Raw genomic sequence first — 55,750 nt, forward strand, 5'->3', positions numbered from 1 at the left:
CCGGCCTTCCGCGCCGCGCCCACGGTCGCAGCGCCCCTGCCGCCACCGCCGCGGCCGCCGCAGCGTGACCTGACGCCGCTCGCAATTGGTGCGGGCGTGGTGGCCGGTGCCGTGATCGGTGCGACCATCGCCGACTACCGTAATCAGCGGCAGGAGGTCGTCGAAGGCGGCCGCACGATCTACACCGAGCCGGACCGCATCATCATCCGCGATCCGGGCGGGCAGGCCTATGTGCGCGGCAACGATCTCTATCGCTTCCGCTACGGCGCGCGCGACATCCGCACCGACACGGTCGGCGGCGAAACCCGCACCGTCGTGATCCGTCCGGACGGCAGCGAGGTGATCACCGTGGTCGGCGCAGACGGTCAGCTGCTGCGACGAATTCGCAGGGATCCGCGCGGCCACGAGATCATCATCATTGACAACACCTACCGCGATCCGCGCGCGGTCGGCGGCTTCTATGTCGACGTGCCGCCGCCGGTGGTCAGCATCCCCTACGACCGCTACATCGTCGACGCCCAGGAGGCGTCACCGCAGGTGATCTACGACACGATGCGAGCTCCGCCGGTGCAGCGGATCGATCGGCGCTACTCGCTCGACGAGATCCGCTATAGCCCGAACGTTCGCATGCAGATGCCGAGCATCGACGTCAACACGATCAACTTCGAGACGGGGTCGTGGACGATCCCGCCGGACCAGGCGGCGCGGCTTCAAGTGATCGCCGACGGCATCAACCAGGCAATCCAGGCCAACCCGCAGGAGGTGTTCCTGATCGAGGGCCACACCGATGCGGTCGGCAACGACGTCGACAATCTGTCGCTGTCGGATCGCCGCGCTCAGGCTGCAGCCGAATTGCTGACCCAGCAGTTCAATGTGCCCGCAGAGAACCTGACGTCGCAGGGCTACGGCGAGCAGTACCTGAAGGAGCAGACACAAGGCCCGAGCCTGATCAACCGGCGCGTCACCGTCCGCCGCATCACGCCGCTGCTCAACGGCGGCCAGGCCAACGCGGCACCGCCGCCGCGGCAGTAAAGACATCGCATAAGGAAAAAATGGCCGGGAGCGATCCCGGCCATTTTTATTTTGCTCTTGTAGGGTGGGTTAGCCGAAGGCGTAACCCACCACTGTCTATTTCCGCGGAAACCAAAGTGGTGGGTTACGCTTCGCTAACCCAACCTACGATTCCGCGCTTAGCCCTTGTCGCTCTCGAGCCTGAAGATCTGCGCGCCTTCGCCGCCCGACAGCAAGCCGTTCTCGGTATAGAGCTTGAGCTTGGTGCGGGTGTCGGCGATGTCGAGGTTGCGCATGGTGAGCTGGCCGATGCGATCGGCCGGCGTGAACGCTGCGTCCTCGACCTTCTCCATGCTCAGCCGTTCCGGCGCATAGGTGAGGTTCGGACTCTCGGTGTTGAGGATCGAGTAGTCGTTGCCACGGCGCAGCTCCAGCGTCACCTCGCCGGTGACGGCGCGCGCGACCCAGCGCTGCGCGGTCTCGCGCAGCATCAGGGCCTGCGAATCGAACCAGCGGCCCTGATACAGCAGCCGGCCGAGGCGCAGGCCGCTGATGCGGTACTGCTCGATGGTGTCCTCGTTGTGGATGCCGGTGACGAGGCGCTCATAGGCGATGTACAGCAGCGCCATGCCGGGCGCCTCATAGATGCCGCGGCTCTTGGCCTCGATGATGCGGTTCTCGATCTGGTCGCTCATGCCGAGGCCATGGCGGCCACCGATGGCATTGGCTTCGAGGAACAGCGCGACGGGATCGGCGAAGGTCTGGCCGTTGAGCGCGACTGGCTGGCCTTCCTCGAAACGCACGACGACCTTCTCGGCCTTCACAGTGCAATCGTCGCGCCAGAACGGCACGCCCATGATGGGATTGACGATCTTGATGCCGCTGTCGAGGCTCTCGAGGTCCTTTGCCTCGTGCGTGGCGCCGAGCAGATTGCTGTCAGTCGAGTAGGCCTTCTCCGCACTCATCTTGTACGCAAAACCCTGGGCGGTCATGAACGCCGACATTTCGGCGCGGCCGCCCAGCTCGTCGATGAACTGCTGGTCGAGCCAGGGCTTGTAGATGCGCAGGCTCGGATTGGTCAGAAGGCCGTAACGATAGAAGCGCTCGATGTCGTTGCCCTTGAAGGTCGAGCCGTCGCCCCAGATGTTGACGCCGTCTTCCTTCATCGCGGCAACCAGCATCGTGCCGGTCACGGCGCGCCCGAGCGGCGTGGTGTTGAAATAGGTGATGCCGCCGGTCGAGATGTGGAAGGCGCCCGACTGGATCGCGGCGATGCCTTCGTGGACGAGCTGCGTGCGGCAATCGACGAGCCGCGCCTTCTCGGCGCCGAACTCCATCGCCTTGCGCGGGATCTCGTTGTAGTCGGCTTCGTCCGGCTGGCCGAGATTGGCGGTATAGGCGTAACAGCGCGCGCCCTTCTGCTTCATCCAGAGCAACGCTGCGCTGGTGTCGAGACCGCCGGAGAAAGCGATGCCGACTTTTTCCCCCTTGGGCAGGCTCTTCAGAATCGTAGTCATGGCGCTTCCAATCGGATCTTAAGGGCTGATGTCGTCTGCGGTTTGACGTGTGAGGTTCGACTTGCGCGATTATCAAATTTCGCTGCGCTCGGCACGCCTTTAATGGCTCACATCGACGTCGCCGGGCCGGTTTTGCGGCCGAACAGGCGCTGCCGGAGCCGATAGGCCGGCCAGGCCAGCCGGGTCAGCGCGGCATCGACCGCCTCGTCCGAAAACCGTGTCCGCGGCCAGCGATAAATCAGGGCGTAGGCGAGCCAGATCACCACGAAAGTGACGAGGCCGGCGATCGAGACGTCGGTGAAAAAGTGCCCGCCGAATGCCATGCGCAGGCCGCTGGTCGCGGCGCCGAACACCACGGCCCCGGCATAGGCGAGCGGTCGCCACGGCGGCGGCGCCAGCGCTGCCGGCGCCAGCGTCCAGAACGCCGTCGCGCCCTCGCCGGAGAAGAACGAGCAATTGCGCCCGCAGCCGCCGCGCGGATCCCACCACGGCACGAATGGCAGGTCGCCGGCAAACTCGCTCACCACCACCGGGCGCGGCCGGCCCCAATAGGACTTGAAGGCGAGATTGGTCAGAATGCCGGCCGACAGCGTCAGCGTCACCAGCAGGAAGACGATGGTTCGCCCGGAGACCAGCAGCGGCCGGTCGGGCCTGACGAGCTTGACCACGAGCGCCACGATCGACGGCAGCGCGAATGCCCAGGCGATCCACATCGCCGCATCGCGCGCAAAGCCGGCCCAGCCATTCAGCTTGAGCGGAAACGTCTTCGTAGCAGGGTCGAAGAACAGCGCGGCGAGCTTGAGATCGAGCTCGGGAAAGACGCCGAAGACGACGCCGATCACCAGCCACAGCGCCAGCGCGATGAAGAGTCCGGTCCGGTTCATGGCGCGCGGTTTAGCCGAGCAGGGAGAGGATGAAAACCCCGGCGCGCCTCATTGCGGCCGCGACGCGGAGGGCAGCGGCGGGGGCGGCTTGTGTGGAGGCGGCGGATGGCGCCAGGCGCCGGCGTTGCGGCCGGCGATCATCCAGTAGACGACGCCGGCAACGATCCCCGCACCGGTCATGATCTCGAGATGGCGGCGCACGATGCCCTCGAATTGCAGCGTCTCGGGATGGAAGGGAATGAGGCCGAGATAGCAGGCCAGCCCGACGAGTCCGCCACCGACGGCATAGGCGAGCGCGCTGCGGATATAGAAGGCCTCGGTGATCGCGACGATGACCATCGCCGGCAAGAGCGCAAAGCCGGAAACGAAGATGAAGCCAAAGCCGAGCAGGATGTCGATCGTACCTTCATCGACGGGACCTGCACCGAGATCGGAGAACTCCGGAAACAGCAGCGCAGCCACGACGATCATGCCGCCGACCAGGCACGAGGCCAGAAAGCCGAGAAAGATCACGACGAGACGTCCGATCAGTGCCATCGGACGCATCCATCATCATTGAGCGAGTTTAGCACTAAGTTCCCCACCGTCATTCCGGGATGGCGCGCCGGGAGCGCGCGAAGCGCGTCCCTAGAGCGCCAGACCCCGGAATCTCGAGATTCCGGGTTCGGCTCTACGAGCCGCCCCGGAACGACCGCCTAGAAACAGGATGCCCGGCCATGACGGATGTTGATGGCCGCTTCATGTCAATCGGTCATCGCCATCGCGCGCAGCGCCTGGCGCTCGCGGGCCGAGAGCTTTTCCGTCTCCGATTTGAGCTGGCCGCAGGCGGCGAGGATGTCGCGGCCGCGCGGCGTACGCACCGGCGAGGAATAGCCTGCATTGAAGATATATTCGGAGAATTTTTCGATCTGGTCCCAGTCCGAGCATTCGTAGGCCGTGCCGGGCCAGGGATTGAACGGGATCAGGTTGATCTTGGCCGGAATGCCCTTGAGCAGCTTCACCAGGAGCCTGGCGTCGTCGAGGGAATCGTTGACGCCCTTGAGCATCACATATTCGAAGGTGATGCGGCGCGCATTCGACGCGCCCGGATAATCGCGGCAGGCCTGCAGCAATTCCGCGATCGGATATTTGCGATTGAGCGGCACGAGCTCGTTGCGCAGCTCGTCGCGCACCGCGTGCAGCGAGATCGCGAGCATGACGCCGATCTCGTCGCCGGCGCGCACGATGTTCGGCACGACCCCCGAGGTCGACAGCGTGATGCGGCGTCGAGAGATGCCGATGCCCTCATTGTCTCCGACGATCAGCAGCGCATCGCGCACCGCGTCGAAATTGTAGAGCGGCTCGCCCATGCCCATCATCACGATGTTGGTGACGAGGCGCGTGCCGTTCTCGCGATCGGCCCAATCATTCAGGCGATCGCGCGCCACCATGACCTGCCCGACGATCTCGCCGGCGGTGAGGTTGCGCACCAGCCGCTGCGTGCCGGTGTGGCAGAAGGAGCAGTTCAAGGTGCAGCCGACCTGCGAGGAGACGCACAGCGTGCCGCGATCGGTCTCGGGGATGTAGACGCACTCGACCTCGTGCGCCTTCTCGACATTGTCGCCGCTCGGCAGGCGCAACAGCCATTTGCGGGTGCCGTCGTTGGAAATCTGCTCGGCCACGACTTCGGGCCGGTCGACGGTGAATCGCTCGGCGAGATCGGCGCGGATGCCCTTCGAGACCGAGGTCATCTCGTCGAAACTCCTGGCACCGCGGAAATAAATCCAGTGCCACAATTGCTGCACGCGCATCTTGCGCTGCGCGGGCGCCACGCCGATCTCGCCGAGGCGTTCGGCTAGCTCGTCGCGCGACAGGCCGATGAGCGAGGGCCTCGCCGGCGGCACGTAGGTTTCGAGCGGAGTTTTCTCCAGGGGAAGCCCGGCGGCAATGGTGTCGGTCGATTGAACGGTCATCGTCATTCTGTCTTGAGAAGAAACTCTCACCCCTCATCCTGAGGAGCGCGCATCTCGAAGGATGAAGGCCCGGATCAGGCACCTCGGCCTCGTGGTTCGAGACGGCGCTTGCGCGCCTCCTCACCATGAGGGGAAACAGTGTTCAAATAGGCGTTCGAAAGGCCCCAAACAACGCCAAATTAGCGCGAAACGCCCCCTAGCGCTTGCAGTCCTGCGCGATTCGATCGAGGGCCTGCGCCAGGCCCTTGAGCGAGAAGGTGTCGGTGGTCTCGGTCCCCTTGGCCGAGACGCCCTTGACCACGAGATCGGCGGATTTGCGCATGGCCTCGACCATCCGATCCTCCTCGGCCGCGTTCTTGATCCAGAGGCCGTCGCCTTGCGTATACATCGCGTAGGACGCGCCGCCGACCTCCAGGGTCGATTCCGAGCCCGGTTTCAGCGCGTAGCCGATCATGACCGAGACTTCGTTGCTGACCTTCTCCGACGGCCGGGTGGAGACGAAGGCATAGGCCGGATCGCGCGGGCGGTTCGGCGGATTGGTCTTCGAGGACGAGGGTTTCGCCAGCGCGAAACAGACTTTCTTGCCGTTGGGTGTCGCCGAATAGGCGCCCCAGGTACCGAACTGGCCGATCAGGGTCGGCTCCGCACCGCCCGCAATGGCCGGGGGCGGCGCCACCGGCTTGCCCTCGGGCTTTGCAGCCGTCTTGGCGGCCGCAGCCGGAGCAGCAGCCGGCTTGGCCGCCGCCTTCGGCGCCGGTTGCGCGGTCTGCGCGTGCGCAAGATCGGCCATCCCGCACGCCACCACGCCAGTCATCAAGGTTAGAAAAAGCACCCGCCACATGCTGGAGTGGTTCCCTCAATATTGTGACTGGAAGATGGCCCGGCCGGACTTTGTCCCAGACCGAAAATAACCGGTAAGAGCCTGATTCGGAACGAGGTTATAGGGAAGAAAGTCCTAGCCCTGCCGTCTAACCCTTGGACCTTGCAGCGCGTTGCGCGGCCCATTGCGCCTCTGTCCAGCCGAGCAGGTCCTCGGCGCCGGAACTGCGCAAATGGGCGCCACCGTCGATCACCACCATCTCGCCATTGATGTAGCCGGCGCGGTCCGAGACCAGAAAGCTGGCGAGATCGGCGAGCTCAGCATGCTCGCCGGTGCGGCCCAGCGGATTGCGCGACGCCCAGCCCTCACCGCGGCCCTCCGGGCGCAGCTGGCCCAAGGCGCCGGCGGTTGGGAATGGACCCGGCGCAATCGCGACGGTGCGGATGCCCTTGGGCCCCCATTCCACTGCGAGGCTCCTGGTCATCGCCAGCACCGCCGACTTCGCCATCGCTGAAGGCACGGTGAAGGCGCGTCCGGTGATGGTCGAAGTCGAGAGGATGGAGAGCACGACGCCCCTGTGCGTGCCTTCGATCCAGCGACGGCCCGCCGCAAGCGTGCAGTACATCGTGCCGTGCAGCGTCGGCGCCAGGATCGCGTCCGCCGCGCGGAATGAGAGATGCTCGCTCTGCGCGATGAAGGTGGCTGCCGCATTGTTGACGAGGATATCGAGCGGCGCCTCGCACCAGATCTGATCCATCATGCCGTCGACCGCCACGCCGTCGCGGATATCGCAGACGATCGTCGTGACCTTGCCGCCGGTTTCCTTGCGCATCTCGGCGGCGGCAGCCTCGAGGCGATCGAGCTTGCGGCCGCAGATCACGAGCTCCGCGCCGAGCGCGCGGAAGCGCCGCGCCATCGCAGCACCAAGTCCGGAGCCGCCGCCGGTCACCAGGATGCGCTTGTCCCTGAGCAGGCCTGTTTCAAACATCGTTTGAATCCTTTGTTCTCCTCGTCATTGCGAGGAGCGAAGCGACGAAGCAATCCAGACAGTCTCCGCGGATGCATTCTGGATTGCTTCGCTTCGCTCGCAATGACGGAGAATAGGCCTATGCTTCGCTCGCGACAAAGAAACCGGATTGTCGGGCCGCATTAAATCCGGCAGAAACAGCCCAACTATAAATCCGATTTCGAAACGCCAAGCGCGTCCATGAACGTGCGCTCTCGAGAAGGTGTCGCCATGAAAGCCATCCTCTGCTCGCAATATTGCCAACCCGACGATCTCGTCCTGGCCGAAGTGCCGGATCCGGTGGCAGGACCCGGCGAAGCCGTGATCGCGATCAAGGCAGCGGCGCTGAATTTCTTCGACATCCTGATGATTCAGGGCAAGTACCAGATCAAGCCGCCGTTCCCGTTCTCGCCGGCCGCCGAAGTCGCCGGCGTGATCGAAAGCATCGGCCCCGGCGTGACCGATCTGAAAGTGGGCGATCGCGTGGTGGCCTCCTGCGGCCATAACGGCGCGCGCGAGAAGATCGCGCTGCCGGCCGCTTCGATCGTGAAGATCCCGGACAATCTCGACTATGACCGCGCAGCCGGCATCATCATCATCTACGGCACCGCGCTGCATGCGCTGGAAGATCGCGCGAGCCCGAAGCCGGGCGAGACGCTCGCGGTGTTGGGTGCAGCTGGCGGCACTGGGCTTGCGGCCTGCGAGCTCGGCAAGCTGATGGGGCTGAAGGTGATCGCCTGCGCCTCGTCGGATGAGAAGCTTGCCTTCGCGAAAGCGCACGGCGCGGAGCTGACACTCAACTACGGCAAGGAAGATCTGAGGGAGGGCCTGCGCAAGCTCACCGACGGCAAGGGCGTCGACATCATCTTCGATCCCGTGGGCGGTGCCTATGCGGAAGCCGCGCTGCGCTCGATCGCCTGGGAAGGCCGCTTCCTGGTGATCGGCTTTGCCGCGGGCGACATTCCAAAGATGCCGCTCAACCTCGCGCTCCTGAAGGGCTGCGACATCCGCGGCGTGTTCTGGGGCGCCTGGGCGCGCCTCAATCCGGCGAAGAACCGCGCCAATCTGGAGAAGCTTGTGAAGTGGACGGCGGAGGGCAAGATCTCCTCCCACGTCGACCGCACCTTCCCTTTGGCGCAGACCGCGGATGCGCTGAAAGTGCTGGCCGGCCGCCAGGCGATGGGCAAGGTCATCCTGCATCCCTGACGTCGCGCGGATGTTGCGAAACATCGCTCGCCACAAACTTCGCTGTCATCACCCTGTCATGTCCCAACCAGGTTGGGACATGACCGCGGAGTGCACGGTCGGCGCATAACCAACTTACCGCGCCCCGCCGTCACGCGATAACGCGCCACCAGATGGTTAAAACATTCTCAACCACCACGATCAAAATCGCGGTGTACTTCCAGCTGTTGCCTCAATCAAACCCAAATGTTTCCTGATTCGCCCAAATCGTGGTCGTCTTTTGGGCTGAATCGGACGGCGATTTACCGGTTCCAGTTAGCGGGGGCTTCTGGACAATAACAAGAAGACTTCACCCAGATGCCCCAGCGCGTTGCGTTCAGTATTTGGGGAGCATCATACCATGGAGAGGACGGCCTACCGTCTGTCCAAGACGTCGCGGACGTTCGACGTCGAGCAAGTCACGACCGAACCGAACGTCATGCCCTTTCATCTGGCACAGGCTGACCGGACCGAGCTTTCGCCGCACGATCCGATCCCGCTGTTCCTGTCCGATCCGCAGGGCACGCCGGATCCACGCGAGTTTACGCCCCGCCGCGCGCGGCGCGTTGGCCTCGCGACGCAGATCGTCGCCAGCGTGCTGGCCGCATCCGCGATCGCCGTGGTGGTCACGCTGTTCCACTCCGACGTCAGCCGCCTGTTCGCGGTCAACGCCAAGGACTGGATGAGCAGCCTGGCAGCGGAGCAGCCGCCAGCACCTCCGGCGCCGGTCGCGCGCCAGACTCCCCTGAAGGATCCGGCCCGCGTGTCGAATCCATTGCAACTTGCGAGTGCAGAAGCCAGGGAAGTCACAGCGCCGGCGACGCCGAGCCGCGAGGCGATCGCGACCGCCTACCAGAATGCGCTGCAGTCGCAGACGCCGCCACAAACCGCCGCCGCGCCCGCAACATCCGCCGCACCCGTCACGCCGCCGCCGGCACCACCTCCGCCGGCCAAGACGCTCGATGCCGACACGCTGGCCGGGCTGATGACGCGCGCCAGGAGCCTGATGGCGATCGGCGATCTCGCCGCCGCCCGGCTGCTGCTCGAGCGCGCGGCGAATGCACAGGACGCAACCGCGGCGTTCGTTCTGGCCCAGACTTTTGACCCGGCCGTGCTCGGCACCAAGGATACGCGCAGCATCACCGCGGATCCTGCCGCTGCACGAAGCTGGTACCAGAAGGCCGCCGCTCTCGGATCCGCGGAGGCGCGAGCGCGCCTCACGCAACTTCAAGACTAAGATTTCAATTTAAGCAGGGAACATCATGCGCAAGGCTTTGGGAATGGCGCTTGTCGCCATAATGACAATGTGCGGCCTGTCGGCACAGGCCGAGCAGACCGAATACGATCCGAGCAAGGTCTCGGACAGCCTGAAGGCGATCTTCCAGTTCGGGTCGGTCTCGACCAAGCAGGCGTTGAACGCCAACACGGTCACGCTGATCACCGGCACCATCGGCGGCACCTATGTGCAGTTCGGCGCCGACCTCGCCTCCGTGCTCGATGACGGCAACAAGCTGCGCGTGCTGCCGATCGTCGGCCGCGGCTCGGTGCAGAGCGTCGCCGACATCCTGTTCCTCCAGGGCGTCGATCTCGGCATCGTGCGCGCCGACACGCTCGATTATCTCGAGCGCAAGGGGTTTGCGAGCGACATCAAGAAGCAGTTTACCTATGTGACCAAGCTCTACAACGAAGAGATGCAGGTCATCGCGCCGAAATCGGTTGCGACGCTGAAGGATCTCGAGGGCAAGAAGGTCAGCGTCGACCTGCCCAATGGCGGCACGTTCGTCACCGCGCTCACGGTGTTCGAGCGGCTCGGGATCAAGGCCAATTTCGTCTATATCGAGCAACGCATCGCGATGGAGAAGCTGAAGGCTGGCGAGATCGACGCGGTGATCGTGGTCGGCGGCAAGCCGTACAAGTCCGTCTCGACCTTCACCAATGACGGCCGCTTCCACCTTGCGGGCGTGGACTACGCCAAGCCGCTCCAGAGCGACTATCTGCCGGCGACATTGACGGCAAAGGACTATCCGAACCTGATCAAGGAGGGCGAGACGGTCGACACGATCGCCGTGCCGGCGGTGCTTGCCGCCTATAACTGGGGACCCAAGACCGACCGCTATCGCAAGATCGCGCAGTTCGTGGACGCGTTCTTTGAGAAATTCCCGGCGCTGCAAAACCCGCCCTTCCATCCCAAATGGAAGGAAGTCTCGCTCGCCGCGCCTCTCGCGGGCTGGAACAGGCTGCCGGTGGCGCAGCAATGGCTCGACAGCCACGGCGTCGAACCGGTGGCGCGCCAGCGCTTCGAGTCTTTCCTGAAGCAGAATCCCGCGGCGGCGAAGGTACCCGACACCGACAAGGAAGCGCTGTTCAAGCAATTCCAGGCCTGGGAAGCGCAGAACAACTCACGCGCGCAGGCGAAGCCGGAGAAGAAGTAGAAGGCGTCATTGCGCAGGATCTCACGTGTGGTCGTCCTGGCGAAAGCCAGGACGACATTGCGGTGAGCTTTTGCCGCAAACCCACTGCCTGCGAAAGGGCAATGACAGTGGCCTCCCGCGACTACGCCGCTTCCGCCTCTGCATCGCCCACACCGCGCTTCAGCGCGGCGCGGGCGGCTTCGCGGTGGTCTGGCGTGATGTGGCTGGCGACAAGCTTGATCGCGGTCGCGAGCACGGCGGCATCATCGGTGAAGCCGAGCATCGGCAGCATGTCGGGCACGACATCGAACGGCAGGATGAAATAGGCGATCGCGCCCAGCAGCGATGCCTGCACATGGCGCGGCGTCTGCTTGTCGAAGGCGCAGTAATAGGCGGCGAGCAGATCCTCGGCGAACGGCAGGTGCGCGACCACGCGCTTCAGCTTGCGCCAGAAACGCCGGCGCACGGTCTCGCGGTCTTCCGCCAGCCGATCGGCCGCCTCAAAGCCGGCGCCCTGTTCGGCAGCAGCCATAGTCGAACTCCCCGTTGTCAAACTCGCCGTTCTGGCCGGCGCGGCCGATAGCCGCATCCGATGCCGATCACAAGATGGGGATGCGCCGTCAAAGCAACAAGGCGTCAGCCAGGGCGCAGCTACCTCGCGATGGCGTTCATCGCCTTGGCGAGCTCGATATCGAGCGCGGTGACGCCGCCGGCATCATGGGTCGAAAGCACCACGTCGACCGTCTTGTAGACGTTCTTCCACTCGGGATGATGATCCATCTTCTCGGCCACCAGCGCCGCGCGCGTCATGAAGCCGAAGGCCTCGTTGAAATCCCGGAAGGTAAACGTCTTGCCGATCGCCTCGCGGCCGGGGGTCTCGGTCCAGCCGGACAGTCCGCTCAGGGCCTGATTGCGTGCTTCCGCCGACAGCCGCTCCGCCATGGTCGCCTCCGTTTTCAGGGGAACTTTACCCTAACACCGAGCTGACGCCCGGGTTCATACCCGGATGTCGTCCATCCGCTAACCATGACGCAGATGTAACCCAGACGGGCAAGAAATTTGCTACAATTACCGGCGTAATGACCAGGCCACGATGAAACCGGGCCTGAAGCGCCTGTATGGGAGATCGATGACCGGGGGTCTCGACCTGGCCGAAACACCCACACCGACGTCGCCGCGATCGGCGGCGCGGAGAACCATGCTCGTTTCGCTCGCATTCGTGCTCGCCATCGTCGGCGCGCTCGTCGGCGGCTACTATTTTGCCATGCGCCCGGTGACGCTCAAGATCGCGGTTGGCCCGGCCAACAGCGACGACGTCAAGGTCGTGCAGGCGCTGACGCAGGCCTTCGTCCAGAGCAAGGGCTATGTCCGGTTGCGTCCGGTCCAGACCGACGGCGCCACCGCAAGCGCCGAGGCGCTGGCCGAGAACAAGGTCGACCTTGCCATCATCCGCGGCGATCTCGACGTGCCGAAGAACGCGCAGGCGGTCGCCACCCTGCGCAAGAACGTCGTCGTGCTGTGGGTGCCGCCGGCCGGCAAGGGCAAGAAGAAGGGCGCCAAGATCACCAAGATCGCTCAGCTCGCCGGCCATCGCATCGGCGTGGTCGGCCGCACCCAGGCCAACGTCAATCTCCTGAGGGTGATCCTCCAGCAATATGGCGTCGATCCCGCCAAGGTGGAGATCGTGCAATTCCCGGCCAATGAAGCCGCCGAAGCGATCCGCACCCAGAAGGCCGACGTCTATCTCGCCGCCGGCCCCGTCAACAGCAAGATCACCGCGGATGCGATCGCCGCCTCCACCAAGGACGGCGGCACGCCGACCTTCCTCGCGATCGATTCGGCCGACGCCATCGCGCAGAACCATCCGGTCTATGAAGCGGCCGAGATCCCCGCCGGCACCTATGGCGGCTCGCCCGACCGGCCCGATGACGAGGTCAAGACGATCAGCTTCGCCCACCACATCGTGGCGCGCAAAGGCCTTTCGGAAACCACCGTCGCGGCCTTCACCCGGCAGCTCTTCGCGATACGCCAGCAACTGGTGACGGAATTCCCGTTGGCGGCAAAGATCGAGACGCCCGACACCGACAAGGATGCCGTGATCCCCGTGCATCCGGGCGCGGCCGCCTTCGTCGACGGCGAGGAAAAGACGTTCCTCGACAGATACAGCGACTACATCTGGTGGAGCCTGATGGCGCTCTCGGCGATGGGCTCGATCGGCGCCTGGTTCGCCGGCTACCTGAAGAAGGACGAGCGCGACAACAACAGCCATCTGCGCGAGCGGCTGCTGGACATGATCGCCGCGGCGCGGCGCTCGGAGACCGTCGACGAGCTCGACCAGATGCAAAGCGAGGCTGATGGCATCCTGCGCGATACGCTGCAATGCTTCGACCACGGCGCGATCGAGGAAGGCGCGCTGACCGCCTTCAACATCGCGCTGGACCAGTTCCACGCCGCGGTCGCCGACCGCAAGGCGGTGCTGCTCAGCCTGCCGCAGAACCTGCAGCGCGCCGGCACCCAATTCCGCGCCGCCGGCAACGGCTAAAGGCTTGCGCGCGTAATCGCTGCGTCACATTGTCTCAATATAGCGTTGGCTTCGCAGTGACGGCTGCCACCGTAGTCGTCCGGGCCGGATCTCGAGACGATTCCTCATGAAAATCAAATTCTCCCGCCGCCAATTCCTCTCCACCAGCGCCGGTGCGCTCGGCGCGATCGCGATGCCCTACACGTCGCGCGCGGCCGACCGGCCCGTGATCACCCATGGCGTGCAATCGGGCGACGTCACGGTTGACGGCGGCGTGGTCTGGGCGCGCACTGACCGTCCCTCGCAGATGCTGGTCGAGGTGGCGACGACGGATAGTTTCAAGAATCCGCGGGCGCTGCCGCCGATCGCGGCGCTGCCCGAGAGCGATTTCACCGCGAAGATGCTGGTTGAAAATCTGCCCGGCGGGCAGGACATCTTCTACCGCGTCCGCTTCCGCGACCTCTCTCATACCGCGATCGAGAGCGAGCCTGTGGTCGGCCGCTTCCGCACCGCGCCGGCCGACCGCCGCGACGTCAGCTTCGTCTGGGGCGGCGATGTCGCAGGTCAGGGCTGGGGCATCAACCCCGACGACGGCGGTATGTTCACCTTCTCCGCGATGCGCAAGAACCGCCCGGACTTCTTCCTGCATTCCGGCGACACGATTTACGCCGACGGCGTGATCCCCTCCGAGGTGAAGCTGGCCGACGGCAAGACCTGGAAGAACGTCACCATCCCCGAAAAGGCCAAGGTCGCCGAGACACTCGACGAATACCGCGCCGCGCACAAATACAATTTCACCGACGACAACGTTCGCGCCTTCAATGCCGAGGTGCCGATCTTCGTGCAGTGGGACGACCACGAGGTGACCAACAACTGGTCGCTGTCGAAGGATCTGCCGGCCGCCTATAAGGAGCGCAATATCACGCTGCTCGCTGCGCGTGCCGCGCGTGCCTTCCACGAGATGTATCCGATGCGCGAGAGCATCGTGGAGCCTGGCCGGGTCTATCGCCAGATCTCCTACGGCCCGCATCTCGACGTCTTCATGCTGGACGAGCGCAGCTATCGCGGCCCCAATGGTCCGAACCTCGAAACGGAATACGGCCCCGCGTCCTACTTCCTCGGCCCGGATCAGATGGCCTGGTTGAAGCGCGGCCTGCTCAACTCGCGCGCAACCTGGAAGGTGATCGCCTCCGACATGCCGCTCAGCCTGCTCGTCTATGACGATGCGGCCAACAAGAAGGGCTCGGAGGCGTTTGCGCAGGGCGACGGCCCGCCGCGCGGCCGCGAGCTCGAGATCGCCGACCTCCTGCGCTTCATCAAAATGGCGCCGATCAAGAACACGGTGTGGCTGACCGCCGACGTGCATTACGCCGCCGCGCATTACTACGATCCGAACAAGGCGCAGTTCCAGGACTTTGAGCCGTTCTGGGAATTCGTCTCGGGACCGCTGCATGCCGGCACGTTCGGACCGAACGAGCTCGACAACACCTTTGGACCGGACGTGCGCTTCATCAAGGCGCCCGGTCTCGACAAGCAGAACCTGCCGCCATCGGCCGGCATGCAGTTCTTTGGTCACGTCAAGATCGACGGCGCAAGCGGCCAGATGACCGTGACGTTGCGCGACCGCGCCGACGTCGCGCTGTGGTCGACGACGCTCGACCCGAAGCTGGCTTAGGCCACTAGGCTAGCTGGGGGCGCGCGTTCGCAGCGCGGCCTCCATCGCATCGCTCGAGCAGGGCTTTTGCAGCCGCGGCACGTCTGCGAACTCGGGCGGAATCCGCGTCTCCGCGCCATAGCCGGTGACGAAGACGAACGGGATTTTCAGCACAACCAGGCGCTCGGCGATCGCAAAGCTCTTCTCGCGCACCAGCTCGACATCAAGCAGCGCGAAGTCGGGCGTGCGGTCGATGATCGCATCCAGCGCACGCGCGACCGACGCAACGGTGCGCACGTGCTTCACGCCGAAGCCGAGCAGGCGATCCTCGAAATCGATCGCGATGATGGGATCGTCTTCAACAATCAGCACGTCGGCGGGGACATCGGAGCCGTCGAATGAAGCGCGCTGCATGATCTCGTCGGTTGAGGGCTGCATAATTTTCCAATCAAGATCGGGCCTCGACCCGATGCCCGCGCCCCCGCGCATCGGTGTTCCAGGAACGAAACCCACCACATGGCCGTTTCCTAGTCTGTCCACTTGTGCACACTAGCGGCGAGTGGAACCAGCTAATGTCGAGGGGAGATCGGAGAGCATCGGGATGGATGCGCGAAGCAGCAAGGCAGCCGAGATTGCGAGCCGGCCCTACAACAATCTGTTGCGGCGATTGAACCCGGCCGACTACGCGCTGATCACGCCGCACCTGACGACCGAGGCAGCATCGGGAAACGAGCTGCTCTACAATCCCGGCGACGATGTCCAAGTCGTGCACTTTCCCTGCGGGCCGTCGCTTGCGACCTTTCTCGTTGCCAATGAGGACGGCCGCGACGTCGAGACCATTCTGGTCGGCCGCGAAGGCGCCGTCGGGGGCATCGTCAGCGAGGGCTACCTGCCAGCCTATACGCGGATCGTCGTGAAATTCGGCGGCCCCTTCGCCCGCATCCATGTCGGCAAGCTCGAGGCCGCCAAGCGGAGCTCGCCATCGCTGAGCAACATCTTTGCGCGCTATGCCGATTGCATGCTCGCGCAGATCTTCCAGTCGACGGCCTGCAATGCCATCCACTCGATCGAGCAGCGCACCGCCAAATGGATTCTGGCCGCGATGGAGCGCACCGACGGCGACGACAGCGTGCCGCTCACCCACGAGCAGCTCGCGACCCTGCTCGGCGTCGGGCGCAGCTATGCGAGCCGCGTCATCCAGTCCTTCAAGGCGCAGGGCGTGATCGAGACGCGCCGCGGCTCGATCCTGGTGCGCAACCGCGAGGGCCTCAAATTGCGGGGCTGCCTCTGCAACGACTCGGTTAGGGCCCATTTCGAGGAGGTGCTGCGCGGGGTCTATCCGACCGAGGAGGCGGAAAGCGGCGCGGAAAGCGGTCCGCCACCCCGTTCCCGCCTCTAAGCCCCGGGGATTCCCGGACAAAATTCAGTCAACCGATCCGCAAAGAACACATTGTTTTTTGGCGTTTTTTGCCTATATTGCGCTGCAAACGCGTTGAGGTGCCCGGCTCGCTAGGCCGGGTTTCCTTTTTGGGCGGAAAGCGCCCTTTTTCTCAGGTTTCAAAGCGTTATCCGAAAAGAGGTCCCGGTCTGACCGGCGAGATCGCGCTAACCCATTGTTCGACCGCAAAGAAGCTCACTCATGAACCTTCGTAACGTCGCCATCATCGCCCACGTCGACCACGGCAAGACGACCCTCGTCGACCGTCTCCTCCAGCAATCCGGCACCTTCCGCGAGAACCAGAAGGTGGCCGAGCGCGCCATGGACTCCAACGATCTGGAGCGCGAGCGCGGCATCACCATTCTGGCCAAGGCGGCCTCGGTGCAGTGGAAGGACACCCGGGTCAACATCGTCGACACCCCCGGCCACGCCGATTTCGGCGGTGAGGTCGAGCGCATCCTCAACATGGTGGACGGCGCGCTGGTGCTGGTCGACGCTGCCGAAGGCCCGCTGCCGCAGACCAAATTCGTGGTCTCCAAGGCGCTCAAGGTTGGCCTGAAGCCGATCGTCGTCATCAACAAGGTCGACCGCCCCGACGCGCGCCCGACCGAAGTCATCAACGAAGTGTTCGACCTGTTCGCCGCGCTCGATGCCAGTGAGGAGCAGCTCGATTTTCCGATTCTTTATGGATCAGCCAAGCAGGGCTGGATGGCCGAGAGCCCCGAAGGTCCGAAGGACAAGGGCATGGAGCCGCTGTTCGACCTGATCCTGCGCCACGTCGCACCGCCCCAGGTCGAAGAGGGCCCGTTCCGCATGATCGGCACGATCCTCGAGGCCAATCCCTATCTCGGTCGCATCATCACCGGCCGTATCTCCTCGGGCATCCTCAAGCCGAACCAGCAGGTGAAGGTGCTGAACGCCGACGGCAAGCTGGTCGAGCAGGGACGTATCACGAAAATCCTGGCGTTCCGCGGTCTCGAGCGCACGCCGCTCGATGAAGCCGAAGCCGGCGACATCGTCGCCATTGCCGGCCTCACCAAGGGCACCGTGGCCGACACCTTCTGCGATCCGACCGTCGAGGTGCCGCTGCCGGCGCAGCCGATCGATCCGCCGACCGTGTCGATGTCCTTCATCGTCAACAACTCCCCGCTCGCCGGCACCGAAGGCGACAAGGTGACGAGCCGCATGATCCGCGACCGTCTGTTGCGCGAGGCCGAGGGCAACGTCGCGCTGCGCGTGGTCGAGGCCGACGACAAGGATTCGATGGAAGTGTCGGGCCGCGGCGAATTGCAGCTCGCGATCCTGATCGAGACCATGCGCCGCGAGGGTTTTGAGCTCTCCGTGTCGCGTCCGCGCGTCGTGCTCCAGAAGGACGAGGCGACCGGTGCCACCATGGAGCCGATCGAGGAGGTCGTCATCGACGTCGACGAGGAGCATTCCGGTGTCGTCGTGCAGAAGATGAGCGAGCGGAAGGCGGAACTGATTGAAATGAAGCCCTCGGGCGGCAACCGCCTGCGCCTGGTGTTCTACGCGCCGACCCGCGGCCTGATCGGCTACCAGGGCGAACTGCTCACCGATACCCGCGGCACGGCAATCATGAACCGCCTGTTCCACGGCTACGCCCCGTACAAGGGCGAGATCCAGGGCCGCCGCAACGGCGTTTTGATCTCCAATGAACAGGGCGAGGCGGTGGCCTACGCCATGTTCAAGCTGGAAGACCGCGGCCCGATGATGATCGAGCCCGGCTGGAAGGTCTATCGCGGCATGATCGTCGGCGAGCACACCCGCGACAACGATCTCGAGATCAACGTGCTCAAGGGCAAGCAGCTCACCAACATCCGCACCACGTCCAAGGACGAGGCGGTCCGCCTGACCCCGCCGATCAAGATGACGCTGGAAAAGGCGCTCGCCTATATCGAGGACGACGAGCTCGTCGAGGTGACGCCGAAATCGATCCGGCTGCGCAAGAAGCATCTCGACCCGAACGAGCGCAAGCGCGCGGAAAAGTCCAAGGAAGCGGTGGCGTAAGGCCACTCTCCCTGTCATCTCGCTGTCATGCCCCGCGAAAGCGGGGCATCCAGCACATCGCGGTCTCGCCGTATTCGTCGCTGTCTCTGAAATACTGGATCACCCGCTCCAGTGCGCAAATGCGCACAAGGCGGGTGATGACAACTCACTTTGTGGTGGCTTCAGCACGCCCAGCGAACGTGCTAGAGCCCAGCCATGACCTCCCTCCCCTCCTCCGTCGACGTCGCAATCATCGGCGCGGGCGCCGCTGGTCTCGGCGCAGCCCACGCGCTGAAGGATAACGGCCTCTCTGTCATCGTGCTGGAAGCGCGCGACCGCGTTGGTGGCCGCGCCTGGACCGTGCAGGCGTCACCTGAGGTGACCTTCGATGTCGGCTGCGGCTGGCTGCATTCGGCGGACAAGAACTCCTTCGTTCCGATCGCGCGACAACTCGAATTCGAGATCAACAAGGATATTCCGCCCTGGCGCGATCGCGCCTTTGGCGAGGTGTTTCCAGAGAGCGAGCGCAACGACTTCGGTCGCTCGATCGACGAATTCTACGAGCGTGTGTCGGAAGCTGCGGAAGACGGCGAGGATGCGCCAGCTGATCGCTATCTCGAACCCGGCAATCGCTGGAACCCGATGATCCATGCGGTCTCGACCTACGTAAACGGCGCCGAGCTGGACCGGGTCTCAATTCTGGACATGGACGCCTACGAGGACACCTACTTCAATTGGCGCGTGCGGGCCGGATTTGGCACGCTGATCGCGGCCTATGGTGCGTCGTGTCCCGTGGCACTCAACTGCAACGTCACGCTGATCGATCACTCCGGCAAACGCATCCGGCTCGAAACGTCGCTCGGAACGCTCACCGCGGAAAAGGTGATCGTCACGGTGCCGACCAACCTGATTGCTGATGAAGCGATCCGGTTCTCGCCGCCGCTCCCGGCCAAGGTCGATGCCGCGCGCGGCCTGCCGCTCGGCGTCGACGACAAGGTGACGCTGGCGCTGGAGAACGCAGAAGCCTTTCCAAAAGAGGGGAATTTGCGCGGCGCCACCATGCGCACCGCCATGGGCACCTATCACATCCGCCCGTTCGGTCAGCCTTGCATCGACGGCTTTTTCGGCGGCCGCTTCGCACGCGAATTGGAGGACGCCGGCGACGGCGCCTTCGCCGCACAAAGCATCGACGAGATCGCGGGCTACCTCGGCAACGACATCAGGCGCAAGCTGAAGCCGCTGCGTGAGTCCCGCTGGGCTCACGACCCCTTCGCCCGCGGCGCCTACTCCCACGCGCTCCCGGGTCATGCCGGCGACCGCGCCGTGCTGGCGGCTCCCGTCGATGGGCGACTGTTCTTCGCGGGCGAGGCGACGTCGCCGAACTTTTTCTCGACCGCACACGGGGCGAGGGATAGCGGGGAGCGGGCTGCGAGGGAAGTGTTGGCGGAAATGGGAAAAGGCTGACCAGAACCTCCGCCGCTGCGGCGTCCTGCCTACCAAGGTCGTCCCGGCGAAGGCCGGGACCCATACCGCGTGATCTGTCGGTGACGCTCGGTATCAGTACCGCGGGAAGATCGCGTAACTACCAGTCTTCGCCAAACTACTGCCTGTAGCTGTGGGTCCCGGCCTTCGCCGGGACGACTTCGAATTCTTGAAACCCTACTCAATCACCCGCGCCCGCAATTCTGCATCCGGCACAAAGCACGCATCATACTTTCCGAAGATGCGATACCGGTTGCGCGCGACGAGATTGTAGACGGCGTTCCGCAGCGGCCTCGGTACGGCGAACAATGCGCGCACCCAGCCCCAGCCTGGAAGTTGCGACAGCACGGTCAGCGCGGCGTCCGATTTCATGAACACCTCGCCGCCATGAACGACCGCATTGGTGTCGGGATCATCGGGGTCGATGCCGAAGGTCTGCGCCAGCTTCGCGCCATAGTCCGACTGGATCGGCGTGAAGCGGAAGCGCCTTGCCGTGTCGCGCGTCGCGACGAAGCGGACCCAGCGCGAGCAGAAGATGCAGACGCCGTCGAACAGGATCACGTCTTCATCGGGCCATTTGCTCATTTGATTCTCTATCTTGACGCGTTTTCTTCACGCGAACCGGTTCCCACTTCGCTCGAAAACGCTATCGGCTATCCAGCATCAGAAGCGCGACCAGCATCAGCACGATCGCAGGGCCCGTCTTCACCAGCGCGCCGAGCGGCTCGATCCAGAGGTCCGGCGTGAGGATCGCGGCACCCACCATATAGCCCAGCGAGGCAACGATGCCTGCGACGAGGCCGATCGCCGAGGTGCGTCGGAACGCGATGAGCACGCCGATCGACATGTCCATCAGGCTGGTGCCGATGGTGATAGGATCGACCAGTGCGGGCGGGAAGCCGTGCGCGCTCAGGATGCCGGCGGCGGCGCGGTAGGAGACGAACAGCGCGATGAAGCCTGAGACGATCCAGAACGCCACCAGGCTCGCGAAAACAAGCGCCTTGACCAGAAACAGCCGCGCGAACCATTTGTCCTGGATGGTGGCGGGATGGCGGCCGATCATGTCGGCCAGCGTCTTCGGCGCGATGGCCGTGGCCGCGATCCAGTCGCGCGGATCGCCCGTCACGCCACGGCGCAGTTCGGCGATCGCGGTCGAGCGCATCGGCGGCATCCAGCCGAGAAGGCTGGCGAGATCGCCGAGCTTCGCCCCAACGTCGAGCAGGAATGACGGCATCGCGAGATGCGGCCAGCCGGCCGTGCCGAAGGCGATGCGGAATTGCTTGATGACACCGGCCATCGTGACCGGCTCCGCCTGCATCAGGTCCCAGCTCACGGCTTGCACGGAAACGTCGTCGATCTTGCGCGCCGCGAGCCAGGCGATCGTGGCGGCGATGTCGCGGGCCGCGACGGGTTGGAACGGCGTCGCCATCTCCTTGGCCGGCAGGTCCAGCGGAAATGCCGCGAGCGCGCGCAACATGGCGCTGCCGCCATACGCAGAAGGCGCGACCACGAAGCCGGGGCGCAGGATCGCATAGGGAATACCGGAAGAGGCGATCAGGCGCTCGGCCTCGCGCTTGGTCGTTGCGAACGCAGTGCGATCCTCGTTGGCCGCGCCGGGGATCGAGATGTGCACGAGCCGGATCGCGCGGCCGCTCGCGCGAATTGCCTGCGTCAAGCGCGCGACGAAGTCGCGATGCACCGCATTGGTGTCGCTGCCGGGACCGTCCTGGAGCACGCCCAGGCAATTCACGACCACATCGACCGCATGCACGTTCAGAAGGTCCGTCAGCGCCGCACCGTCGAGCAGCAGGATCGGCAGCTCGATATCGAGCGCGCTCATCTTCTGCGCCGGCGACATGCTTCGCGCCACGCCGATGACGCGAAAGCCGCGGGCGCGAAGATCGTCGGTGACGAACCGGCCGATCAGGCCGGAGGCTCCCAACAGGAGAATGTTGCGGACGGGTTCGCTCATCGCATCACTCAAAACGGCTTGGCGATCATCAGCCAGAGGATCAGCATCGTCGCGCCGAAGCCGGGGAAGCCGAAGGCGAACCAGCGGCGGAACAGCACGAAATAACGCGGCGGCAGGCTCGCGCGCTGCTCGGCCGCCTTGCGCGCGAGATCGCGCATCTCGATCTGCATGAACACGACAGGCACCCAGAACAGCCCGGCAACGGCATAGAGCGCGAGCGAGGCAAGCAGCCAGCGCTCCGCGATCGACGTCGCCGAGAGCATCATCAGCAATCCGCCCGTGACCGGCTGGAGGATCACGGCCGAGAGCGTGAACAGCGCGTCCGCAATCACCACGACCGACGCCGTGCGCGCGATGAATGCGGCATCCTGGCTGCGATGCGCCATCAGCATGAAGAACGCGATGCCACTGCCGGTGCCGAGGATGACGATGGCGCCGAGCACGTGCAGATATTTGACCAGGAAATACAGCGTCATGGCTTTTTGGCTGCGACCGGCTTTGGCGATTTCAGCGCGCGCTCGAGCTCGGCGCCGGCGGCTTTGACGCCGGCTTCAGTCTCGATCATCCAGTGGCCCTCGCTGCCCACAGCAGGCAGCGCGCGGAAATCGACCTTGCCACCACTGCCGCGAAATGCATCGGCCAATTGCCGCGAGAATGCCGGCGCGAAATAGGTGTCATTCGCCGCCACCAGCCAGGTGACCGGCACGCGCGCAGCCTTGCCGAATTCGCCTGCTGCCGCAATCAGCGTATGCGGCGCGCAGATCTGGTTGGGGAAGTCGTTGGCGTGGCCGCCGCGCCCGGCTGCGAAGGCGATGATGGCCGCAACCGTCTTGGGGTCGGCATTGGCGAGCGCCAGCGCGCCCCAGCCGCCCGCGGAATGGCCAAGCACGACGGCGCCGTCCTTGCGGACGAAATCCTGCGTTTGCAAAAAGTCCAGCGCGCGCGCGATTTCCTCGGCTGCGGCGCGGCCCGAGCGCGCATAGTCCGCCTCGTCGCAGCCGCCCTGGTCCTCGACATAACGACCGCCGGTTGCGCCATGGCCGAGCCGTTCCGGCACCAGCACGGCAAAGCCGCGCGCGATTAGAAACGCGGCCAGCGCGCGATACTCCGGTTGCGGCATTTGCGCACGACGCAGCACGTTTTGCGTCGAAGCATGTGCGATCAGTGCGAGGCGAAACGGGCCGTCGCCCGGCGGGCGGAAGAGCAATGCGCGCGCCGCGATACCGGCGTCGGAAGTGGGTACGCGCCACTCTTGCCGGCGAAACGGTTCGCCTTCGACACCCAACGCCCCCAACACGCTCTGCGCGCGGGCGGGCGTGGCGAGGATGAACAGGACAACGATGAGCCTAGAGAACCGCATAAATACCGGCAGAAGAATTCGAACGACAAAGGCAAGACTAGCTGGAACGAATCATCCTGGGCGGACTTTTCTCGCGTTGCCGCCGTTCAGTCCTTCGCAACACAACTGGTTTTGCACCGGCGCACGGCATTTCGCTGCCATACAAAGCGGCGCCCTGTCCTCTTTCGGTACAACACGGCTCGGAAACTGATGCAGAAAGTCCACAGGTTAACCGATAATTAACGATGGCTCTTGCCGCCGGCGCGGCGACTTGGTTTGATCGCGTCCATGAGCACAACCCTGATCGAGGTCCGGCCGGCCAAAGCTGCTGACGCAGCCGCGGTGGCGTCTACCCATGACGAAGCCTGGCGCTCGGCCTATCAGGGCATCATTCCCGGCGCCGAGCTCGAAAAGCTGATCAATCGCCGCGGCCCGCAATGGTGGGACAGCGCAATCCGCAAGGGCAGCCGCGTCAGCGTGCTGGTGTTCGGCGACAAGATCGCCGGCTATGCGAATTACGGCCGCAATCGCGCCCGCAGCCTGCATTTCGACGGCGAAATCTACGAGCTTTACCTGCGTCCGGAATTCCAGGGGCTGGGCTTCGGCCGGCGCCTGTTCGCCGCCGCCCGCCGCGATTTGATGCAGAGCAATCTGAAGAGCATGGTGGTCTGGGCACTGTCCGACAACGATCCGGCGACGGAGTTTTACCGCGCGCTGGGCGGCCGCATGGTGGCGCGCTCCTCGGAACGGTTCGGGCCGAAATCGCTCGACAAGGTCGCTTTCGCCTGGACCAATTGATCTGCCGTCGTTTGGACGGCCATACGTCCTTCCGCCGATACCGTTTGCCCATTTGCGCCGGTAGAACCGGGGTTCATATTTCGCGAAAAGTCGATGGATCGGCGGGCCAAGCCCGCGTATGACAGCGCGAAATCGCGGCCGGGCGAGATCCCTTTCGGCAAAAAACGGAGCCTTTTATGCGTATCGATGCGGTCTCGATCGGGACCAAAGCGCCAAACGAAGTCAACGTCATCATCGAAGTGCCGGTTGGCGGCGAGCCGATCAAGTACGAGATGGATAAGGAAGCCGGCACGCTGGTGGTCGACCGCTTCCTCTATACGCCGATGCGCTATCCGGGCAATTACGGGTTCATCCCGCACACGCTGTCTGACGATGGCGATCCCTGCGACGTCTTGATCGTCAATACCCGCGCCATCATCCCCGGCGCCGTCATGAGCGTGCGCCCGGTCGGCGTGCTGTTCATGGAGGACGAGGCCGGCGGCGACGAGAAGATCTTGGCGGTGCCGTCCTCGAAGCTCACGCAGCGCTACGACAAGGTGAAGGCCTATTCCGACCTGCCCGACATCACGCTGCAGCAGATCCAGCACTTCTTCGAGCACTACAAGGATCTCGAGAAGGGCAAATGGGTGAAGGTGCTGCGCTGGGGCGGCCCGGAGGACGCGCACAAGCTGATCCTCGAAGGCATCGAGCGCGCAAAGAAAAAGAAATAGCAATCAGGTGTCCCGGACGCGGTGCGGCGCCATAAGCGCGTTCACGCGCGTCTTCGACGCGCTATGGTGACGCACCGCAGAGCCGGGACACGAGAGAGTGTCGCGGCTAAACCGCCGGCTTCGGCAGGCCGGCGATCGAGCAGGCTGCGCGCAGCGTGTTGACCAGCAGGCACGCCACCGTCATCTGGCCGACGCCACCGGGCACCGGCGTGATCGCGCCGGCGACGCCAAGCGCTTCCTGATAGGCGACGTCGCCGACGAGACGCGTCTTGCCGTCTTCCTTTGGGATGCGATTGATGCCGACGTCGATCACCGTCGCGCCCGGCTTCAGCCAGTCGCCGCGCACCATTTCCGCCTTGCCGACCGCGGCGTAGACGAGGTCGGCGCGCCTCACGAGCCCCGGCAGATCGCGCGAGCGCGAATGCGCGATGGTCACCGTGGCGTTCTCGTTCAAGAGCAATTGCACCAGCGGGCGGCCGACCAGATTGGAGCGGCCGATGACGATGGCGTTCAGGCCTTCGAGCGAGGCGTGCACGCTCTTGGTCAGGATGATGCAGCCGAGCGGCGTGCAGGGTGACAGCGCCCGAAAGCCGCCGGCGAGCCGGCCGGCATTGTTCGGATGCAGTCCGTCGACGTCCTTGGCGGGATCGATGGCGTTGATCACGGCCTCGGTGTCGAGGCCCTTGGGCAGCGGCAGCTGCACCAGGATGCCGTGCACGGCGGGATCGCGATTGAGCTTTGCGACCACCGCAAGCAAATCCGCCTGCGAGACGTCGCTCGGCAGCTTGTGCTCGAACGAGGCCATGCCGGCGGCTTGCGTCTGGGTGTGCTTGGAGCGGACATAGACTTCGCTCGCGGGATCGTTGCCGACCAGCACGACCGCGAGCCCCGGCACCAGATTGTGCTCGCGCTTGACGCGGGCGACCTCGTCCGCGACGCGGGCGCGGAGCTCCGCGGCAATGACTTTTCCATCGATGATCCTGGCCGTCATGTCCTAGTCCTTGTCCGTCGATTTGGTCGCGGCGAGCCCGCGCAGCGCCTCGCCGAGGCGCACCGGATCGCCATCGACCGCAACCTGTTTCAGCCGCGAGGTGGCGCCCGAGAGCAGCCGCACGCTCGCCTTCGGCACGCCGAGCGATTTCGCGATCAACTGCAACACCGCACGGTTGGCCTCGCCGCCATCGGCAATCGCGCGCACCCGCACCTTGAGCACGCTGCGGCCATCGGAGAGCACCTCGATGCCGTCGATGTCGTCACGGCCGCCGCGCGGCGTCACCCGCAGCGCGATAATGATACCCGAGGCGGAATGGCGCCAAGGCTGCTCTTGAGACGACTCTCTGGAGCGCTCCGAGGAGGCCAAGGCCCGCCTGCTGCGCCTAAATCACGTTCGGGTAGACGTAGTACATGATCACCCGCTCGATGAACATGATGATCAGAATCAGGATGATCGGCGAGATGTCGATGCCGCCGAGATTGGGCAGGAAATTGCGAATCGGCGCCAGCACCGGCTCGGTGATGCGGTACAGGAACTCCGCCACCGCCGAGACGAATTGGTTGCGGGTGTTCACCACGTTGAAGGCGATCAGCCAGGACAGGATCGCGGAGGCGATCAGCAGCCAGACGTAGAGGTCGAGCACGATGATGACGATGTCGAGAACGGCACGCATGGCGGGGAAAACTCTGGCTTGCGGTCGGGGACTTGGGACTTTTGCTAGATATCGGTTCCCCCCCGCCCAAACAAGGGAAGTTCGGGCGCCGGTATGCCTAAAACCGGGTGACGCCCGTCCTTGACTTGACCTTGGCGGGGACTTAAATGGCGCCCGGTTGTCGGCCGCGTTTACCAGAGCGGCCCACGACGGGGCCATAGCTCAGCTGGGAGAGCGCGTCGTTCGCAATGACGAGGTCGGCGGTTCGATCCCGCCTGGCTCCACCAGCCTTCGCTCGCTTCGCGAGCTACGGCTAGGCAAGCCCGGGAAGTCCCTCGTAGCGAAGTGAGCGAAGGCTGTCCCGCCATAGCCCGAAGGGCGACGGCGGACGCCCTCCGCAAGTCTCAATCCTCGTGCTTCCCCGCAAACCCGTGGCGGCCGTTTCTCCATAGAGCTCGCCGCGCGAACGCGCCGCCGCGATCACTCGGCGGCTTGCGCCATGACCGGCCTGCGCGCCAGCCAGCCGTCGACGAAATTCTTCAGCCAGGCGCGCTCGGCGACGTCATAGACCGCGCGGTCCGCGAAGTGATGGTGGCGGGCGCACGCACCGGGCGCGCTCAGGCCGTCATAGCCGCGCGTGGTCCAGCGATGCATCATCGCGTAGGTCACGTCAGGATGAAACTGGAAGCCGAAGGCATTGCCGGCACAGAACGCCTGCATCGGAAAATCATCACCCTCGGCGAGCAGCTCCGCGCCGGTGGGCAACTCAAAGCCTTCGCGGTGCCAGTGATAGACCTTTCCCGGCCAGTCCGGGCATAGTGCGCGACCGGCCGCTGTCGGACGGATCGGATAATAACCGATCTGGGTGAGCGCTTGCGGGTGCGGCGCGACGCGGGCGCCGAGCTGCATCGCCAGCATCTGCGCGCCGAGGCAGATGCCGAGAAACGGGCGCTGCTCGCGCAGCGGAACTTCGATCCAGTCGATCTCGCGGCGGATGTAGTCGTCGCAATCATTGGCGCTCATCGGCCCGCCGAAATACACGGCACCGGCGTGATGCTCGAGTGTTCGGGGCAAGGGATCGCCGAAGCGCGGCCGGCGGATGTCGAGATGATGGCCGAGCGCACGCAAGGCGTTGCCGACCCGGCCGGGTGTCGAGGATTCCTGATGCAGGACGATCAGTACGGGCAGCGGCGGCTTGCGGTCGGCGGCCTCTGGCGCCCTTCTCATGAAGGGGACCACCTTCGCACCACCAAGTCTGTCCGTCCGGAACGACATTGCCCTTTTCGAAAGCTATCGGTTCAGACCGCCAGCATAACTAAGCGATCGTTAATTTCGTGTGAGTCTGCGCACACACGCAACTGAAGGAGATCAAGCAAGCACCGGGCCAAAATTGGCTCTCGCTGCGCGGCTAGCGCCTGCGCCTCTGGAACCGGCCAACGGCGGCCAAAATGAAGCCGCGCGGGAAGAAGCGCAGCAGGAAAGGCACGATCTTGATGCCGAGACCGGGCAGCACCGCCCGTTTATTGGCCATCAGTCCGCGATAGGCGGCAAGTGCAACATCAGCGGCAGAGACGTCGAGAACGGCGGAATCGATTCCCGGGGCAAAGCCGGCGCGGCCCTGAAATTCGGTCGCCACCGGCCCCGGGCAAAGCACGGTGACGCGGACGCCGCGAGCTCCGAGCTCGCCGCGCAGCGCCTCGGTGAAGGAGATGACGTAGGCCTTGGAGGCGTAATAGACGGCCATGCCGGGGCCGGGCAGGAAGCCCGCGACCGAGCCGACGTTGAGAATGCCGCCCTTGTTCTTGACGAGCTGATCCGCGAAACGCAGCGACAGATCGGTCAGCGCACGGATGTTGACGTCGATGATGCCGAGCTGCTGGGTGCGATCGCACTCGATCGCATCGCCGAACACCCCGAAGCCGGCATTGTTGACGAGATGGTCGAGCTCGACGTCGGCAGCGGCCAGTGTCGCGGCGATCTTCTCGCCCGCACCAGGCTCTTCCAGATCGCAGGCGATCACGATCGGTCGCTTGCCGCCCTTGGCTGCAATCTCGCTGGCCAGTGCATCGAGCCGATCGGCGCGACGCGCCGTCAATGCCAGACGGTGTCCGTTCGCGGCAAACACGCGCGCCAGCTCCGTGCCTATGCCCGCCGAAGCACCGGTAATCAGCGTCACACGCTCAGTCACGATCGACGTCTCTTCAATGCATGCGAAATTAGGGCGACTACCCCAAGACGAGAGCATAGGCCGCGTACGGGATGCAAGCCGCACGTCAGGCGCGCGACCTGCACGCGGGGATCGAGGACGCAGAAAAACCGCTGATTTGCAGGGGTATTCGGTTAAGCCGCGATCGACCGATACATTAAAGTTTCGTCATGTGGTCGTGACTGGCCGTGTCTCACTGAGGCGCTCGAGTCGTGGCGACATCGTCCTTGACCTGACCGCTGCGGCGACTCGCGATGAGATGCTTGAGGTCGATCCGGTCGCGCTGTGACACGCCGAGCAGATCGGATGCACGCCAGACCACGTTGTCCTCGAACTCCGTCACCTGACCGTCGGCATAGACGAGCTCCCACATCATCTCGACGATGCGCTTGCGGCCCTCTTCATTGAGCGAACGCATGATGACGCTGGTAAAGTGATAGAGATCGACCGCCTCGCCCTCGACCCGGGTTGCCGACGCAATCAGGCGGTCCGCGGTGCCGCGATCCAGCGAGAAATGACTCTCGATCAGGCCGTGCAGCTTGCGCCGTTCGGCTTCCGTCGGCTCGCCGTCGAGCGAGATCACATGGATCAGCAGCGCGGTCGCCGCCAGGCGATAATCGCTGTCGCCGAAGGCGCGGTCCTCCGCCTGGGGAGCGACGATATCGGCAATGAATTGGCGCAGTCCGTCGAGCATGAAATCCTGCCGCAATGGGTGGCGCCGCCACGGCGGCCTGTCTCCATTATATGAGCGGGAAATTCGCACCGCGCAATGCGCGCTTATGCCCCGCGCTGCATTACGTTTCGGCAATCTGGACGGCGCGACTTGCGAGCGAAGCAAGCCGCCCCGACGTCGTCCTGGCGAAAGCCAGGACCTATTACCCCAGGGAGAAGTTTGGTGCGAGAGGCCCACCACCAGTCTTTGCGCAAACCTGGGCCGGTGGGTATGGGCTTTCGCCAGGACGACACTGAGGAACCATGGTGCTGCGCTGGCAACGACGGAAATCATGGCGGCGCCGTCGCGATGCTCACGGCAGCTCGTACACCACCATCTTGTCGGCGATGCCGCGGAGCGCGGCCTGCTTCTGGATCGGCTTGATCGACCACTGCTCCAGGATCGTGGCGACTGCCGGCGCGTCCAGCACGGGACCGGTGATGTGGATCTCCTGGGCCATCGACACGCTCTGCACGCGTGCGGCGATGTTGACGGTCCGGCCGAAATAGTCCTGCCGCTCGTTGAGCATGACCGCAAGACAAGGCCCCTCGTGAATCCCGATCTTGAGAACGAGATCTTCGGAGCCGCGCTTCTTGTTCAATTCCTCCATCGCGGAGCGCATGCGCAAGCCGGCGACGAGCGCGTCCTCCGGCTTGACGAACGTCGCCATCACGGCATCGCCGATCGTCTTCACCACCGCGCCCTTCTCGGAGGCGATGATCTCGAGCAGCGCGTGGAAATGCGCGCGCACGAGATCGAACGCGGCGAGATCGCCGACGCGCTCATAGAGCGCGGTCGAGCCCTTCAGGTCGGTGAACAGGAAGGTCAGCGAGGTGATCTGTAGCCGCTGGTCGATGTTAAGATTGTCGGCCTTGAAGACGTCGCGGAAGGTCTGGTTGGACAGCATCCGCTTGGCGGTGAGGAACGGCTTGCGCTTGCCGATCAACTGATGCAGCGCGTCGGCGGCAATGAACACGGTCGGCAACACGCGCATGCCGGTCTGATTGTCCAATGAGAGCCGCAAGGGTCCGGGGCGCAAGGTCGTGGTCCCCGTCGGGGCCTGGACCTTGTTGTACATGATCGCGAGCTGCTGACGCTCCTTGGTCGGCTCGCCCTGGACATCGATGAAATGCGCGGCGTGCGTCACCGGCTCGAACACGATGACGAAATCGTTCGGGAGCTGGAGCGACATCGTCGCTTTCTCGCCGGGCGGCAACTCGAGCGTATCCAGCGTGACCTCATTGGCGAGGGTCGCGAACTGCTCCTTGTTGAAGTCGACGCCCGAGCTCCAGAACATCTGCTTGAAATAGTCCCACACCGGCAGCGAGTCGGGATCGTGCGCCGCGATGCGCCGCACGCGCGGGCTGACCGTGAAGGAGACCTCGACCGCCTCGTCGACGGACGCCTTGTAACCGCAGGCGCAGAGCGCGCAGTTATAATCGTCGGACTTGAGCGACTTCAGGGTCGAATGCGCGCCCAGCACGCCGCCGCACCCCGGGCACAGCACGTTCCAACCGAGGTCGAACAGACCGAGCCGCGCCGAATGCAGAAATGCGGAGATGGCCCGCTCCTCGTTGAGACCATACTGCTTGGAGAAGTCGATGACGTTGATCCGATTGAGTTCGTGATCTTCGCCCTGCTCGATGAGGCGCTGGATTGCTTCGACTGCGCCGGGATCAGCGGTCTGCTTCAGAACCGAAAACTGGGCTTGGATGTCGCTCATGGCGAGACTCTATCTAGGCTGGATCACGCCATTGACCAGACAGCGGTCTGTCACCGTGGCGTGATGCGGAACATGGGAGAATGGTCTGGTTGCGTCGTGACGATGCCGAGGGGAATGACGGGCCCGGTGTCGACCAGCTCGACGCGGAATTCTCCGATCAGCCGGGCCAGGGCCAGCACCGACTCGGCTTGCGCAAAAGGCGCGCCGATGCAGACGCGCGGGCCGGCGCCGAACGGCAGATAGGCGAAGCGGTCGGGCGGGGTCGCTGACATGAAGCGCTTGGGGATGAACGCGTTGGGCTGCTCCCAGAGTTTTTCGTGCCGGTGCAGAAGCCACGGCGCGATCATGATGATGTCGCCCTTTTCGATCTCGACACCCGCCGCATTGTCCTTCTCGAGCGCCGCGCGCGCGACCAGGAAAGCCGGCGGATAGAGCCGCATGGTCTCCTCGACCACGGCGCAGGTGAATTTCTGCCGGTCGATGTCGGCCATGCTGTCGAGGTGCTCGCCGCGCGTCTCGGAGGCGACCTCGTCCTGGGTTTCGGGATCGAGCGCCAGGAGATAGAGCGCCCAGGACAGCGCCGTCGCGGTCGTCTCATGACCCGCCAGGATCATGGTCGCGACCTCGTCGACGAGTTGCTCGTCCGAAAAGCCCTTACCGGTCTCGGGATCGCGCGCCTCATCCATGAGGTCGAAGAGATCGCGCGGCGGGGCGCCCTCCTTCTTGCCCGCGGCCCGCCGCTCGGCAATCAGCGTCGCGACGAACGCGGTCCAGCGCTTGCGGAAACGGGCGCGCGCAAAATCCATCGGGCTCGGCCAGGACACCGGCAGCAGCATGTCGAGGAAATACGGCCGGCCCAGACGCTGGCCGTATTCCATGACGAAATTGCGCAAGGTCGCGCCGTGCTTGTCCATGCCGAACGAGAACATCGTCCGGCCCGCGATCTCGAGCGTCATCCGCTGCATGATCTCGCGGAGGTCGATGACCTCGCCGGTTTTCGTCTTGAGCTTCGCGATGGTCTCGTCGAGCACCGCCGTCATGTGCGGAACGAGATTGGCCGTGGCATTCGGGGTGAACGCGGGCGCGAGCGTTCGACGCTGATGCCTCCAGGGCTGGCCTTCCGCGATCAACAGACCCTGGCCGAGCACCGGGCGCAGCATCCGGATGCCGGCCGGCGTGCGCGTGTAGTTCTCGTAATTGGTGAGCAGGATGTGCCGGATCGCGTCCGGCCGGTTGAGGATGAAGCTGTTGTGGAGAAAGAAGCGGCCCTTGATGACGTCTTCCTCGTAGGCGCGCTGTCCCCACGTCGCGATCATGTTCTTGCGGATCACCGCAACGCGGCGGAGGAACGACATGCCCTCCGGCGCACGCGGCGGGGTCGGCGGAACGATGGGCCGGCGTACCTGGGCGACATTCATGGGCTCTCTCCCCGCATATCCACCGCACCCACAGAGCTAGTAAGTCAGCTCGGCAATCGCAATCCTGTTCTCGGCGGCCGGCCAGGTCCTGGCCACGATCCGTTCTTCGTTGAATTGAACCACGACGTTACGCCCGGCCTCCGCGGCCGAAAGGCGCAGGGTTGCTGCCGAATCCGTGGGCACACCCGGCTTGACGTCGGCCGGCTCCTTGCCGTCGAACAGCACGATATCCCGCGGCAGCCCGAGATAACCGCGCGGTCGCGACATCACCAGAACTGCACCGGCACCGGCATCCGGCGGCCCGAGCGGCCGTGCGGGCCGCAAATGCACGACGTCAGACGAGCGCGGGAATGGCGAGCGGTAGATGTGCGTCGTGGGGGCGTCCGGCGCGGCCACGACGAATTCCAGCGGCCAGGCCGGATCGACCTGCACCGGCCCCCAGCGGCCGTCGGCGGCGGTCTTCGCGCTATATAGCGCGGCACCCTGGCGCTCGCCGCTCGCGGGATCGACGCGAAACACGTCGACGCTGGCGCCCTCCACGGGACGATTGGTCGGCACGCCACCGGGCGTTCCCGTCACCAGCCCGCTCAACTTGACGCTGCTCTCCGGCGTGATCGCGATGCGGTCCGGCTCGCGGCCCGCGATGAACTTGTAGATCTCGCGGAACGCGCGTGGGTGAAACGCCACCTCGCGATGATCTAGCGTGCCGAGCACGAGATTGGTGGCGCCTTTCAGCTCCGGCCCTTCGACAGTGACATTGGTGGGCACGCCAGGCTTGCCGATGAAGCGGCCGTCGGGTTGCGCATATTTGTCCATGCCGTCGCTGCGCAAAGTGAGGAAGGCGGGGCCCGGCGTAACCTCGCTCTCGCCCTCGTTCAGGCCGCTCAGGAAGGCGCCGCGGCCATTGAACTCGTTCCCCGGCAGGTCGTCGATCGCGAACACGCCGTGATTCGGCGTGCCGCACAGCACGGCATGGCTGACGTCGGCGGCGCCGCCATTCTTGATGACGTTGCGGATGGCGTTGCCGCCGCGCGAGCTGCCGACCAGCGCGACGCGCGCAGCACCGGTGCGGCGCTTCAATTCCGCGATCGCGGCGGCCAGCTCGCGGCGCTGATCCTCGGCCGAGGAGCGGTTGGGCTGCTCGACCCTGTCGTCGTCCCGCGCGTTGGGATTGGTGAAATTGATTGCGAACATGCGCTCGCGCGCGATGCCGTTCGACTGCATCCGCCACAATGTCGTCATCCAGAGAGCGTCGTAGTCGCCATTGCCGTGGACGAACAGGATCGGCGGCACCTCGGCGGGCGGCGCTGCGGGCGTCGTCTGCGCCAATGCAGACGTCCGCAAGCTCGCAACCGCGAAAGGCAGCGCACTGGCGCCTTGCAGGATCGTCCGTCGCGATAGCTTCATATCGTTCCTCCCCGGCAAACCAGTTGGTTGCACCGCTTATAGCCGTCTAACCACTGGACAGCGAAGGACTTTCGCAGGCATCACTTGGCCAGCAGGAATCGTCGAACCATTTCTCGCAAGCCATTTGGAAGGGGATATGACCGAGCAGTCGAAACGCCAGAAATTTGCCAATGACGGCATCACCGCGCCTCTGCGGTATACCGTATTCCGGCGCATCTGGCTTGCCAGCCTGCTCTCCAATCTCGGGCTCCTGATCCAGGGCGTGGGCGCGGCCTGGGCGATGACGCAGATGGCGGCGTCCGCCGACAAGGTCGCGCTGGTGCAGACCGCGCTGATGCTGCCGATCATGCTGATCTCGATGCCGGCCGGCGCCATCGCCGACATGTATGACCGCCGTATCGTCACCCTGATCTCGCTCTCGATCGCGCTGATCGGCGCGTCCGCGCTCACGATCCTGGCCGGGCTCAAGCTCATCACGCCCGAAACGCTGCTCGCTTTCTGCTTCATCGTCGGCAGCGGCAACGCGCTGTTCGGCCCGGCCTGGCAATCCTCGGTCAGCGAGCAGGTGCCGCCGGAGCAGCTGCCATCAGCGGTGGCGCTGAACGGCATCAGCTACAACATCGCTCGCAGCTTTGGGCCCGCGATCGGCGGCGTCATCGTCGCCGCGGCCGGTGCGGTGGCGGCCTTTGCCTGCAACGCGATCCTCTATCTGCCGCTGCTGGTCGTGCTGCTGCTCTGGCGGCGCTCCACCGAACCGTCGCGCCTGCCACGGGAAAAGCTCAACCGGGCCATGGTCTCCGGCGTGCGCTACATCACCAATTCGCCGCCGATCAAGATCGTGCTGACGCGCACGCTGGTGATGGGCCTGATCGGCGGCGCCATCATGGCGCTGATGCCATTGGTCGCGCGCGACCTCCTGCATGGCGGCGCGCAGACCTACGGCATCATGCTGGGCGCCTTCGGCATGGGCGCCGTGGTCGGCGCGCTCAACATCCACGAACTGCGCAAGCGCATGAGCGGCGAATCGGCGATCCGCGCCTGCACGATCTCGATGGCGTTTGCGATGGCGGCGATTGCGCTCAGCAGCGAGCCGGTGCTGACGGCCGCGGCGCTGGTGCTGGCGGGTGCGGTATGGATGGCGGCGGTGGCGCTGTTCAATATCGGCGTACAGCTGTCGGCGCCGCGCTGGGTCGCGGGCCGCTCGCTCGCCGCATTCCAGGCTTCGATCTCCGGCGGCATCGCGATCGGCGCCTGGGGCTGGGGCCATCTCACCGATTACGCCGGCGTGGAGATTGCGCTGCTGGTGGCGGCCGGCCTGATGCTGCTCTCGCCGCTGCTCGGCCTGCGGCTGGCAATGCCGCGCGTCGGCGCGCGCAACGAGGACGCCGAGGTGCTGGCCGATCCCGAGGTGAGGCTGTCGCTGACCGGGCGCAGCGGTCCGCTGGTGGTCGAGATCGAATATCGCGTGGCGCAGGAGAACGCACGCGCCTTCCACAACGTGATGCAGGACGTGCAGCTCTCCCGGCAGCGCAACGGCGCCTATGGCTGGTCGATCGCGCGCGACATCGCCGATCCGGAATTGTGGACCGAGCGCTATCACTGCCCGACCTGGCTCGATTATTTGCGTCAGCGCAACCGCTCGACCCAGTCCGAGCGCGCGCTGCATCAGCAGGCGATCGATTTCCACATCGGCCCCGAGCCGGTGCGGATCCGCCGCATGCTCGAGCGCCCGTTCGGCTCGGTGCGCTGGAAGGAAGAGACGCCGGACCGCAGCAGCGGCGAGGTGCTACCGGTCGTCGCCACCGCGGCGGGGAGCAGTACGTAGCTTTTGGTAGCCCGCAGCGATATGCGGGACCCTCCCGGATGTCGCTTCGCTCATCCGGGCTACGACGCTAGATCCTCACTGCCCGTGCTCGGTCAGCACCTTGTCGCAGGCCTTGCTGAGGCGAGTGCGATTCTGCTTGAGGCAGGCGAGCACGGCCGAATCGCCATTGTTCATCACGGGACGGCAGAAGCGCGAGACGTCGCGGGCGCAGGCATCGTGTCCCGGCTGCTGCTGCGCCGACGCACTTGATGCGATCAGGACCAATGAAAGAATGAAAAGAAATCTGCTCATCGCGTAAATGCCTCATACCCGAAACGATAGGCGGGCGAAGCTAAAGCGACGGTTCCCGCGCTGCAACGGCTTTGTTGATGAGCCGTGCCGGCGAGAGACGAGTGGCCCCGGTTCTCGCACCGGGGCACTTCGCGAGGGAGCTCAAGCGCGCGGTGATGGCATCGTCACCACGCAGGTAGCGCTTGTCTTAATGCGCACCTTCCTGGGCGTCGGCGACTTTGTGGGTCGCGCCCTTGGCGAGATCCTTGTCCATCACGGCGCGGCAGCCAGGGCTGAGGTCGGCACGATGCTTGTACATGCAGGCGGTGATCTTCGGGATGTTGGGGATTTCCGACGAGCACAGGCGGAAGGCATCGCCGGAGCACATCTGCTGCGCCTCGGCGGTGTAGGCAAAGCTTGTCGTCGCAGACAGGATCGAAACGAAAGCGGCAAAACCCAGCGCCAGGCTGGCGTCGCGGATCTTGGACGAGGTGGTCATTTGAGGCTCCATTGGCGCCGCCGTCGGGCGGGGTGCGTTGTTAACGGGAACTACGATGCTCCGGCAAAACCGTTTCCACTGTGATGATGGTCACGACCGACCCGCTGACTGTGAGACCGGTCACTTTGGCGCACCCTGCTGAAATTCCTCCGCAACCGCCGTCGTGTTGGTGTCACGTTAACTGTTCCTTCGCATTAATGGCTCGGCGCGGGGAAAACCGCTCGTTTGGTTGCGTATTTGGAAAGAGTAGCGATGCGTAATGCGTTGGGCCTGATAGCGGCCAGTGTGATTGCGGCGGTCGTGATCGCCGGAGGTTGGTTCTTTTATTCCTCGCGCGCCGAACAGGCCGCCCCCCAGACAATGGCTGCCCGCGCGCCGGAGTCCCTCCCGGCCTCGGCGAAGCTTGCCGCCAGGGACGACGTCGAGACCACGGCGGCATTGTCCGGCAGGCAGGTTGCGGCTGCGGCGCCGCCTGCGCCTGCCCCAATGCCGGCGATGCCGGTTCAGCAGAAATCGACCTGCGCCAATCCGAACGCGCTTGGGGTCGCCCGCGTGGTCGAGATCGACACCACCGGCGGACCGGGCTTCGGCTTCGAGCACTTCAAGCAGTTCGACTTCCTCACCGACAAGGAGGTCGTGCTGACCTTCGACGACGGTCCGTGGCCGAACAACACGCCCGCCGTGCTGAAGGCGCTCGCCGACGAATGCACCAAGGGCCTGTTCTTCGCGGTCGGCAAGCACGCGACCTATCACCCGGAAATCCTGCGCCAGGTGCTGGCCCAGGGCCACACGGTCGGCACCCACACCTGGTCGCACGTCAACCTGAACGGCAAGAAGATGACGGAGCAACAGGCCAAGGACGAAGTGGAAAAGGGCTTTAGCGCGGTGAAGTTCGCGCTCGGCACCAACCCCGCGCCGTTCTTCCGCTTCCCGCAGCTTCAGCACAATCCGGCGATCGTGAGCTATTTCGGCACGCGCAACGTCGCGATGTTCTCGACCGATCTCGATTCCTTCGACTTCCGGAAAGAAAGCACGCCGGACAAGATCGTCAGCAACGTGATGACCAAGCTCGACAAGCTCGGCAAGGGCATCATCCTGATGCACGACTTCCAGAAGCACACCGCGGAGGCCTTGCCGACGTTGCTCGCGCGCCTGAAGGCCGGCGGTTACAAGGTCGTGCAGATGAAGGCGAAGACGACGTTCCAGACGCTGCCGGAATATGACGAGGCGCTGCTCAAGGATTTGAAGGTGCCGACCTCGAGCGCGCGTCCGATCTCGAGCGTGGTGCAGACGGTTTCGCAGTAACGCGACAAGCCAATACGCTTCGACAGTTCATGATGGCCGGGCTTCCCGGCCATCATCATTTTTGGATTACCAATAGATGCCGTGACGATGCAGCTCGCTGATGATACGGCCTTCGGTCCAGTAAGGCTTGCGCTTCGGCTTGTCGGTCTTCGCCGTGGTCTTGGTCGTGGCTACAAGCGTCTGCGTCGTCGCAGGCGTTGAGCTTGTGGTAGCCGTCGTCGCCGGGGTCGTGGACACGGCTGCGGGCCGGTCGACATATTTCGGAGCTTCGCTGGGCTTGGCGGCCTGCGGCGCGGTGGTGGTCGTGCTCTGCTGCGCGGCCGGATCATCGGCGGAAGCGAGCGTCAAGCTGCGCGAACCGGCGGCCTGCGCGGACGCGGAGGCCAGAACCATGGCAGCAACCAGAATGATCTTGCGCATGTGCGTGTCTCCCGTTTGAGCCTGACCGGAAGACTAGGAGGAGCAGCTGCTTGGTTATGTGATCTGCATCACGCAAGCAGCGGCGGCTCGCGGCAACGACGTCTCGAAGGGGGATGACCATTCCAGGCGATGGTGCCGCAAGAGGGACTCGAACCCCCGACCCCGTCATTACGAATGACGTGCTCTACCAACTGAGCTATTGCGGCGGACCAATAAGGGGCCGGCATAGCGGCCCCAAATACGCGCGCCCCTGATATCGGGCATGGCCCGAATTGGCAAGGACAAGCCGGGGCCGAACTTGCCGATCAGCGGCCCCAGCGGGACCAGAAACCCCGCCAGCCGCCGGCCTGGGCCTTTGGCGTGCCGATTTGTTCGGTAAATTCATCGCTCGGCCCCTCGTCATCGATTCCCGGGTCATCCGGCGCGCGGATGATCGGGATGACGGCAGGAATCGGCGAAGACGCGGGCTTGCCGAGATCGGCTCGGGCGCGGAACACGGGCGTGGCCGCAATGGGGGCTGATTCGGCAGGCTCCGGGGTCGATTTGGCGAGCTCAGTGGCCGCCGTAGCCGGCTCGGGCGCTTCGGACGCCTTCACGTCGACCGTCTTCGCTTCGCTGCTGGATTCCGTCGCCTTGACCTCCGAAGGCTTCGTTTCCAAAGGTTTGGTTTCCAAAGGTTTGGCCTCCGGAGATTTGACCTCCGAAACCCTGGGCGCGGGCGGCAGATTGTCCTGCGCGGCGGGCGCAGGCGCGGGCTGGACCGGTTCCAGCGGCTCGCTGCTCACGGTGATCCGCTTCGGCGGCGGTGCCGCCAGCATGGCCTCCTCGAACGGAGAGGCCTCGATCGTCGTGCCCTTGTCCGAGGGCAGGCTCGCCACCGGCGTCTGCCATTGGAAGGCGTCGAGCCGGCCGGTGACCGGCGAAACCGGACGCCAGCGGTTGCTGACATAGCCGTCGGCCGTCCAGGCCGGGTCGTGGCGGGCGCGCACCGCACGCAAGGTCCAGGCCCGCGCGCGGCCGCTGTCGCCATGCTCGGCGCGCTCGATCTCCGCCATCAGGAGCGCAACCCGCTGCGTCGGATCGTTGATCAGCGGCGCCAGCGCCTCGCGGGCGCGGGCGAATTCGCTGGCGTCGATCGCGGCGCGCGCGAGCGCGAGCTGGCCCTCGACATGGCCGGGCGTCTTGGCCGCCAGCGTCTCCATGCGCTGCAAGCGCTGCCGCGCGGAATCGCCGAGCTTCACATGCGCATAGGCGTCGGCGAGATCGGGATGCGGATGCGCGAGCCAGGCGGCTTCCACGAGCTTCATGGCGCGCCGCACCTGATGCGCCTCGCTCTCGAATTTCGCGGCGAGGCTTGCGGCCGGCACCAGCGTCGGCGCGAGCTTCACCGCTTCCATCACGCTCTCGCGCGCGACGTCGCGGTCCATGGTCTCGAGCTCGAGCGCGCGCGCGGTGAGCAGCACGCCGCGCTGCCGGCGCCAGGCCTTCTTGTCGATCAGGCCTGCCGAGAGATTTGAATCGAGGATCGCGAGCGCGCCGCTCCAGTCGCTGCGCGCGCAGCGGAAACCGAGCACCGCCTGCGATGCCCAGGTCGAGGACGGCGACAGCTTGATCGCCTCCTCGGCGATCATTACCGCAGAAACCGCGTCGTCGGCGCGCTGCGCCTCGATGAAGAGGCCGCGAAGGCCGAGAAGCCGCGTGTCGGGACGCTCGGCCATGGCGCGGAAAGCACGCTGCGCCTCGTCGCGATTGCCGTCGAGCTGCGCCGACTGCGCATGCAGCAGCAGCGCCAGCGGATCGTCCGGCGCATGCCGCCGCGCCGCATCCGCGTGGCGGCGCGCGAGCGCAGTGTCGCCGTGGCCGATCGCCAGCAGGCCATGGGTGATGGCGTGACGGCCGCGCGCGTGGCGCTTCTCGTGGCGGCGGCGACGCATCTGCGCGGGCGTCCGCCAGATCGCGCTCAAAATGCTCCAGGCGAATATGGCGATCACCGCTAGGAGGCCGAGCCCGAACACGAATACCGGCACGGTCGTCTTGGCGCGCAGATTGCCCCAAGTCAGGATGACATCGCCGGTCTGATCGGCGACCCAGGCCGCACCGGCCGCGGCAAGTGCGATGAGGATGAGGAACGATACGACGCGAAGCATGGTGATCCCTTCGGCGCGGGTCTATTGCGCGGGTTTGGCGAGATCCGCCATGGCATCGTCGGCGAATTTGCGGGACGCAGCGAGCGCGGCCTCGCGCGCGTCGGTCTTGTCGAGCCAGGCCTTTGCGGCTTCGCGATCGGCTTCCGGCAGCGTCTTCAGTTCGCGCCGCGCCGTGTCGAAATCGTTGCGCAGCGCCGCCGCGGTCACCCGCGCGACGATCGCGCCGCGATCATTGCCGACGCCGTCGGTGCGCTCGATGCGGACGAGCTTCGACGCGCCCGCCTGAAGACGCTCGACGATGCCGCCGCCGCTGGTTGGCGCCTCCGCCGGTGGCGAGAGTTTTGGCACGATGTTGAGGAGCTCGCGGCTCAGCGCGACCGGGCTCGGAATGCCCGCGGATGCGAACGTCTCGAGCGGATTCAACGCATCCGAATTGGGCGCAAAGGATTTTGCCGACGCAAGCTGTGCGGCATAGGGATCGTTATGACGGACGGCGACGTCGAGCAGCGCCGCCGCAACGACGCGACGCAGCGCCTTGTCGTCGCTGGACTTTGCATCGGCGATTTTCTCGCCCTGCTGTGCGAGCTCGGCACGCTCGGCCTTGATGGTGCGCTCGAGCTGCGCGATGCGATCGTTGACGCCTGACAGATCGGGCGCGGCGGCTGCGTCGCGCGGCGCCGACTTCACGTCGTTGAGCGCACTGCCGAGCTTGTCCGATTGGGTGCGCAGGCTCGCGATGTCGCTGCGCAAGGCTGTGACGGATTTGTCCAGCGCGTCAAGGCGCGCCGCTGCGGCCGGATCCACAGGCTTGTTGACCTTGGTCTCGACAGTGGCGAGGCGGCCGCTCAATGCATCGACCGTCGCAGTCGTGACCTGCGGCGTCGCCGGCGCTTGCACCTGGGGCCAGCCCAGCATCCAGCCGACCGCGATCACGAGCGCCGCTGCGACCGCACCCGACAGCGGCGCAATGACCCAGGGGGACACGGGCTTGGAGGTCGGAGGTACCGCGGCCTGAGCCTCGGCGCGATCCGGCTCGCCTTCCGGCTTGGCTGGCTCGGCCGCGACCGATTCGGCTTTGACCGCATCGGCGTCGGCCGGCTCCGGCTTCACCTCATCGGCCGCCTGCTGCGGCTGGGTGGACACCTCGGTCGCCTCGAGATCAATGGTGGGCGGGGTGCGCTTGGCACGGCCGGACTCGGGGGCCAATCCTGCGTCTTCAGGCTTGTCTTCGGCCATCGTGACGTTTCCCTCACACTTAACAAGTAATGTACTCGGACCGGACCCCTTGATCGCAGGATTCGGCCCGTTCTCTTACGCCAAACGGGTGCGCAAAGCACGCGCCAAGGTCTCAAATAAGGCATTTTCGTCCGGCGCCGCCGCGACCGCAACCTGCGTCGCGCCGGCCTCGCGAAGCACGCCGGCGATACTCTCGGACAGGCAGCATTGCGGAATCGATAACGCGGAGATTTCGACGCCCTCCTCGCGCGCCGCATCCAGGAAGGCGCGCGCGCTGCGCCGCGAATAATGCAGCACCGCCCGGATGCTATCGGCGGCAAAACCTTCGCAGACCTCGCGCGGCAGATGCTTGACCGGCACCATGCGATAATTGGTTTGCGTGACCACGTTGAATCCTTCGGCGCCGAGCTCGCCCCCGAGATCGCGCGACAGATCCGCGCCCGCGAGATAAAGCAGCGTGCTCTTTTTCTTCACGACCTTGTCGCGCGCACTTTGCAGCACCTTGTCCCTTAACGCCGCCGCATCGCCGCCGGCGACGATGACATTGACAAAGCCGGCCTCGCGCGCGGCCGTGGCGGTATGCTCGCCGACCGCAAACAAAGGCAGCTTCGACAGGTGAAGCTCCGGCAATTGCGGCGCGATGGCGCGAATGGCATTCGCCGACGTGACGATGATCCCGCTGTAGTTCGCTTCGCTTTCGTCGCGAAACGCCATCGCCTCGAACTTGAGCGCCGGCGCCAGCAGCACCACATAGCCCAGGGCACGCAAGCCTGCTGCGGTGGCCTCGTTGTCGGGATGCGGCCGTGTGACAAGAATGGCCATGATCTCTATTCTCCGGCGCACCGTGACCGAGTTTTCGGGGCGCTATAAAGGCGCGATTGCCTTTGGCGACCCCGGAATGCTACCGGACGTACCAGAACTCTGCTTTGCGGAAGAGCGCAAGGGCGCAAATTGGGTAACAATTCGCCAATGCTGGTGTTGGGCATCGAAACCACCTGCGACGAAACCGCCGCAGCTGTCATCGCGCGCGCGCCCGACGGCGACGGCAGGATTCTCTCCAACATCGTGCGCTCGCAGGTCGAGGAACACGCCCGCTTCGGCGGCGTGGTGCCGGAGATCGCCGCGCGCGCCCATGTCGACCTGCTCGACGGTATCATCGACCGCGCCATGAAAGAGGCCGACATCGGCTTCGCCGAATTGTCGGGTGTCGCCGCAGCAGCCGGACCGGGACTGATCGGCGGCGTGATCGTCGGGCTCACCACGGCAAAGGCGATCGCGATGGTGCACGACACGCCGCTCGTCGCGGTCAACCATCTCGAGGCGCATGCGCTGACGCCGCGGCTGACCGATCACCTCGAATTCCCCTATTGCCTGTTCCTGGCCTCGGGCGGCCACACCCAGATCGTCGCGGTGGTCGGCGTCGGGCAATATATTCGGCTCGGCACCACCGTCGATGATGCGATCGGCGAGGCCTTCGACAAGGTCGCGAAGATGCTCGGGCTGCCTTATCCCGGCGGACCGCAGGTCGAGCGCGCCGCGGCCGACGGCGATGCGGCGCGATTCGCTTTTCCGCGGCCGATGCAGGGGCGGCCCGATGCCAATTTCTCGCTGTCGGGATTGAAGACGGCGGTGCGCAACGAGGCCAGCCGGCTCGTTCCGCTCGAGCAACAGGACATCAGCGATCTCTGCGCGAGTTTTCAGGCCGCGGTGCTGGATTCGACCGCGGATCGCCTGAGCATGGGCTTAAAGCTGTTCCGCGAGCAGTTCGGCGTGCCGCAAGCGCTCGTCGCGGCCGGCGGCGTTGCTGCCAATCAGGCGATCCGCAGCGCGTTGCAGCACGTTGCGGATGCGGCCGGGACACGGCTGATCATGCCGCCGCCCGCACTCTGCACCGACAACGGCGCGATGATCGCCTGGGCCGGCGCCGAGCGTCTCGCGCTCGGCCTCACCGACACGATGGATGCCCAGCCCCGCGCACGCTGGCTGCTCGATGCCAATGCCACGGCGCCGGCTGGTTATTCCAACACCCGCGCGGGATTCTAGCGATGACATCCTTCCAGTCCGTCGCGGTGATCGGCGCGGGCGCCTGGGGCACGGCGCTAGCGACGGTCGCTGCGCGGGCAGGACGAACAGTGACGCTGTGCGCCCGCAACACCGAGCACGCCGGCCGGATTGCCGCATCGCGCGAAAATCCGCGGCTGCCCGGCGTGCCGCTTTCGCACGATATCGTGGTGACGAGCGAGCTTGCTTTGGCAGCGCGCGCCGACGTGCTGCTGATCGCAACACCGGCGCAGCACCTGCGCGGTGCGGTCAACGCGCTGGGGTTGCATCTCACGAAGCCCGTGCCGGTGATTGCCTGCGCCAAGGGCATCGAGCACGGCACCCACAAGTTCATGACCGACGTGATCGCCGAAGCTGCGCCGCATTCGCTGCCGGCGATCCTGTCGGGACCGAGCTTTGCCGACGACGTCGCGCGCAGCTTGCCGACGGCGGTGACGCTGGCCGCCAAAGACGAGCAGATCGCAAGCGCGCTGGTGCAGGCGCTGGGCTCGCCGACTTTCCGCCCCTATCACTCGACCGATGTGCGCGGCGTCGAGATCGGCGGCGCGGCCAAGAACGTGCTGGCGATCGCGGTCGGCATCGCGGTCGGACGCAAACTCGGCGCGTCCGCGCAAGCGGCATTGACCACGCGCGGCTTTGCCGAGCTTGCCCGCTTCGGCCGTGCGCTCGGCGCGCGCAGCGAAACGCTTGCGGGCCTCTCCGGCCTTGGCGATTTGATCCTGACCTGTTCGAGCCCGCAATCGCGCAATTTTGCGCTCGGGCTCGCACTCGGGCGCGGCGAGGCACCACCGGCCGGCAAGCTCGCCGAAGGCGAGTCCACCGCACCCGTGCTGATCGAACTCGCGTCTTCGCAAAACATCGAGATGCCGGTATCAGAAGCGGTGGCAGCGATCCTGAGCGGCAAGAGCACGATCGACGCCGCAATATCCGGACTTTTGACGCGCCCCTTCAAGGCAGAGGAATGAACATGGCGTACTGGCTGGTGAAATCCGAACCGTCCGTCTGGTCCTGGGATCAGCAGGTCGCCAAGGGCGCCAAGGGCGAGGCCTGGACCGGCGTGCGCAACTTCACCGCGCGGCAAAACCTCGTGAACATGAAGAAGGGCGACAAGGCGTTCTTCTATCATTCCAACGAGGGCAAGGAGATCGTCGGCATCGCTGAAGTTATCAAGGAAGCCTATCCCGATCCGACCGACAAGACCGGCAAGTTCGTCTGCGTCGACATCAAGGCCGACAAGCCGCTGAAGACGCCGGTGACGATGGCCGCGGTCAAGGCCGACAAGAAGCTCGCCGACATGGCCCTGGTGAAATACTCGCGCCTCTCCGTGCAGCCGGTGACGGCGGAGGAGTGGAAGCTGGTCTGCAAGATGGGCGGGCTGTAGTTGCTGCCGTAGCCCGGATGAGCGAAGCGACATCCGGGGTGCTGCTGCCCCGCATATCGCTTCGCTCATGCGGGCTACTTCATCAACCTCATCAAGTTTCCGGCAGCGCGAACACGGCGCATGGCGCGGCGATACCGCGCAGCGGATGCATCCCGAGCGGAAGCAATGGTGTGTCGGTCTCGGCAGCGAGCGCGCCGGAGACCAGAACCGTCTTGCCGAGCGGCTTGCACAATCCCTCGAGCCGGCTCACCAGGTTGACGGCCGAACCGATTGCGGTGAAATCCAGCCGATTGGCAGCGCCGATATTGCCCCACAGCATCTCGCCGAGGTGAAGCGCGGCGCCGAACGATAGCGACGGCAATCCGCGGGCGCGCCGTTCGTCATCCAGATGCATCATGCCGGCACGCGCCGCGGCCGCCGCGCGCAAGGCGGCGGCGCAGGCACGACGCGGCGAATCATCAACCACGGGGAAGATCGCCAGCACGCCGTCGCCGATGAACTTCAGCACCTCGCCGCCAAAAGCGTGCACCGCGCCCGCGATGCGATCGAACCAGGCGTCGAGCGCCGAGATGACCACGGCGGGCGGATTGCTTTCGGACAACGCCGTGAAGTCGCGCAGGTCGGCATACAGCAGTGCCGCCTGGATGGTTTCGCCGAGGTCGCGGCGCAGCGGCGCCGCCAGCACGCGCTCGGCGCTGCGCCGGCCGAGATAGGCTTCGAGCGCCGCCGCCAGCGTGGCCCGCGCGGCGAGCACGGCGAGCGGCGCAGCCGCGAAGCGCGCGGCTTGCTGGAGATCGTCGATCTCGCGGGGCGTGAACGGGCGCGGCCCGATCCAGCCGAGCAATGGCCCGTCCTGCCGTGGCCCGGTCGCGTCTTCGTGGACGATGCCGGCCGCCAGTCCACTCAGCCAGCGCCGGCCGGCATCGTTGCTCGGCTTCAGAGCGGCTGCGCCCGGCGCAAAACCGAGGGCTTCGACGACCTCGCCGCTCTCGGCGCGCCACAGCCAGGTTCGCTGTGCGATCAATGGATGCGGGACATCGAGTGTCAGGCTGCCCGCCACGAGCGGCAATCCGTCCGCAACCAGATGCGCGCCGAGATCCGCGAGCAACCGGTCGGCCCCCGCAGTCTCAGCGGCGGCATCGACGAGCCAGGCGAGCGTGGAGGACAACTGCATGGGCGCGATCATGCGGTCTGCGCGCCATTTTTGTCACGACCTATCATCGATGGCGGGCCTTGAAGAGGCGCGGGCGCGGCGCCATGTGCCTAACTCAACCTGGGAACCGACGCCGATGACTGAGCCTTTCATAGTCCGCCGCGAGACCCATATCCCGGCCCCGCGTGCCACTGTCTTCGCCTACCTCGCCGACCCCGACAAGATCGTGAACTGGATGGGCACGGAGGCGGCGATGGAGCCGCATCCCGGCGGGCTTTATCTCCTCAAGGGCATCGGCCAGCGCGGCGGCGTCGCCCGCGGGGCGTTTCGCGAAGTCGTGCCGGTGCATCGGCTCGCCTACACGTTCGGTTGGGAGGGCGGCCAGGAAGTGCCGCCCGGCTCGAGCCTGATCGAAATTGACCTGATCGAACGCGACGGCGGCACGCTGTTGCGCATGACGCACAGCGGCCTGCCGACCGCAGAACAATGCGAAGCCCATAACAACGGCTGGGCCCATTATCTGGACCGCTTGAGCCTCGTTGCCGGGGGCCGCGATCCCGGACCCGATGTCATGAAGCCTGCGAACCGAATGTAACGTCGACTGCGGTGTCCGCGCTAAAGCGCGATGAGATTGGAATGAATCATCATCGCGCTTTAGGTTGTTGCTTGAGCATGATCTCCGCGCAAACGCCTCCCGCGTTTGTCGCGAGGGAAAGCCGTTTCACACTTTTCCGGATCATGCTCTAGACCGCCGCGGTCGCCACCACCTGCGCCAGAAGCTGCTCGCGCCTCGCCTGCGAGCGCTGGCCCTTCATCGTTGCGGCGAAACGCTCGAGGATGCCGTCCTCGAATGCGGTGACGATGGTGTCGTGGACGTAGCTCCTGCGGCAGATCGCCGGCGTGTTGGAAAGCTTGTCGGCAGCGGCACGGATCGCGTCCAGCACCTGGCGCTTGCGGCCGCGCTGGCTGGTCGCCGGCGTGATCCGCGACAGCGATTCCACCACGACGGCCGAAGCCATCAGGGTGCGAAAGTCCTTCAGCGAAATCTTGATGCCGGCGATCTCGCGCAGGAACGCGTTGACCTGCGTGGTGTTGACCGCGCGGACGATGCCGTAGGCATCGCGATACTGGAACATGCGCTTGCCCGGCACGCTGCCTAAGATGCCGATGGCGCGGACGAGCTTGGCCGCGTCGCATTCCTTCCGCACTGCCTTGCCGCCCTTGGCCTTGAAGGTCAGTACAAAGCAGTCGTCTTCCAGCGTGACGTTGGACTTCAGCAGCGTGGTGGCGCCGCGGGTGCCGTTGAGGCGGGCGTAGGATTCATTGCCGGGACGGATCGCGGTGCGGGCGATCAGCTCGATCACCGCCGAGAGCGCGAATTCGCGCGTCGGCTCGTCACCCGACAGGAACATCGAGACCTTGCGCCGGATCTTCGGCAGCGCGCCGACGAGCTTCTCCAGGCGATGCGCCTTGCGCTGCTCGCGGACCTTTTCCCAGTCGGCGTGATAGCGATATTGCAGCCGCCCTGCGGCATCGCGCCCCACCGCCTGGAGATGCGAGCTCGGGTCGGCCGAGTAACGCACCTCGCGATAGGCCGGCGGCACCGCCATGGCGTGCAGGCGGCGGATGGTGCGGGCGTCGCGGATATGGGCACCGTTGGGACGGACGAAGGAGTAGCCCTTGCCGCGCCTGATGCGGCGGATGGTCAGCTCGTTCTGGTCGCCGAGCCGCAAGCCGAGCTCCCGGGCCAGCGCCTCGACCGAGGTCGCGGAGGCCGTGTCATAGGTCTTCTTCGGGCTGGGGCGCTTGAAACCGGTTGGTTTCGGCCATTGTCCGAGCGCTTTGGCCAGCGCAATAGCGGCGGGATCGGCTGAAGCGGGCCGCATCGTCCCGAAATTCTGCTGATCCATCATAGTCTTACGCCTTAGCTCCGCCTGTTATCGAACAATGCTGTTATTTTGATTTTTGTTCCATTGGGTCTCGTTGGACCCCGGTCAGGCCATTTAGGAGGTTCCGAACGGCATTGCGAGTCCCGAATCAGTGACGGAAGGTTTCTAAATACCTCCAAACCGCGCATGGGCGCCCTGCGCAGGCAGCTTCCGGAGGTTTCGGCAAAGAGCCGGGAGGTCAGGTCGGTGACTGTTTCAGATTTGCGACAGGCGTGCTGCCCGGCTTGATCTTGCTCATGGTTGTGTGCCCGCCGAAGGTCCAGCTTGTCCTCCTTGTCGGGTCCGGTTAGCCCGACGCATAATCAGTCGAATGATGATGTCGGCATTGCCTGAGCTTGCCGCATGGTGGAGGAAAACATGTCCGAGAAGATCTACGACGTGCCGGCGGAGTGGGCGAAGCGCGCCTGGGTCGACCAGGCCAAGTACAAGGACATGTACGCCCGCTCGATCTCGGACCCGCACGGCTTCTGGGCCGAGCAGGCCAAGCGCGTCGACTGGATGAAGGCGCCGACCAAGATCGACAACGTCTCCTTCGCCCCCGGCAACATCTCCATCAAATGGTTCGAGGACGGCGTCCTCAACGTCGCCTGGAACTGCATCGACCGGCACCTCGCCAAGCGCGCCAACCAGACCGCGATCATCTGGGAGGGCGACGATCCCTCGCAGTCCCGGCACATCACCTACAAGGAGCTGCATGACGAGGTCTGCCGGATGGCCAACATCCTGCGCACCCGCAACGTCAAGAAAGGCGACCGCGTCACCATCTACCTGCCGATGATCCCCGAGGCCGCCTACGCGATGCTGGCCTGCGCGCGGATCGGCGCGATCCATTCGGTGGTGTTCGCCGGCTTCTCGCCCGACAGCCTCGCCCAGCGCATCAACGACTGCCAATCCAAGGTGATCATCACCGCCGATGAGGGCCTGCGCGGCGGCAAGAAGGTGCCGTTGAAGGCCAATGTCGATGCGGCGCTCGCCAAGACCGAGGGCGTCGATTGGGTCATCGTCGTCAAGCGCACCGGCGGCAAGGTCGACATGAGCCCGTCGCGCGACCTCTGGTACCACGACGCGGCCAAGATGGTGACGACGGAGTGCCCGGCCGAGCATATGCACGCCGAGGATCCGCTGTTCATCCTCTACACCTCGGGCTCGACCGGCACACCAAAGGGCGTGCTGCACACCTCGGGCGGCTATCTCGTCTACGCCGCGATGACGCATCAATACGTGTTCGACTATCACGACGGCGACATCTACTGGTGCACCGCCGACGTCGGCTGGGTCACCGGCCACAGCTACATTCTGTACGGGCCGCTCGCCAACGGCGCGACCACGCTGATGTTCGAAGGCGTGCCGAACTACCCCGATAATTCCAGGTTCTGGAACGTCATCGACAAGCACAAGGTCAACATCTTCTATACCGCGCCGACCGCGATCCGCGCGCTGATGCAGGGCGGCGACGAGCCGGTCAAGAAGACCTCGCGCGCCTCACTGCGCCTGCTCGGCTCGGTCGGCGAGCCCATCAATCCGGAAGCCTGGGAGTGGTATCACCGCGTCGTCGGCGAGGACCGCTGCCCAATCGTCGACACCTGGTGGCAGACCGAGACCGGCGGCATCCTGATCACGCCGCTGCCGGGCGCGACCAAGCTGAAGCCTGGCTCGGCGACGCTGCCCTTCTTCGGCGTGGCGCCGGAGATCGTCGACGCCGACGGCCAGGTGCTGGACGGCGAAACCACCGGCAATCTCTGCCTCACCCGTTCGTGGCCGGGCATGATGCGCACGGTCTATGGCGATCACGCCCGCTTCGAGCAGACCTATTTCTCGACCTACAAGGGCAAGTATTTTACGGGCGACGGCTGCCGGCGCGACGCCGACGGCTATTACTGGATCACCGGTCGCGTCGACGACGTCATCAACGTCTCCGGCCACCGCATGGGCACGGCGGAAGTCGAGAGTGCGCTGGTCGCGCATGAGAAGGTCTCGGAGGCGGCCGTGGTTGGCTTCCCCCACGACATCAAGGGCCAGGGCATCTACGCCTATGTCACCCTGATGGCCGGCGTCGAGCCGACCGAAGACCTGCGCAAAGAACTCGTGACCTGGGTACGCAAGGAGATCGGTCCGATCGCCTCGCCCGACCAGATCCAGTTCGCGCCCGGCCTGCCCAAGACGCGCTCTGGCAAGATCATGCGTCGCATCCTGCGCAAGATCGCCGAGGACGAGCCGGGTAGCTTAGGGGATACCTCGACGCTGGCCGATCCCGCCGTGGTCGACGACCTCGTCAAGAACCGCCAGAACAAGAAGCAGACCTCGGCCTAAGCAAGCTCTCGTGCCCCGGACGCAGCGCAGCGCTTCTTCAGCGGTGCGCTGCAGAGCCGGGGCTCATCGATCGGCGCGCTAAGATTGGATCCCGGCTCAGCGTCGCGTCACTTGCGTGCCGCGCCGCGTCCGGGACACGAGACCCGAGCCGCAATCCGAAGCATCTTCTTTCAAGGCTACCCACGCCCTCACGCACTTGTCAGGGTGCGGGCACGCACGTCCGTATCTTTCCCGGCAAGTGTTGTTTTCCGGTCATTTACTTTAATTCGAACTTTTCCTTTGTTCCCCCTGCTGGCGGACCCCCCGGACATGCCGCGAAAACCATCCGGTTAACGCGCGCGGTTAAGAATGTGTGGGCGAGCGGGCGATTGCCGGGTTTTGCGTAGATTTGGACGACCCGTTCGGGGCAACGGATAAGGAAGCAAGTCATGTCGATGCGGATTGCGGTGGCATTGGCCGCCACCATCGGGGCTGGGATCTTGATGTCGACGGCGGCCGAGGCGCGGCCGGAAATGGTGGGGCTGCACGGTGGCGAATATTCGCCAGGCACCATCGTGGTCAAAACCAACGAGCGCCGTCTCTATCTCATTCTCGATGACGGCCACGCCGTGCGTTACCCGGTCGGCGTCGGCAAGTCCGGCAAGCAGTGGGCCGGCACCACCCGCATCGACGGCAAGTATCGCAACCCGGCTTGGTCGCCTCCGGCCGAAGTGAAGCGCGACAAGCCGCAACTTCCGGACGTGATCCCGGGCGGCTCGCCGCGCAATCCGATGGGCGTTGCGGCGATGACGCTGGCCGGCGGTGAATACGCCATCCACGGCACCAACGTGCCGGGCTCGGTCGGCGGCTTCGTCTCCTATGGCTGCATCCGCATGCTGAACGACGACATCACCGACCTCTACAGCCGCGTGTCGGTCGGCACGACGGTGGTCGTGACGCGCTGAGATCGACCTGCTTCAAGGCAAATGACAAAGCCGCGCTCTTTGCGCGGCTTTTTTATTGCCAGAAACGCCAGCCGCGCGCGCACCAGCCCTCGCGATGGCCGCCATTGTAGCTTCGCGCATAACCGCCCGCGAGCAGCGCCGCCGAGACGTTGACCGTGCGCTTCGTCGCGACGTCGGCAACGACGCGGCCTTCATATTTGTCCGGGCCGATATTGTAGATGGCGACGCCGCCCTCACGCAGCAGATTGCGCAGCGCGTCCGTGGCAGCCTCGGCTTTCTCCAGTTCCTCGCGGCAGGACGCCTTCAGCTCAGGCGCATCGATGCCGCGCAGGCGGACCCGCGTGACGAGATCACGGCCATCCTGTTGATGCACGCGCGCGACGAAGGTGTCGCCGTCGATGGTGCGGACCACGTCCACGCCGTAGCGGGCGTCGGCCTTGCCGGCGTGCTGCAACACGATCTCGGCATCCTGCGCCCTGTCATCGCCCGCATGCGGAACGGGCCAGTTCGTGCCATGCCGGTAGGTGAGCACGATCGCCGTCACGACAACGAGCACGAACATCCATGGCAGCAGGCCCGCGAAGCGGCGGCCAAACGGCGCGCCGCTGAACGAGGGCCGATACGGATTGATTCGGTCGCGAGGAAGCATCGGCCGACGCTAGGCCTGAGTCGGCTGAACCGGCAAGTGATGGCCCGGGTCTCAGAAATCCGAGGCGATGCCCTTGCGTTCCCAGTCGCCGAAACGCGTGGGCTCGGGCCCCTTCGGACCCTGCAACTCTTTTGGCGCGGCCTTGGCATTGGCCTCGGCCGCCTGCCGGCGTGCCTCGGCTTCCGCCAGCGCGCGCTGGGCGGCCGGCGTCAGCGGCTTGCGCCCGGGCGGGCTGGACGGAGTGTCGTTCATCTCTGGCTTCCTAGCCCAGGCACGCGCCGTGCGCGATCGGAAAAAACGCCGCGCATAAGGCAGAGATCGTCACGCGGGGCTGAAAAAACCAGAGCCGATTCTTACATTTGGCATATTCGCATGCCACAGATGCGCTCCTTAAGGCATGCGCCCTCACGGCGGAACTGCCGCTCGCTCAGAACCTTACCTCCGCATGCCCTCTCAACGTTTTGCTCCACCCACCGAAGTGCCAGGTCTCGCAGCACGGCGGATCGCCGCCGACATCGTCGACGGTGTCCTGCACAAGCACCGCACGCTGGACGACCAGCTCGATGGTGGCGGCGCCCATCCCGGACTGAAGACGCTCGCCGATCGCGACCGCGCGCTGATGCGGCGCATGGTGGCGACCGTTTTGCGCCGGCTCGGCACGCTCGGCCACGTGCTGTCGCGTCTGCTCGACAAGGGCATCCCTGCCGAGGCGCCGCGCGCGCAAAGCGCGCTTCTGATCGGCGCTGCGCAAATTCTCTGGATGGATGTTCCCGATCACGCCGCCGTCGATCTCTCGGTACGCCTCGTGCAATCCGACCGCCGCGCCGCGCGCTATGCCGGCCTCGTCAATGCCGTGCTGCGCCGCTGCGCGCGCGAGGGCAAGGCGCTGGTGGAAGAAGTCGCGACGCAATCGCTCGACCTGCCACCCTGGCTGCTTGCGCGCTGGAGCGCGCATTATGGCGAGACTGCCGCGCGCGACATGGCGCTCGCGCTCGGCCATGAGCCCTCGCTCGACCTGACCGTGAAGTCGGATGCCGCGCAATGGGCGAGCCGCCTGCATGGCGAGGTGCTGCCGACCGGAACCGTGCGCACGCAGCTGCACGGCTCGGTGACCATGCTGCCCGGCTTCAGCGAGGGCCAATGGTGGGTTCAGGACGCCGCGGCCGCATTGCCGGCCCGGCTGTTCGGCGACGTCGCCGGCAAGTCCATCGCCGATCTCTGCGCCGCGCCCGGCGGCAAGACGGCCCAGCTGGTGCACGCCGGCGCGAACGTTGTCGCGGTAGACCGTTCGCCGGCGCGCGTGGCGCGGCTGCGCGAGAACCTGGCGCGGCTGTCTTTGCAGGCCGAGACCGTCGTCGCCGACGCCGTGGAATGGGCGGGTCCTCTGCAAAGCTTCGACGGCGTCCTGATCGATGCGCCCTGCACCTCGACCGGCACGATCCGCCGCCATCCCGATGTGGCCTGGCTGCGCCAGGAGTCCGACATTGCGGCGCTCACGGCGCTTCAGCAGCGCCTGCTGCGCAAATCCGTCTCGCTGCTCAAGCCGGGCGGGATGCTGGTCTACTGCACCTGCTCGCTGGAGGCGGAGGAAGGCGAGCAGGCGATCGCCGCGCTGCTGGCCGCCGAGCCGGGCTTCCGCCGCGTCCCGATCCAGCCGTCCGAGGTCTCGGGGGTAGCTGAGATCATTACCGCCGACGGCGACCTGCGGACCCTGCCGAGCCACCTGCCAAACGCCGACCCACGGCTCGGCGGGCTCGACGGATTCTTCGCTGCCCGACTCGTTAAATCCTGATTTTGCACTAGATTTTGCTTTCCGGACGCTGATTCGCAGCCTTTCAAGGTGGTGTCAGACGGCGGATTTTGGGATTAAAAGGATTCGTCAGGAATCCTCTCCCCCTTCAAGGTAAGGCGTGTCGGTCGCTCAACGCAGACGCATCTCGACGCTGGTCATGAACCGCTTCGCGCGGAACATGCTTGCGCGCGCGAGCGGCGGTTCCGTGGCGCTGTCGCGGCTATGGCCGGGCCGCACCGACCGGCTGATCATCGCCCCGCACGATCTGCGCACCGCGGACGCCACCCGCGCGGCCGAGATCTATGCCGGGCGATTCGTGTTCGCCGGCAAGATCGTCAATTGCCACGGCCGCTCGATCTTCGATCTCGAGCCGCCGTCGGAGGACTGGGAGGTCGCCCTGCTCGGCTTCGGCTGGCTGCGTCATCTGCGCGCCGCCGACACCGCGCTGACGCGGGCCAATGCCCGCGCGCTTGTCGAGGACTGGATTTCCAATCCCGCCAACAAGCGCCGCGCGGTGGCCCGCCGCGCCGACGTGCTGGCGCGGCGCGTGATCTCGCTGCTGTCTCAGGCGCCGCTGGTGCTTGGCGACACCGACAACAAGTTCTATCGCCGCTACTTGCGGGCGCTGGCGCGCGAGCTTCGTTATCTGCGTTTCACCATGGTCGACATCCCGGACGGGGTGCCGCGGCTGCAAGTGTTGATCGCGCTGTGCTACGCCTCGCTGTGTCTTGCCAACCAGGCGCGCCACATCCGCAGCGCCTCGCGAAAACTGTCCGACGAATTGCAGCGCCAGATCCTCCCCGACGGCGGACACATCTCCCGCAATCCTGGCGCGCTGATCGAGCTCCTGATCGATTTGCTGCCGCTGCGGCAGACCTTTGCCGCGCGCAACATCGCACCGCCGCCGGCGCTGCTGAACGCGATCGACCGCATGATGCCGATGCTGCGTTTCTTCCGGCACGGCGACGGCAATTTCGCGCTGTTCAACGGCATGAGCGCGACGTCGTCCGATCTGCTCGCCACGCTGCTGGCCTATGACGACACCCATGGCGCGCCGATGGCGACCATGCCGCATACCGGCTTCCAGCGTCTCGACGCCGGGCAGTTGACGCTGATCATGGATACCGGCGCGCCGCCACCGGCCAATGTCAGCCACGACGCTCATGCGGGCTGCCTGTCGTTCGAATTGTCCTCGGGCACGAGCCGCATCGTGACCAATTGCGGCATGCCGACGACGGGGCGCGACAATTGGCGGCCGTTCGCGCGCGGCACCGTGGCGCATTCGACGCTGACCTATCACGAGACATCGTCGTGCCAATTCGTCCAGCTGTCGGCCATGAAGAAGCTGCTGCACGGCGCGCCCGTGATCAGCGGGCCGGCCGTGGTCGAGAATTTTCGTGAGGTCGTGGCGAACGGCACGCTGCTGACGACGTCGCATGACGGCTACCTCGCCAAGTTCGGCGTGATCCACCGGCGTGTGGTGATGGTCTCCAATGACGGCACGCGTCTCGACGGCGAGGACACGCTGTCCCCGCCGCAAGGAGGCCGGCTCAAGGGCGCGAATGCCGATTTCGCGCTGCGCTTCCACCTGCATCCGGCAGTGAAGGCGAGCCGGCTGTCGGATGCCCGCGGCGTGATGCTGGTGCTGCCGAACCGCGAGGTCTGGACCTTCGAGGCGCTCGACGACAAGGTCGATCTCGAGGACAGCGTGTTCCTGGCCGGCAATGACGGGCCGCGCCGCACCGCGCAGATCGTGATCCGGCAGGATGCGCGTCAGGCCCCCTCGATCCGCTGGAGCTTCGTCCGCTCCTCCGCTTCGCCGGCCGTCACCAACGCCCGCCGCAACGCAAGGCGCGAGCCGGAACTTCCGCTGTAAACGCGCAGGGATCGCGCCTATCTAGCCGTTGTGAAGAGCACCGAAAGCTGATAACGAGCCCTCGCTCGCGCGACT

General features: G+C 65.3%; 53 protein-coding genes, 2 tRNA genes and 1 riboswitch (1 of these 56 cut by a window edge). Of the genes, 22 read left to right on the forward strand and 33 right to left on the reverse strand.

From position 1 onward, the window contains the following. A partial coding sequence (locus QQL28_RS40870; RefSeq protein WP_284274777.1) for an OmpA family protein occupies positions 1–1,032 on the forward strand: 1,032 nt, incomplete at its 5' end. Positions 1,033–1,190: 158 nt separating this feature from the next. Here the strand turns inward: QQL28_RS40870 and argG are convergent. The 6 genes from argG to QQL28_RS40900 form a co-directional block, all read right to left on the reverse strand. Next, positions 1,191–2,528: an argininosuccinate synthase gene (argG, locus tag QQL28_RS40875; RefSeq protein ID WP_284274779.1), complete on the reverse strand. Its 1,338-nt coding sequence runs from the start codon at positions 2,526–2,528 to the stop codon at positions 1,191–1,193. Positions 2,529–2,635: 107 nt separating this feature from the next. Next, positions 2,636–3,412: a phosphatase PAP2 family protein gene (locus tag QQL28_RS40880; RefSeq protein WP_284274782.1), complete on the reverse strand. Its 777-nt coding sequence runs from the start codon at positions 3,410–3,412 to the stop codon at positions 2,636–2,638. Positions 3,413–3,460: 48 nt separating this feature from the next. Continuing rightward, positions 3,461–3,949, reverse strand: coding sequence for a hypothetical protein (locus tag QQL28_RS40885; RefSeq protein ID WP_284274785.1), 489 nt, complete (start codon positions 3,947–3,949; stop codon positions 3,461–3,463). Between the two features lie 206 nt (positions 3,950–4,155). Next, complete coding sequence (rlmN, locus tag QQL28_RS40890; RefSeq protein WP_431309723.1) at positions 4,156–5,364, reverse strand: dual-specificity RNA methyltransferase RlmN; 1,209 nt, start codon at positions 5,362–5,364, stop codon at positions 4,156–4,158. 196 nt (positions 5,365–5,560) lie between these two features. After that, the gene (locus QQL28_RS40895) at positions 5,561–6,205 is read right to left on the reverse strand and encodes an invasion associated locus B family protein (protein ID WP_284274789.1); all 645 of its coding nucleotides are present in this window, start codon (positions 6,203–6,205) and stop codon (positions 5,561–5,563) included. Positions 6,206–6,332: 127 nt separating this feature from the next. Next, positions 6,333–7,172: an SDR family oxidoreductase gene (locus tag QQL28_RS40900; RefSeq protein ID WP_284274791.1), complete on the reverse strand. Its 840-nt coding sequence runs from the start codon at positions 7,170–7,172 to the stop codon at positions 6,333–6,335. 249 nt (positions 7,173–7,421) lie between these two features. Between QQL28_RS40900 and QQL28_RS40905 the strand changes: the two genes are divergently transcribed. The 3 genes from QQL28_RS40905 (at position 7,422) to QQL28_RS40915 (ending at position 10,846) form a co-directional block, all read left to right on the forward strand. Then, on the forward strand, positions 7,422–8,396 hold the full coding sequence (locus QQL28_RS40905) for an NADPH:quinone oxidoreductase family protein (protein ID WP_284274793.1): 975 nt from the start codon (positions 7,422–7,424) through the stop codon (positions 8,394–8,396). Positions 8,397–8,775: 379 nt separating this feature from the next. Then, on the forward strand, positions 8,776–9,651 hold the full coding sequence (locus QQL28_RS40910) for a hypothetical protein (protein ID WP_284274797.1): 876 nt from the start codon (positions 8,776–8,778) through the stop codon (positions 9,649–9,651). A 25-nt stretch (positions 9,652–9,676) separates the two neighbouring features. After that, complete coding sequence (locus QQL28_RS40915; RefSeq protein WP_284274799.1) at positions 9,677–10,846, forward strand: TAXI family TRAP transporter solute-binding subunit; 1,170 nt, start codon at positions 9,677–9,679, stop codon at positions 10,844–10,846. 121 nt (positions 10,847–10,967) lie between these two features. On the opposite strand, the gene QQL28_RS40920 is transcribed toward QQL28_RS40915, so the two are convergent. Further along, positions 10,968–11,357: a YkvA family protein gene (locus QQL28_RS40920; RefSeq protein ID WP_284274801.1), complete on the reverse strand. Its 390-nt coding sequence runs from the start codon at positions 11,355–11,357 to the stop codon at positions 10,968–10,970. 119 nt (positions 11,358–11,476) lie between these two features. After that, positions 11,477–11,767 (reverse strand): 4a-hydroxytetrahydrobiopterin dehydratase, encoded by a 291-nt coding sequence (locus QQL28_RS40925; protein ID WP_284274803.1) that lies wholly within the window; start codon positions 11,765–11,767, stop codon positions 11,477–11,479. 151 nt (positions 11,768–11,918) lie between these two features. Between QQL28_RS40925 and QQL28_RS40930 the strand changes: the two genes are divergently transcribed. Beyond that, positions 11,919–13,367 carry a TAXI family TRAP transporter solute-binding subunit gene (locus tag QQL28_RS40930; protein WP_284274805.1) on the forward strand — a complete coding sequence of 483 codons (1,449 nt, stop codon included), beginning with the start codon at positions 11,919–11,921 and terminating at the stop codon, positions 13,365–13,367. Positions 13,368–13,473: 106 nt separating this feature from the next. Then, complete coding sequence (locus QQL28_RS40935; protein ID WP_284274807.1) at positions 13,474–15,021, forward strand: alkaline phosphatase D family protein; 1,548 nt, start codon at positions 13,474–13,476, stop codon at positions 15,019–15,021. Positions 15,022–15,030: 9 nt separating this feature from the next. On the opposite strand, the gene QQL28_RS40940 is transcribed toward QQL28_RS40935, so the two are convergent. Further along, positions 15,031–15,438 carry a response regulator gene (locus tag QQL28_RS40940; RefSeq protein ID WP_284274809.1) on the reverse strand — a complete coding sequence of 136 codons (408 nt, stop codon included), beginning with the start codon at positions 15,436–15,438 and terminating at the stop codon, positions 15,031–15,033. 163 nt (positions 15,439–15,601) lie between these two features. Between QQL28_RS40940 and QQL28_RS40945 the strand changes: the two genes are divergently transcribed. From QQL28_RS40945 to QQL28_RS40955, 3 genes are all read left to right on the forward strand, one after another. Then, on the forward strand, positions 15,602–16,399 hold the full coding sequence (locus tag QQL28_RS40945) for a Crp/Fnr family transcriptional regulator (protein WP_284274810.1): 798 nt from the start codon (positions 15,602–15,604) through the stop codon (positions 16,397–16,399). Positions 16,400–16,639: 240 nt separating this feature from the next. Then, complete coding sequence (typA, locus tag QQL28_RS40950) at positions 16,640–18,466, forward strand: translational GTPase TypA (RefSeq protein ID WP_284274811.1); 1,827 nt, start codon at positions 16,640–16,642, stop codon at positions 18,464–18,466. 195 nt (positions 18,467–18,661) lie between these two features. After that, positions 18,662–19,909, forward strand: a complete 1,248-nt coding sequence (locus QQL28_RS40955) for a flavin monoamine oxidase family protein (protein WP_284274812.1) — start codon at positions 18,662–18,664, stop codon at positions 19,907–19,909. A gap of 195 nt (positions 19,910–20,104) precedes the next feature. On the opposite strand, the gene QQL28_RS40960 is transcribed toward QQL28_RS40955, so the two are convergent. The 4 genes from QQL28_RS40960 to QQL28_RS40975 all read right to left on the reverse strand — a co-directional run bounded on the left by QQL28_RS40960 (position 20,105) and on the right by QQL28_RS40975 (position 23,259). Further along, on the reverse strand, positions 20,105–20,512 hold the full coding sequence (locus QQL28_RS40960; RefSeq protein ID WP_284274815.1) for a thiol-disulfide oxidoreductase DCC family protein: 408 nt from the start codon (positions 20,510–20,512) through the stop codon (positions 20,105–20,107). A 61-nt stretch (positions 20,513–20,573) separates the two neighbouring features. After that, the gene (locus QQL28_RS40965; protein WP_284274817.1) at positions 20,574–21,899 is read right to left on the reverse strand and encodes an SDR family oxidoreductase; all 1,326 of its coding nucleotides are present in this window, start codon (positions 21,897–21,899) and stop codon (positions 20,574–20,576) included. An 8-nt stretch (positions 21,900–21,907) separates the two neighbouring features. Beyond that, entirely contained in the window at positions 21,908–22,375 is a 468-nt protein-coding gene (locus tag QQL28_RS40970; protein ID WP_284274819.1) for a DUF2269 family protein, read from the reverse strand. Further along, positions 22,372–23,259 carry an alpha/beta hydrolase family protein gene (locus QQL28_RS40975; RefSeq protein WP_284274822.1) on the reverse strand — a complete coding sequence of 296 codons (888 nt, stop codon included), beginning with the start codon at positions 23,257–23,259 and terminating at the stop codon, positions 22,372–22,374. Before QQL28_RS40975 ends, QQL28_RS40970 begins: the two co-directional genes overlap by 4 nt. 267 nt (positions 23,260–23,526) lie before the next feature. Between QQL28_RS40975 and QQL28_RS40980 the strand changes: the two genes are divergently transcribed. After that, entirely contained in the window at positions 23,527–24,036 is a 510-nt protein-coding gene (locus tag QQL28_RS40980) for a GNAT family N-acetyltransferase (protein WP_254101691.1), read from the forward strand. A gap of 176 nt (positions 24,037–24,212) precedes the next feature. Then, the gene (ppa, locus tag QQL28_RS40985) at positions 24,213–24,746 is read left to right on the forward strand and encodes an inorganic diphosphatase (RefSeq protein WP_284274825.1); all 534 of its coding nucleotides are present in this window, start codon (positions 24,213–24,215) and stop codon (positions 24,744–24,746) included. A 106-nt stretch (positions 24,747–24,852) separates the two neighbouring features. Here the strand turns inward: ppa and folD are convergent, their stop codons facing one another. From folD to QQL28_RS41000, 3 genes are read right to left on the reverse strand one after another with little or no spacing between them, the layout of a single operon-like run. Beyond that, on the reverse strand, positions 24,853–25,737 hold the full coding sequence (gene folD / locus QQL28_RS40990; RefSeq protein WP_284274826.1) for a bifunctional methylenetetrahydrofolate dehydrogenase/methenyltetrahydrofolate cyclohydrolase FolD: 885 nt from the start codon (positions 25,735–25,737) through the stop codon (positions 24,853–24,855). Positions 25,738–25,740: 3 nt separating this feature from the next. After that, positions 25,741–26,106: a DUF167 domain-containing protein gene (locus tag QQL28_RS40995; protein WP_284274829.1), complete on the reverse strand. Its 366-nt coding sequence runs from the start codon at positions 26,104–26,106 to the stop codon at positions 25,741–25,743. 16 nt (positions 26,107–26,122) lie between these two features. Further along, entirely contained in the window at positions 26,123–26,413 is a 291-nt protein-coding gene (locus QQL28_RS41000; RefSeq protein WP_284274832.1) for a YggT family protein, read from the reverse strand. A 190-nt stretch (positions 26,414–26,603) separates the two neighbouring features. Between QQL28_RS41000 and QQL28_RS41005 the strand changes: the two genes are divergently transcribed. Continuing rightward, a tRNA-Ala gene (locus QQL28_RS41005) sits at positions 26,604–26,679 on the forward strand. 193 nt (positions 26,680–26,872) lie between these two features. On the opposite strand, the gene QQL28_RS41010 is transcribed toward QQL28_RS41005, so the two are convergent. From QQL28_RS41010 to QQL28_RS41035, 6 genes are all read right to left on the reverse strand, one after another. Further along, positions 26,873–27,667: a glutamine amidotransferase gene (locus QQL28_RS41010; RefSeq protein ID WP_284274834.1), complete on the reverse strand. Its 795-nt coding sequence runs from the start codon at positions 27,665–27,667 to the stop codon at positions 26,873–26,875. Positions 27,668–27,800: 133 nt separating this feature from the next. Continuing rightward, positions 27,801–28,580, reverse strand: coding sequence for an SDR family NAD(P)-dependent oxidoreductase (locus tag QQL28_RS41015; RefSeq protein ID WP_284274836.1), 780 nt, complete (start codon positions 28,578–28,580; stop codon positions 27,801–27,803). 211 nt (positions 28,581–28,791) lie between these two features. Then, on the reverse strand, positions 28,792–29,292 hold the full coding sequence (locus QQL28_RS41020) for a tellurite resistance TerB family protein (RefSeq protein ID WP_284274838.1): 501 nt from the start codon (positions 29,290–29,292) through the stop codon (positions 28,792–28,794). A gap of 331 nt (positions 29,293–29,623) precedes the next feature. Then, the gene (locus QQL28_RS41025; RefSeq protein ID WP_284274840.1) at positions 29,624–31,033 is read right to left on the reverse strand and encodes an adenylate/guanylate cyclase domain-containing protein; all 1,410 of its coding nucleotides are present in this window, start codon (positions 31,031–31,033) and stop codon (positions 29,624–29,626) included. Positions 31,034–31,083: 50 nt separating this feature from the next. Then, positions 31,084–32,451, reverse strand: a complete 1,368-nt coding sequence (locus QQL28_RS41030; RefSeq protein WP_284274842.1) for a cytochrome P450 — start codon at positions 32,449–32,451, stop codon at positions 31,084–31,086. Between the two features lie 36 nt (positions 32,452–32,487). After that, positions 32,488–33,858, reverse strand: a complete 1,371-nt coding sequence (locus QQL28_RS41035; RefSeq protein ID WP_284274843.1) for a hydrolase — start codon at positions 33,856–33,858, stop codon at positions 32,488–32,490. Between the two features lie 136 nt (positions 33,859–33,994). Here QQL28_RS41035 and QQL28_RS41040 point away from each other — a divergent pair, with 136 nt between their 5' ends. Beyond that, the gene (locus QQL28_RS41040) at positions 33,995–35,683 is read left to right on the forward strand and encodes an MFS transporter (protein WP_284274846.1); all 1,689 of its coding nucleotides are present in this window, start codon (positions 33,995–33,997) and stop codon (positions 35,681–35,683) included. Between the two features lie 75 nt (positions 35,684–35,758). Here QQL28_RS41040 and QQL28_RS41045 read toward each other — a convergent pair whose 3' ends face one another. Next, positions 35,759–35,974 carry a hypothetical protein gene (locus QQL28_RS41045; protein WP_284274852.1) on the reverse strand — a complete coding sequence of 72 codons (216 nt, stop codon included), beginning with the start codon at positions 35,972–35,974 and terminating at the stop codon, positions 35,759–35,761. Positions 35,975–36,161: 187 nt separating this feature from the next. Further along, entirely contained in the window at positions 36,162–36,452 is a 291-nt protein-coding gene (locus QQL28_RS41050) for a hypothetical protein (protein ID WP_284274856.1), read from the reverse strand. 252 nt (positions 36,453–36,704) lie between these two features. Between QQL28_RS41050 and QQL28_RS41055 the strand changes: the two genes are divergently transcribed. Continuing rightward, positions 36,705–37,757: a polysaccharide deacetylase family protein gene (locus QQL28_RS41055; protein ID WP_284274858.1), complete on the forward strand. Its 1,053-nt coding sequence runs from the start codon at positions 36,705–36,707 to the stop codon at positions 37,755–37,757. A 66-nt stretch (positions 37,758–37,823) separates the two neighbouring features. Here QQL28_RS41055 and QQL28_RS41060 read toward each other — a convergent pair whose 3' ends face one another. The 5 genes from QQL28_RS41060 to QQL28_RS41080 all read right to left on the reverse strand — a co-directional run bounded on the left by QQL28_RS41060 (position 37,824) and on the right by QQL28_RS41080 (position 42,382). After that, positions 37,824–38,177: a hypothetical protein gene (locus tag QQL28_RS41060; protein ID WP_284274860.1), complete on the reverse strand. Its 354-nt coding sequence runs from the start codon at positions 38,175–38,177 to the stop codon at positions 37,824–37,826. Positions 38,178–38,307: 130 nt separating this feature from the next. After that, positions 38,308–38,383: transfer RNA gene (locus tag QQL28_RS41065), tRNA-Thr, on the reverse strand. A 99-nt stretch (positions 38,384–38,482) separates the two neighbouring features. Continuing rightward, positions 38,483–40,324, reverse strand: coding sequence for a heme biosynthesis protein HemY (locus QQL28_RS41070; RefSeq protein WP_284274862.1), 1,842 nt, complete (start codon positions 40,322–40,324; stop codon positions 38,483–38,485). Between the two features lie 21 nt (positions 40,325–40,345). Then, entirely contained in the window at positions 40,346–41,560 is a 1,215-nt protein-coding gene (locus QQL28_RS41075; RefSeq protein WP_284274864.1) for a COG4223 family protein, read from the reverse strand. Between the two features lie 75 nt (positions 41,561–41,635). Next, positions 41,636–42,382 (reverse strand): uroporphyrinogen-III synthase, encoded by a 747-nt coding sequence (locus tag QQL28_RS41080; protein ID WP_284274866.1) that lies wholly within the window; start codon positions 42,380–42,382, stop codon positions 41,636–41,638. Positions 42,383–42,529: 147 nt separating this feature from the next. Between QQL28_RS41080 and tsaD the strand changes: the two genes are divergently transcribed. Genes tsaD through QQL28_RS41095 form a run of 3 tightly spaced genes read left to right on the forward strand, consistent with a single transcriptional unit; the run spans position 42,530 to position 45,002 of the window. Further along, entirely contained in the window at positions 42,530–43,603 is a 1,074-nt protein-coding gene (tsaD, locus tag QQL28_RS41085) for a tRNA (adenosine(37)-N6)-threonylcarbamoyltransferase complex transferase subunit TsaD (RefSeq protein WP_284274868.1), read from the forward strand. 2 nt (positions 43,604–43,605) lie between these two features. Further along, positions 43,606–44,586 (forward strand): NAD(P)H-dependent glycerol-3-phosphate dehydrogenase, encoded by a 981-nt coding sequence (locus QQL28_RS41090; protein ID WP_284274870.1) that lies wholly within the window; start codon positions 43,606–43,608, stop codon positions 44,584–44,586. Between the two features lie 2 nt (positions 44,587–44,588). Continuing rightward, positions 44,589–45,002, forward strand: a complete 414-nt coding sequence (locus QQL28_RS41095) for an EVE domain-containing protein (protein WP_284274872.1) — start codon at positions 44,589–44,591, stop codon at positions 45,000–45,002. Positions 45,003–45,093: 91 nt separating this feature from the next. Here the strand turns inward: QQL28_RS41095 and QQL28_RS41100 are convergent, their stop codons facing one another. Then, positions 45,094–46,176, reverse strand: coding sequence for an adenylate/guanylate cyclase domain-containing protein (locus QQL28_RS41100; protein ID WP_284274877.1), 1,083 nt, complete (start codon positions 46,174–46,176; stop codon positions 45,094–45,096). Between the two features lie 115 nt (positions 46,177–46,291). On the opposite strand from QQL28_RS41100, the gene QQL28_RS41105 reads away from it, so the two are divergent. Further along, complete coding sequence (locus QQL28_RS41105) at positions 46,292–46,750, forward strand: SRPBCC family protein (protein ID WP_284274892.1); 459 nt, start codon at positions 46,292–46,294, stop codon at positions 46,748–46,750. A gap of 148 nt (positions 46,751–46,898) precedes the next feature. Here QQL28_RS41105 and QQL28_RS41110 read toward each other — a convergent pair whose 3' ends face one another. Further along, entirely contained in the window at positions 46,899–48,068 is a 1,170-nt protein-coding gene (locus QQL28_RS41110; RefSeq protein WP_284274880.1) for a DNA topoisomerase IB, read from the reverse strand. 393 nt (positions 48,069–48,461) lie between these two features. On the opposite strand from QQL28_RS41110, the gene acs reads away from it, so the two are divergent. Together acs and QQL28_RS41120 are read left to right on the forward strand one after the other, a co-directional pair. Then, a complete protein-coding gene (acs, locus tag QQL28_RS41115; RefSeq protein WP_284274882.1) occupies positions 48,462–50,414 on the forward strand; it encodes an acetate--CoA ligase in 1,953 nt (650 codons plus the stop codon). 428 nt (positions 50,415–50,842) lie between these two features. Then, positions 50,843–51,358: a L,D-transpeptidase gene (locus QQL28_RS41120; protein ID WP_284274883.1), complete on the forward strand. Its 516-nt coding sequence runs from the start codon at positions 50,843–50,845 to the stop codon at positions 51,356–51,358. A gap of 52 nt (positions 51,359–51,410) precedes the next feature. Here the strand turns inward: QQL28_RS41120 and QQL28_RS41125 are convergent, their stop codons facing one another. Together QQL28_RS41125 and QQL28_RS41130 are read right to left on the reverse strand one after the other, a co-directional pair. After that, positions 51,411–52,007, reverse strand: a complete 597-nt coding sequence (locus tag QQL28_RS41125) for a thermonuclease family protein (RefSeq protein ID WP_284274887.1) — start codon at positions 52,005–52,007, stop codon at positions 51,411–51,413. A gap of 51 nt (positions 52,008–52,058) precedes the next feature. Next, complete coding sequence (locus tag QQL28_RS41130; protein WP_284274889.1) at positions 52,059–52,259, reverse strand: DUF1674 domain-containing protein; 201 nt, start codon at positions 52,257–52,259, stop codon at positions 52,059–52,061. A 193-nt stretch (positions 52,260–52,452) separates the two neighbouring features. Here QQL28_RS41130 and QQL28_RS41135 point away from each other — a divergent pair, with 193 nt between their 5' ends. Both QQL28_RS41135 and QQL28_RS41140 read left to right on the forward strand, forming a co-directional pair. Further along, positions 52,453–53,799 (forward strand): RsmB/NOP family class I SAM-dependent RNA methyltransferase, encoded by a 1,347-nt coding sequence (locus QQL28_RS41135; RefSeq protein ID WP_284274891.1) that lies wholly within the window; start codon positions 52,453–52,455, stop codon positions 53,797–53,799. Positions 53,800–53,956: 157 nt separating this feature from the next. Beyond that, on the forward strand, positions 53,957–55,675 hold the full coding sequence (locus tag QQL28_RS41140; RefSeq protein WP_284274894.1) for a heparinase II/III family protein: 1,719 nt from the start codon (positions 53,957–53,959) through the stop codon (positions 55,673–55,675). 59 nt (positions 55,676–55,734) lie between these two features. Continuing rightward, positions 55,735–55,750: riboswitch (ZMP/ZTP riboswitch) on the forward strand (it continues 66 nt past the right edge of the window).

Origin of the sequence: Bradyrhizobium iriomotense (assembly GCF_030160715.1) — a bacterium.
Classification (GTDB): Bacteria; Pseudomonadota; Alphaproteobacteria; order Rhizobiales; family Xanthobacteraceae; genus Bradyrhizobium; species Bradyrhizobium iriomotense.

What these genes read in the sequence shown, in the direction of transcription:
- argG (WP_284274779.1), bottom strand. Translation starts at nt 2,528, where the DNA reads ATGACTACGATTCTGAAGAGCCTGCCCAAGGGGGAAAAAGTCGGCATC.
- QQL28_RS40880 (WP_284274782.1), bottom strand. Translation starts at nt 3,412, where the DNA reads ATGAACCGGACCGGACTCTTCATCGCGCTGGCGCTGTGGCTGGTGATC.
- QQL28_RS40885 (WP_284274785.1), bottom strand. Translation starts at nt 3,949, where the DNA reads ATGGCACTGATCGGACGTCTCGTCGTGATCTTTCTCGGCTTTCTGGCC.
- rlmN (WP_431309723.1), bottom strand. Translation starts at nt 5,364, where the DNA reads ATGACCGTTCAATCGACCGACACCATTGCCGCCGGGCTTCCCCTGGAG.
- QQL28_RS40895 (WP_284274789.1), bottom strand. Translation starts at nt 6,205, where the DNA reads ATGTGGCGGGTGCTTTTTCTAACCTTGATGACTGGCGTGGTGGCGTGC.
- QQL28_RS40900 (WP_284274791.1), bottom strand. Translation starts at nt 7,172, where the DNA reads ATGTTTGAAACAGGCCTGCTCAGGGACAAGCGCATCCTGGTGACCGGC.
- QQL28_RS40905 (WP_284274793.1), top strand. Translation starts at nt 7,422, where the DNA reads ATGAAAGCCATCCTCTGCTCGCAATATTGCCAACCCGACGATCTCGTC.
- QQL28_RS40910 (WP_284274797.1), top strand. Translation starts at nt 8,776, where the DNA reads ATGGAGAGGACGGCCTACCGTCTGTCCAAGACGTCGCGGACGTTCGAC.
- QQL28_RS40915 (WP_284274799.1), top strand. Translation starts at nt 9,677, where the DNA reads ATGCGCAAGGCTTTGGGAATGGCGCTTGTCGCCATAATGACAATGTGC.
- QQL28_RS40920 (WP_284274801.1), bottom strand. Translation starts at nt 11,357, where the DNA reads ATGGCTGCTGCCGAACAGGGCGCCGGCTTTGAGGCGGCCGATCGGCTG.
- QQL28_RS40925 (WP_284274803.1), bottom strand. Translation starts at nt 11,767, where the DNA reads ATGGCGGAGCGGCTGTCGGCGGAAGCACGCAATCAGGCCCTGAGCGGA.
- QQL28_RS40930 (WP_284274805.1), top strand. Translation starts at nt 11,919, where the DNA reads ATGAAACCGGGCCTGAAGCGCCTGTATGGGAGATCGATGACCGGGGGT.
- QQL28_RS40935 (WP_284274807.1), top strand. Translation starts at nt 13,474, where the DNA reads ATGAAAATCAAATTCTCCCGCCGCCAATTCCTCTCCACCAGCGCCGGT.
- QQL28_RS40940 (WP_284274809.1), bottom strand. Translation starts at nt 15,438, where the DNA reads ATGCAGCCCTCAACCGACGAGATCATGCAGCGCGCTTCATTCGACGGC.
- QQL28_RS40945 (WP_284274810.1), top strand. Translation starts at nt 15,602, where the DNA reads ATGGATGCGCGAAGCAGCAAGGCAGCCGAGATTGCGAGCCGGCCCTAC.
- typA (WP_284274811.1), top strand. Translation starts at nt 16,640, where the DNA reads ATGAACCTTCGTAACGTCGCCATCATCGCCCACGTCGACCACGGCAAG.
- QQL28_RS40955 (WP_284274812.1), top strand. Translation starts at nt 18,662, where the DNA reads ATGACCTCCCTCCCCTCCTCCGTCGACGTCGCAATCATCGGCGCGGGC.
- QQL28_RS40960 (WP_284274815.1), bottom strand. Translation starts at nt 20,512, where the DNA reads ATGAGCAAATGGCCCGATGAAGACGTGATCCTGTTCGACGGCGTCTGC.
- QQL28_RS40965 (WP_284274817.1), bottom strand. Translation starts at nt 21,899, where the DNA reads ATGAGCGAACCCGTCCGCAACATTCTCCTGTTGGGAGCCTCCGGCCTG.
- QQL28_RS40970 (WP_284274819.1), bottom strand. Translation starts at nt 22,375, where the DNA reads ATGACGCTGTATTTCCTGGTCAAATATCTGCACGTGCTCGGCGCCATC.
- QQL28_RS40975 (WP_284274822.1), bottom strand. Translation starts at nt 23,259, where the DNA reads ATGCGGTTCTCTAGGCTCATCGTTGTCCTGTTCATCCTCGCCACGCCC.
- QQL28_RS40980 (WP_254101691.1), top strand. Translation starts at nt 23,527, where the DNA reads ATGAGCACAACCCTGATCGAGGTCCGGCCGGCCAAAGCTGCTGACGCA.
- ppa (WP_284274825.1), top strand. Translation starts at nt 24,213, where the DNA reads ATGCGTATCGATGCGGTCTCGATCGGGACCAAAGCGCCAAACGAAGTC.
- folD (WP_284274826.1), bottom strand. Translation starts at nt 25,737, where the DNA reads ATGACGGCCAGGATCATCGATGGAAAAGTCATTGCCGCGGAGCTCCGC.
- QQL28_RS41000 (WP_284274832.1), bottom strand. Translation starts at nt 26,413, where the DNA reads ATGCGTGCCGTTCTCGACATCGTCATCATCGTGCTCGACCTCTACGTC.
- QQL28_RS41010 (WP_284274834.1), bottom strand. Translation starts at nt 27,667, where the DNA reads ATGTCGTTCCGGACGGACAGACTTGGTGGTGCGAAGGTGGTCCCCTTC.
- QQL28_RS41020 (WP_284274838.1), bottom strand. Translation starts at nt 29,292, where the DNA reads ATGCTCGACGGACTGCGCCAATTCATTGCCGATATCGTCGCTCCCCAG.
- QQL28_RS41025 (WP_284274840.1), bottom strand. Translation starts at nt 31,033, where the DNA reads ATGAGCGACATCCAAGCCCAGTTTTCGGTTCTGAAGCAGACCGCTGAT.
- QQL28_RS41030 (WP_284274842.1), bottom strand. Translation starts at nt 32,451, where the DNA reads ATGAATGTCGCCCAGGTACGCCGGCCCATCGTTCCGCCGACCCCGCCG.
- QQL28_RS41035 (WP_284274843.1), bottom strand. Translation starts at nt 33,858, where the DNA reads ATGAAGCTATCGCGACGGACGATCCTGCAAGGCGCCAGTGCGCTGCCT.
- QQL28_RS41040 (WP_284274846.1), top strand. Translation starts at nt 33,995, where the DNA reads ATGACCGAGCAGTCGAAACGCCAGAAATTTGCCAATGACGGCATCACC.
- QQL28_RS41045 (WP_284274852.1), bottom strand. Translation starts at nt 35,974, where the DNA reads ATGAGCAGATTTCTTTTCATTCTTTCATTGGTCCTGATCGCATCAAGT.
- QQL28_RS41050 (WP_284274856.1), bottom strand. Translation starts at nt 36,452, where the DNA reads ATGACCACCTCGTCCAAGATCCGCGACGCCAGCCTGGCGCTGGGTTTT.
- QQL28_RS41055 (WP_284274858.1), top strand. Translation starts at nt 36,705, where the DNA reads ATGCGTAATGCGTTGGGCCTGATAGCGGCCAGTGTGATTGCGGCGGTC.
- QQL28_RS41060 (WP_284274860.1), bottom strand. Translation starts at nt 38,177, where the DNA reads ATGCGCAAGATCATTCTGGTTGCTGCCATGGTTCTGGCCTCCGCGTCC.
- QQL28_RS41070 (WP_284274862.1), bottom strand. Translation starts at nt 40,324, where the DNA reads ATGCTTCGCGTCGTATCGTTCCTCATCCTCATCGCACTTGCCGCGGCC.
- QQL28_RS41075 (WP_284274864.1), bottom strand. Translation starts at nt 41,560, where the DNA reads ATGGCCGAAGACAAGCCTGAAGACGCAGGATTGGCCCCCGAGTCCGGC.
- QQL28_RS41080 (WP_284274866.1), bottom strand. Translation starts at nt 42,382, where the DNA reads ATGGCCATTCTTGTCACACGGCCGCATCCCGACAACGAGGCCACCGCA.
- tsaD (WP_284274868.1), top strand. Translation starts at nt 42,530, where the DNA reads ATGCTGGTGTTGGGCATCGAAACCACCTGCGACGAAACCGCCGCAGCT.
- QQL28_RS41090 (WP_284274870.1), top strand. Translation starts at nt 43,606, where the DNA reads ATGACATCCTTCCAGTCCGTCGCGGTGATCGGCGCGGGCGCCTGGGGC.
- QQL28_RS41095 (WP_284274872.1), top strand. Translation starts at nt 44,589, where the DNA reads ATGGCGTACTGGCTGGTGAAATCCGAACCGTCCGTCTGGTCCTGGGAT.
- QQL28_RS41100 (WP_284274877.1), bottom strand. Translation starts at nt 46,176, where the DNA reads ATGCAGTTGTCCTCCACGCTCGCCTGGCTCGTCGATGCCGCCGCTGAG.
- QQL28_RS41105 (WP_284274892.1), top strand. Translation starts at nt 46,292, where the DNA reads ATGACTGAGCCTTTCATAGTCCGCCGCGAGACCCATATCCCGGCCCCG.
- QQL28_RS41110 (WP_284274880.1), bottom strand. Translation starts at nt 48,068, where the DNA reads ATGATGGATCAGCAGAATTTCGGGACGATGCGGCCCGCTTCAGCCGAT.
- acs (WP_284274882.1), top strand. Translation starts at nt 48,462, where the DNA reads ATGTCCGAGAAGATCTACGACGTGCCGGCGGAGTGGGCGAAGCGCGCC.
- QQL28_RS41120 (WP_284274883.1), top strand. Translation starts at nt 50,843, where the DNA reads ATGTCGATGCGGATTGCGGTGGCATTGGCCGCCACCATCGGGGCTGGG.
- QQL28_RS41125 (WP_284274887.1), bottom strand. Translation starts at nt 52,007, where the DNA reads ATGCTTCCTCGCGACCGAATCAATCCGTATCGGCCCTCGTTCAGCGGC.
- QQL28_RS41130 (WP_284274889.1), bottom strand. Translation starts at nt 52,259, where the DNA reads ATGAACGACACTCCGTCCAGCCCGCCCGGGCGCAAGCCGCTGACGCCG.
- QQL28_RS41135 (WP_284274891.1), top strand. Translation starts at nt 52,453, where the DNA reads ATGCCCTCTCAACGTTTTGCTCCACCCACCGAAGTGCCAGGTCTCGCA.
- QQL28_RS41140 (WP_284274894.1), top strand. Translation starts at nt 53,957, where the DNA reads ATGAACCGCTTCGCGCGGAACATGCTTGCGCGCGCGAGCGGCGGTTCC.